Below are 50,729 nucleotides of genomic sequence, written 5' to 3'. Positions count from 1 at the left end.
GTTTGCTGCATAACGCAGCAATGGCGGCCAGCAGGTCGGCCGCTTGGAAAGGGGTATATGAGCAGTACAGAAACAGCGGTAAGGCAACGACCCAGGCGTTGGTAATTCTGGCCAGGAAGCTCGCACGAGTGGCATTCGCCCTGATGAGAAATCAGGACGAATACGTTACCAAAGGCGGGAAAATGGCTTGCTGAGAACCATAGAATCTCCCACCTGGATTGCGCCGGCTTTAGAATGGGGCAAGACGGTTGCTTGTACAGGTAAAGCGCAGGCCTGAAGAGCTGCGCGGTCGCGGTGGGCCGGCTTGCCGGCGATGAGGCCTGCACAGCCACTGCAAAAATCACTACCTTGCGCAGGTGGAAATGTTAGAGAATAACATTTCATTTGACATACATCCTGCCTGCGATACCTCCATGACAAGCTCCGCCGCCACCCCAGCCCTGCTCACCCAGCGCCTGCAGAGCATCGATGCCCTGCGCGGTCTGGTGATCCTGTTCATGCTGCTCGACCACGTTCGCGAAACCTTCTTCCTGCACCACCAGGTCAGCGACCCGATGAGCATCGACACCACCGACCCGTCGCTGTTCTTCAGCCGCACCCTGGCCCACCTGTGCGCCCCGGTGTTCGTCCTGCTGACCGGCCTGTCGGCCTGGCTGTACGGCGAGAAGCATCAGGGCCGCAGCGATGTTTCGGCGTTCCTGTTCAAGCGCGGCCTGTTCCTGGTGGTGCTGGAGTTCACCCTGGTGAACTTCGCCTGGACCTTCCAATTGCCCCCCAGTGTCATCTACCTGCAGGTGATCTGGGCCATCGGGGTAAGCATGATCGCTCTGTCGCTGCTGGTGTGGCTGCCGCGCCCGGCGCTGATTGTGCTGGGCGCAGTGATCATCGCCGGCCACAACCTGCTCGACGGCCTGCACTTTGCCACCGAGTCGGCGCTGCATGTGCCGTGGGCGATCCTGCATGACCGTGGCTGGCTGGAACTTTCTGACAGCCTGCGCCTGCGCACCTCCTACCCGGTACTGCCGTGGATCGGCGTGATTGCCTTGGGCTATGGCCTGGGCCCATGGTTCGCCCGTGGCAGCGATGCCAGCCAGCGTCAGTACCGCCTGCTGCTGGCAGGGGTCATCGCCCTGCTCGGTTTCATGGTGCTGCGCATGCTCAATGGCTACGGCGAGGCGCCGTGGAGCGGCTACCCGACGCTTACCCAGACCGTGATGAGTTTCTTCAACATCACCAAATACCCGCCCTCGTTGCTGTTCCTGGCCCTGACCCTGGGGTGCGGCCTGCTGCTGCTGCGCGCCTTCGAACGTGCAGGGCAAACACGCTGGATCGGTGCCCTGGCGGTGTTCGGCGCGGCGCCGATGTTCTTCTACCTGCTGCACCTGTACGTGCTGAAACTGCTGTACCTGGCCAGCGTCGCCCTGTTCGGCCGCAATCACGGCGATTACTTCGGGCTCGACGGCATGGGCGCGGTGTGGCTGGGCGCTGTGCTGCTGGCCGTGGCGCTGTACCTGCCGGTGCACGGGTTTGCCAGGCTCAAGGCGCGCCGACGCGACATCACCTGGCTCAAGTACTTCTGATTCAGCGTTTTCACCGGCTGCCTGATGGTCTACCATGCGGGCCGCCGGTTTCCACCACGGAAACAATAGGGAATCCCAAGCCGCCCAGGCGCGCCAAACGGAACTGCCCCCGCAACTGTAGGTGCCGAGCCCGCTCCATCGATGCCACTGGATCCGCTGATCCGGGAAGGCCGGAGCCGGGTGATGACGCACCAGTCAGGAGACCTGCCGGCTTACATCTACCAACCGGCGGGGTGTCCGGGATTGGCCATCAGAGTTGCCCCTGTCGCATGAGGGGCTCGGCGATGCCTGTCCGCGCGTTCCTTCCGTGAACTGTCCGATAGGAGATCGCCCCGCATGCTGTCCCGTTTCGCCACCCTGCTTGTCGGCCTGAGCCTCACGGGCGCGGCACAGGCCGCCGCCACGCACTATCCGCTGACCGTGGACAACTGCGGCATGCCGCAAACCTTCGCCCACGCCCCCGCACGCGCTGTGACCATCGGCCAGGCCGGCACCGAAATCCTCTACGCGCTGGGGTTGGGCGACAAGCTGGCCGGCACATCGCTGTGGTTCAACAACGTCTTGCCCGAGTACAAGGCGCAGAATGACAAGGTGCCGCGCCTGGCCGACAACGACCCAAGCTTCGAAGCGGTGGTGGGCAAGCGCCCCGAGCTTGTGGCGGTACAGTTCGAATGGATGGTTGGCGCCCAGGGCGTGGTCGCGACCCGTGAGCAGTTCAACGAACTGAAGATTCCCACCTACCTGCTGCCCTCGGACTGCGAAGGCAAGGACAACCTGGTGGGGGCCGATGGCACGCGGCTGCAGGCGTTTCAGGTCCAGAGCATTTACAAGAGCGTCAGCCAGCTGGCAGAAATCTTCGACGTCCAGGACCGTGGCGCGGCACTGAACAGCGACCTCCAGGCACGCCTGGACGGCGCCAGGCAACAACTGGCCGGCAAAGACCTGAGCCAGACCTCTGCGCTGTTCTGGTTCTCCAGCGCCGACCTCGACATCGACCCCTACGTCGCGGGCCGCCAGGGCGTGGCAGACTTCATGCTGCGCACCCTGGGTGTGCGCAACGTGGTCGAGTCCACCGAAGAATGGCCCACGGTGGGTTGGGAAACCCTCGCCAAGGCCAACCCGACGTGGCTGATCATCGCCCGCATGGATCGCCGCCGCTTTCCGGCCGATGACTACCAGAAGAAGCTCGACTTCCTGCACAGCGACCCGGTAACCAAGCACATGGATGCCGTGAAAAACAACCGCATCATCATCCTCGACGCCGATGCCATGCAGGCCGGTATCCGCCTGTTCCGGGGCCTGCAGACCCTGTCGGCAGCCTTCGCCAGCGGTAAAGCGGCGCCGTGATGAAGCGTCTGTTGCCCTGCTCTGCACTGGCCCTGATGGCCCTGCTCGGCGCACTGCTCGCCGGCACTGCCATCGGCGAGACCAGCGTGTCACCCCGCGTGGTGTACCAGGTACTGGCCAACCAGCTGTGGCAGGCCGGTTACCCGGTCGACCCGATCGACGCCGGTATCGTCTGGAACTACCGCCTGACGCGCACGCTGGTCGCCGCCGCCTGCGGCGCAGGGCTGGCGACCTGTGGGGTGATCCTGCAGGCCCTGCTGCGCAACCCGCTGGCCGAACCCTACTTGCTGGGCCTGTCAGCCGGGGCATCGACCGGCGCCGTGCTGGTGGGCCTGCTGGGCCTGGGCAGCATTGCCCTGAGCATGTCCGGCGGCGCCTTCGTCGGCGCCGTCGCAGCCTTCGCGCTGGTCCTGGTGCTGGCCCGCGCCGCTGGCCCGAGCAGCAACAACGCCCAAGTGATCCTGGCAGGGATTGCCGGCTCGCAACTGTTCAACGCCCTGACGGCGTTTCTGATCACCAAATCAGCCACCGCCGAGCAGGCTCGCGGCATCCTGTTCTGGCTGCTGGGCAACCTCAGTGGCGTGCGCTGGCCATCCGTATGGCTGGCCATGCCGGTGGCACTGTTCGGGCTGGTGGTGTGCCTGTGGCACCGGCGCACACTGGACGCCTTCACCTTCGGCGCTGATTCGGCGGCGTCGATGGGCATCGCGGTGCGGCGCAGCCAATTGCTGCTGATCAGCTGCGCGGCGCTGGTGACGGCGGTGATGGTGTCCATCGTCGGCGCCATCGGTTTTGTCGGGCTGGTCATCCCGCATGCCCTGCGCCTGTTGCTCGGCCCAGGCCACAGCCGCCTGCTGCCGGCCAGCGCCCTGGGCGGTGCGCTGTTCCTGATCGCCGCAGACATGCTTTCGCGCACGCTGATCCCGGGCCAGGTGATCCCGGTAGGGGTGGTCACCGCGCTGATCGGCGCACCGGTGTTTGCGCTGATCCTGGTCAGCCGCAGGGGGCGCGCATGACGGCCATGACACCGCCGAAAGTCGCTCCGCTCGCCTGCCAAGGCTTGGGCTTGCAACTGGCGGGCAACCCCGTGCTACGCGACATCAACCTGACGGTCGTCGCGGGTGAAACCCTTGGCATCGTCGGCCCGAATGGCTCCGGCAAATCGTCCCTGCTCAAACTGCTGGCCGGGCTGCGCACGCCGCATAGCGGCGGCGTGCAATTGCTCGGCGAGCCGCTTGCACGCCTGCCGCGTCGGCGCATCGCCCAGGCCTTGGCGCTGGTCGAGCAACAGGCCGACACCCTCGACGCCATCAGCGTGTTCGACGCCGTGGCGCTAGGGCGTACCCCATGGCTGTCCGCCCTGGCGCCGTTTTCCCAGGAGGATCGTACGATCGTCGAGCAGGCCCTGGCCGACCTCGATGCCTCGCACCTGCGTAGCCGTATCTGGGGTTCGCTGTCCGGTGGCGAACGCCAGCGCGTACACATTGCCCGCGCCCTGGCCCAGCGCCCGCAGGTGCTGCTGCTCGATGAGCCGACCAACCACCTCGACATCCAGCATCAGCTGAGCCTGCTGCAACAGGTACAGGCGTTACCGGTAACCACCCTGGTGGCCCTGCACGACCTGAACCAGGCGCTGACCTGCGACCGCGTGGCGGTGCTCGAACACGGCCGCCTGGTCGCCCTCGGCGATCCGCTTGAGGTACTGAGCCCCGAGCGTTTGCTGAGCACCTTCGGCGTACACGCCCGCTACCTCACCGACCCCTTCGACGGCGCGCGCATCCTGCGCTTTCGCGCCCCCTGAACCAGGAAGCTCCGGCATGCTGTTGCGCACTACCGTCCTGCTGCTCGCCAGCGCTGTGCTACCTCTCGCCGCGCTGGCCGATGTGCACGAAGTGAAGATGCTCAACCGCGGGGCGGCAGGCTCGATGATCTACGAGCCCGACCACCTGCGTATCGCTCCGGGTGATACGGTACGTTTCGTGCCGACCCAGAGCGGCCACAACGCAGCCAGCCTGCCCGGGTTGCTACCGGAGGGCGCCGTGGCGTTCAAGAGCAAGCTGAACCAGCCCTTCGAGCAGACCTTCACGGTGCCAGGGGTGTACGGCATCCAGTGCATCCCGCACCTGGCGATGGGCATGGTGATGCTGATTCAGGTAGGCGATGCCCGCTTGACCGAATTGCCAGCGGCGTTGCCTGCCCGGGCACGCACGCGCCTGGCAGCTCAACTGCAGCAGTTGGAGGCCGGCCAATGACCGGTTCCTAAACCGCCTGCCACTGCTCCATGTGCGTAGTCAGCCACACCGGGTCATCCTCTACGTCGACCACCACAAAGCCCTGGCGCTCCCAGAACCGGATCGCACCCGGCAGAAACGGATGGGTGTGCAGGTACAGGCAGTCGACACCTGCCTCGACGGCGTGCTCACGCAAGGCCTGGAACAACGCCGCGGCCAAGCCGTTGCGCCGGTAGCCGGGCAGCACGAACAGGCGGACGATTTCAACGACGCGTTTGCCGTGATAATCGAGCTGATGAAAGCGATGGTCGTAGGGCAGGTAGCCGATGGTTGCGATCAAGGTGCCGTTATCCCGGGCTTCCAGAAAATGCCCGTCGCCATCGAGGTAGGTCGCCTCGAAATCGGCCAGGTCTTTGGGCAGAGGTGAATGGGCGAGCATGGGGAAGAGCTCCCGGCGGGCCTTGTCGACGAAGGCTACGACTTCATCGATGGCGTCACGGCCGGGTGTTTGGAAAGTCCAGTCGGGCATGGGATCGAAGCGATGGCCTGGTAAAAGGTTCCCTACCCTACCGCATCGGACGGCCCAATGCATGGCCGGCCCGATCTCGCTATACTCCTCGCCCTAGAACGCGCCCAAGGCCAGCCCATGCCCCGCCTCTGCAAGTTGTTGCTGCCGCTGTTGTTTGCCGCTGCCCTCACCGCCTGCGACCAGAAACCGACCCGCGAAGAGCAGATCGTGGCCATGCTGCCGCTGCAGGAAGCCTACGAGCACAACATAGACCGCATGGCGTCGCTGCTCACCCGCACTCACCCGCAACTCGACGAAGAGACAATCCGCAGCGTGCTGCGCAAGCACCTCACGGTCGAGGACCAGCGCCAGGACCTGTTCAAGCTCTACAGCGAAAAGAACTTCAGCGACGCCGAGTTCGCCACCATCGTCCAGGTCACCCGCGACCCCGCCAAGGCCCAGGCCCTGGAGCAGACCGAGGACGGCCAGCGGCTGAGCGCCAAGCTTACCCGGCTGATGCGCGAGACCGCACGCGACGAGAAGGCCCAGGCGCTGGCACAGAAGCGCTTGCAGCAGGTGGAGGACGAGCTGAATGGGTTGTAACCGCGCAGTACTGTAGGCGCTGCGACCCTCTCACTGGGAGTGGCGCAGGCGCACAGCGAAGCTGACAGGCGTTCAATGGCGGCCACCCGTCGGTTGCACGGCACCTCCCACCCCGCCGGCCAGCCGAAGATTGGGTAATCACTTTACTGGAGATCACCATGAAACGGTTGACCCATCATGCGCTGCTGCTCGCCCTTTGCCTGGGCGCCGGCACATCCGCCGCCTTGGCGGCGACCGACATCAACGACAACGGTAACTCGCCCCCAGGCCCTGGCACGATGGCAGTCGACAAGGGGGGTGCGACGGGCGCGGGTGTGCCTGCCGATGCCACCGGCAGCGGAACGGGCAGCAACGACACCGACAACACTGGCGGAGATGGCACTACCAAAGGCTCGGAGAGCAGTGGATCCCAGGGCTCCGGTGGGGCGTCGGGCTCCGGCAGTGGTAGCGGCAGCAGTGGTAGCGGCAGCAGTGGTAGCGGCAGCAGTGGTAGCGGCAGCAGTGGTAGCGGGTCAGGGAGCGGGGGCTGAGCAGGTCCCGCGCAGGCCGGGTTTATCGTGACCAGAGGTAACGGCCGTTGTCATAAAACTGTCGTGTGTTGGTCATAGGATTGACCCCAACCTGACATTTCTCTCTTCATGGATGAGCGTCCAATGCGTCGTGTGGTTTTCAATCAGAAAGGTGGCGTGGGCAAATCAAGCATCGCCTGCAACCTTGCCGCCGCCAGTGCAGCCGAAGGTTACCGCACGTTGCTGGTGGACCTCGACGCACAGGCCAACGCCACCTACTACCTCACTGGCCTGGCCAACGACGCCATCCCCGCCGGCATCGCCGACTTCTTTCGCCAGACGCTGTCGCCCGTCACCGCTGCGGGCAAGAAGCACCGCGTGGCAATCACCGAAACCCGTTACCGCAACCTGCACCTGGTGACCGCCAGCCCCGACCTCAGCGACTTGCAGAGCAAACTGCAGAGCAAGTTCAAGATCAACAAGCTGCGCAAGCTGCTGCTGGCGCTGAGCGAGGATTACGAACGGATCTATATCGACACCCCGCCTGCGCTCAACTTCTATACCCTCAGCGCCTTGGTGGCGGCTGAGCGCCTGTTGATCCCGTTCGACTGCGACAGCTTCTCGCGCCAGGCGCTGCACAGTGTCATGGCCCAGGTCGAGGAACTGCGCCTGGACCACAACCCCGCGCTGCGAGTGGAAGGCGTGGTGGTCAACCAGTTCGCCGGCCGCACAGCACTGCATCAGACCTTGGTTGACCAACTGCGCAGCGAGGGCATGCCTGTGCTGCCGGTGTATTTGAGCAGCTCGATCAAGATGCGAGAGTCGCACCTGGCGTCGGTGCCGCTGGTACACCTGGCACCGCGGCACAAACTGGCGATGGAGTTCGCCGACCTGCTGGACGTGCTGGAGCGGGCGGCCTGAGCTGCAGCCGCCGCGGCAGGCTCAGGCCGATACCACCGAGCCGATGAAATTGGCCAGCTCGGCCGTTTTCGGTGCAGCGAACACTTCACCCGGGTTACCCACTTCATGCACCTTGCCATGGTGCATGAACACCAGCTTGTCGCCCACTTCGCGGGCAAAGCGCATCTCATGGGTGACCATGATCAAGGTCATGCCTTCGCTGGCCAGCTGGCGCACCACGCCCAACACTTCGTTGACCAGCTCGGGGTCGAGCGCCGAGGTGATTTCGTCGCACAGCAGCACCCTGGGCGACATGGCCAGCGCCCTCGCGATCGCCACCCGCTGTTGCTGGCCACCGGAAAGCCGATCAGGGTAGGCATCGAACTTCTCCGCCAGGCCTACCCGCGCCAGCATCTGTTCAGCCAATTGGCGCGCTTGAGCCCTGTTGGCCTTCTTCACCACCTGGGGCGCGAGCATCACGTTCTCGCCCACGCTCAGGTGCGGGAACAGGTTGAACTGCTGGAACACCATGCCCACCTTCTGCCGCAGGGAACGCAGGTCGGCGCGGCCGGCATCGAGGTACTCGCCGTCCACTTCGATCACGCCATCACTGATCGACTCCAGGCCATTGAGGGTGCGCAACAAGGTACTTTTGCCCGAGCCGCTGCGGCCGATGATCGCGACCACCTCGCCCTCTTCGATGCTCAGGTCGACGCCCTTGAGCACATGGTTGTCGCCGTAGTATTTGTGCAGCGCGGACACTCTAAGCAGGGGCATGCAGCCTCCTTTCCAGATAACGGGCGCTCAGCGAGAGCGGGTAACAGAGGATGAAGTAACCCAGCGCAACCAGGCCATAGACCATGAACGGCTCGAAGGTGGCGTTGGCCAGCATGCCACCGGTCTTGGTCAACTCGGTGAAACCGATGATCGAGGTGACGGCAGTGCCTTTGACCACCTGCACCGAAAAGCCCACGGTCGGCGCGACGGCGATGCGCAACGCCTGTGGCAGGATCACATGGCGCAGTTGCTCCATGCGGCTCATTGCCAGGCTACCGGACGCCTCCCACTGGCCGTTTGGAATGGACTCGACACAACCACGCCAGATCTCGGCAAGAAACGCACTGGTGAACAGTGTCAGGGCAATGGCTGCCGCCATCCAGGCAGACACATCCAGGCCGAACAAGGCAATGCCGAAAAACACCATGAACAGTTGCATCAGCAATGGTGTGCCTTGAAACAGCTCGATATAACCGCGCGCCAGGCCACGCAGCCACGGCCGTTGAGAAATGCGGGCGACCAGCACCAGCAACCCGGCCAAGCCACCGCACAAGAACGCCACCAGCGACAGCAGCAAGGTCCATTGCAGGCCGATCAGCAGGTTGCGCAGGATGTCCCAGAAGGTGAAGTCCATTAACGTCTCCCCATCAGCAGACGGTGCCCCAGCCATGCCAGCAATTGGCGCAAGGCGATGGCCATGACCAGGTAGAGCACGGTGGTCAGCAGGTAGGTTTCGAATGCGCGGAAGTTGCGCGACTGGATGAAGTTGGCGGCGAACGACAGCTCCTCGGTGGCGATTTGCGAGCACACCGCCGAGCCGAGCATGACGATCACGATCTGGCTGGTCAGTGCCGGCCATACCTTGGCCAGGGCCGGCTGCAGCACCACATGCCGAAAGGCCTCGAAGCGGCTCATGGCCAAGGCCGCGGCAGCTTCCAGCTGGCCTTTGGGAATGGCCTGAATGCCCGCCCTGATGATCTCGGTGGAGTAGGCCCCCAGGTTGATCACCATGGCCAGCACCGCCGCCTGCCACTCGGTCAGGCGAATGCCCAGTGCTGGCAGGCCGAAGAAGATGAAGAACAGCTGGACGATGAAGGGTGTGTTGCGGATCAGCTCCACGTACAAGCCAAACAGCGTGTCGAAGGGCCGCACACGCCAGGCGCGTACACCCGCGCCGAGCACGCCGATGGCCACGCCCAGCAAGGTGCCGACCGCCGTAAGCTGCAGGGTGAACCAGGCGCCCTTGAGCAACAAGGGGGCCTGGGCCAGCACAGGGGCGAAGTCGAATTCATAGGCCATGGTGGCAGGCTCCGGGTACAGCTCAGAGGTCGGCCGGCAGCGGCTGCTTCAGCCATTTTTCGGCATTGCGGTTGAGGCTGCCGTCAGCCTTGGCGGCTTCGAGCGTGGCGTTCACTTTGTCCAGCAGCGCCGGCTCGTTCTTGGCCAGCCCCACATAGACAGGCGACTCCTTGAGCTTGACCTTGACCACAGGCACCTTGGCCGGGTTCTTCTGGGCAATGGCGGCCATTACCACGCTGCCGCTGGCGATCAGTTCGACCTGGCCGGAGAGGTAGGCGGCGATGGTCGAGTTGTTGTCTTCAAAGCGCTTGATCACCGCCCCCTTGGGCGCTACGGCGCTCAGCTCCATGTCCTCGATCGAGCCGCGGGTAACGCTGATGGTCTTGCCAGCGACAGCGTCGATACCGGCGATGTCCACCTCGGCCGGGCCGAATACCGCCAGGTAGAACGGCGCATAGGGCCGGGAGAAATCGATCACCGCCGCACGTTCCGGGTTCTTGCCGAGGCTAGAAATCACCAGGTCGACCTTACCGGTGGTGAGGAACGGGATGCGGTTGGTGCTGTTTACCGGGGTCAGGGCCAGCTTCACACCCAGCTTGTCTGCCAGCAGTTGTGCCGTGTCGATGTCCAGGCCACGGGGTTTGAGGTCTGGCCCTACCGAGCCGAAGGGGGGGAAGTCCTGGGGCACTGCCACCTTGAGCACGCCACGGGCGCTGATGTCGGCCAGGGCATCAGCCTGGGCGGTTGGCAGCACGAGGGCGCTGCTGCAGAACAGGCTGGCCAGGAACAAGGTGCGGAATGTCTTCATGGTGTGGCCTCGCAGATAACCAGGGAAAAGTGTGCTGGCTGGCCAGTGCACGGGCCATGCCAACAACCCTGCGGGCCCTGGTACAACGTGCTCAAGCCCTGAGCTGAACGGTCTTACTGGTCTGAACAGTTGCCTGACCGTGCGCCTGCCCTGCCGTCGTCACGCCCCGCTTTTGTGCAAGGCCGCATTCGCCTGCTTCAGGGCGGAGCAATGCTTGCAAGCGCCTGCCAATGGCCGTAAAAAGCCAAGGTCATCGCCCTCCGACCGGTCTGAACAGTATGCTCGACACCCTACCCCGCGCCGTCCCCGAACAGGCCCTGCAAGGCATTCGCAAATTGATCGAAGACGGCGGCTATCAGCCCGGCGATGCGCTGCCCTCGCAGCGCGACCTTGCCGAGCAGCTGGGGGTCAGCAGGGCCTCTCTGCGAGAAGCGCTGTCCTCGCTCAGCGCGCTGGGCTTGGTGAGCGTGCAGCCGGGCAAAGGGGTGTTCGTGCAAGCGCCAACGCCTTCGGCATTTGCCTGGCCTTATGCCGAACAGGTTTCGGCGAGCGACACCTTCCAACTGCGCTATGCCTTGGAGGGATTTGCCGCTGGGCAGGCGGCGCTGGCGCTCACCGCTGACGATATCGATCGCCTGGAGCTGAACGTGGAGGCGATGCGTCAGGAGTTGCGCGCGGGCCGCTTCGAAGCCGCCGCACGCCTGGATTTCGCCTTCCACCAACAGTTGCTGCAAGCCTGCGGTAACCACGCCATGCTGCAGGTGATCACCGCCAGCCAGGAGATCTTCCTGGAAAGCCAGAAGCTGCCCTTCATCCGCCCGGAACGGGCGATGGAAACCTGGCAGGAACATCGCAAGATCCTGCGCGCCCTGGCCCGCCGCTCACAGGCGGCGGCGCAAAAAGCGATGCAGGAGCATATTCGCAACGCGGCTTCGCGCACCGGGGTGGTGTTCTCGGTTTAACCCCCGCTGACTGCCGAGGCTTGGCCACCCAAAGGTCTCACGCGGTCAAAACAGATATCTGGGCGTCGTCCTCGAAAAAGCGCCCCTTCGCTCACACCGGTTTACTGCCTGCAACAACAACGACGACGCGGCCAGACCGCCTCGCTAATCCGCCAGGCTGCCTTTGAAACCGGAGCGTATCCACATGTCCGCATCTCACGAGGTATCCCCCGCCACCCTGCGCCGGGTCATCGCCGCCTCGGCCATCGGCAACTTCGTCGAATGGTTCGACTTTGCCGTTTACGGCTTTCTCGCAACGATCATCGCCAGCCAGTTTTTCGCCAGCGGCGATGCCAGCGTGGCCTTGCTCAAGACCTTCGCCGTTTTCGCCGTGGCCTTCGCCTTGCGGCCACTGGGCGGGATCGTGTTCGGGGCACTGGGTGACCGGCTGGGACGCAAACGTATCTTGTCACTGACCATCCTGCTGATGGCCGGCTCCACCACACTGATCGGCCTGCTGCCGACCTACGCCAGCATCGGCCTTGCCGCGCCCGCGCTATTGACCCTTGCGCGCTGCCTGCAGGGGTTCTCCGCAGGCGGTGAGTATGCAGGGGCCTGTGCCTACCTGATGGAACATGCACCGCAAAACAAGCGGGCCTTCTATGGCAGCTTCGTGCCCGTGTCGACCTTCTCGGCCTTCGCCTGCGCGGCGGTGATCGCCTTCGGCCTTGAGGCGAGCCTGTCGGCCGAAGCGATGGCGGCCTGGGGCTGGCGCATACCGTTCCTGGTGGCTGCGCCGCTGGGCCTGGTGGGCCTGTACCTGCGCTGGCGCATGGAGGAAACTCCAGCGTTTCGCGAGGCCATCGCCCAAGGCAAGACCCATGAGCATTCGCCACTCAAGGACACGTTGCGTAACCATGGCCGGGCCATCCGCAACCTGGGTGCCTTCATCTCGCTCACTGCGTTGTCCTTCTACATGTTCACCACCTACTTCGCCACCTACCTGCAGATGGTCGGCAACCTGACACGCGCCCAGTCGCTGCTGGTGACCACGGTAGCGCTGGTGTTCGCCGCCATCGGTTGTCCGCTGGCCGGCGCGTTCTCCGACCGCGTCGGGCGGCGCAAGACCATTGGCTTCACCTGCCTGTGGGTGATGGTGTGCGTATTCCCGGCCTATTGGCTGGCCAGTTCCGGGTCAGTGCCCGCCGCGCTGCTGGGGGTCATCCTGTTGGCGGTAGGCGCACTGTCCAGTGGTGTGGTGACCGCCGCATTGCTGTCGGAGAGTTTCCCGACCCACACGCGTTACACCGCTTCGGCGATTACCTACAACGTGGCCTATACGTTGTTTGGCGGCACCGCACCGTTGGTGGCGACCTGGCTTATCGGACAGACCGGCAGCAGCCTGGCACCGGCGTTCTATCTGGTGGCCATCGCGCTGGTGGCGCTGGTGGGCGGGTTGGCGTTGCCGGAAACATCGCGAATATCGTTGCATGAAGAGACCCCTGACGGTGAGGTGGGTCGCGGGGTTGCCAACAGCATCTGAGATGTGGGGCTGCACTGCAGCCCCATAGCAGCGACAAGCATCGCTTTCGAGGGGCGCACCCGCGCTGAAAACGCCGTGTTCGGGGTTCGATAATCGCCCACTTTCCACGCTGCGACACTCAACCCAATTGACGAAACTAACCAGGTGGTACAAACATACGGGCATTCAACAACAACAAAGTGATGCCCGCCATGAAGCCCCTTATCCTCGTGCTCAACGGCCCCAACTTGAACATGCTGGGTACTCGCGAGCCTGCGCAGTACGGCCGTGAAACCCTTGCTGACCTGGCCCAAAGCTGCGCAGACACCGCGCAGGCCCACGGCCTGGAAATCGAATTCCGCCAGACCAACCACGAAGGCGATCTGATCGACTGGATCCACGCTGCCCGTGGTCGCTGCGCCGGTATCGTGATCAACCCCGGTGCCTGGACCCACACTTCGGTGGCCATCCGCGACGCGCTGGTCGCCAGCGAGGTGCCGGTGATCGAAGTGCACCTCTCCAACGTGCACAAGCGCGAGCCGTTCCGCCACCTGTCGTTCGTCTCCTCGATCGCGGTGGGTGTGATCTGCGGTTTGGGCAGCCACGGCTACCGCATGGCTCTGGCGCACTTCGCCGAAATGTTCCAGGAGCAGCCAGCATGACTCAGCCGGCCATCCTCGCCGGCCTGATCGGCCGTGGCATTCAGCTGTCGCGCACCCCTGCCCTGCATGAACATGAAGGCGATGCGCAGGACTTGCGCTACCTCTATCGCTTGATCGACGCAGACCAGCTGCAACTGCAAGACAGCGCCTTGGCGCAATTGCTCGAAGCGGCCCAGCACACCGGCTTCACTGGGCTCAATATCACCTACCCGTTCAAGCAGGCGATCCTGCCGCTGCTCGACGAGCTGTCCGACGAGGCCAGGGGCATCGGTGCGGTCAACACCGTGGTGCTCAAGGACGGCAAGCGTGTGGGCCATAACACCGACTGCCTGGGCTTCGCCGAAGGCTTGCGCCGCGGCTTGCCCGACGTCGCGCGCCGGCAGGTGGTGCAGATGGGTGCGGGCGGTGCTGGCTCGGCTGTGGCCCATGCGTTGCTGGGCGAAGGTGTCGAGCGGCTGGTGCTGTTCGAAGTGGATGCAGCGCGCGCCCAGGCGCTGGTCGACAACCTCAACGGCCATTTCGGCGCAGGCCGGGCCGTTGTGGGCACGGACCTGGCGGCCGAGATTGCCGAGGCGGACGGGCTGGTCAACACCACGCCGGTCGGCATGGCCAAACTGCCGGGCACACCGCTGCCGGTCGAGCTGCTGCATGCCCGGCTGTGGGTGGCGGAGATCATCTATTTCCCACTGGAAACCGAGCTGCTGCGTGCGGCACGGGCACTGGGCTGCCGCACCCTCGATGGCAGCAACATGGCCGTGTTCCAGGCGGTGAAAGCGTTCGAACTGTTCAGTGGCCGTCAGGCCAATGCCGAGCGCATGCAGGCGCATTTCGCCAGCTTCGGTTGAGCCCGTTACCGTCCCTTTCGCGGGTTTTAACCGCGAAAGGGACGGTAAACACTTCAGTCTTTTTCATCCAGCAACGCCTTTATCAACGTCTCCTGCCCGTCGTAGTCACCTTCGCCAACGTGTACATGCCGCACCTGGCCCTGGCGATCGACGAAGTAGTGCGCCGGCCAGAACTGATTACCCCAGGCATTCCACACCCGATGATCGTTGTCCACCGCCACCGGGTAGGCGATCTGAAGGCTGGCCACCTTGTTTTTCAACTGACCGACGTCATGCTCGTAGTCATACTCCGGCGTATGTACGCCCACCACGACCAGCCCCTGATCGGCGTAGCGCCGCGCCCAGTCGTTGACATGTGGCAGGCTACGCTGGCAGTTGATGCAGTCCCACGTCCAGAAGTCCACCAGCACTACCTTGCCCTTGAGTTGCGCGGCATCCAGCGCTGGCGAGTTGAGCCACTCACTGGCCCCCGACAGCGACGGCATGGCCCCGTAACTGTCGCGGGCCGCCAAGTGGCCGGCCAGCCCCAAGCCAAGGAGCGCCAAGGCCACACCGCCCACTTTCAGCAGCATGCGGCGCTCAGTTGTCATGGCAGCCACTCGTGGCATAGGTACGGTATTGCAGGCTTTGACGCTGGCCTTGGGAGTCGAGGTAGTCCATGCGGGTATTGACCAGGCCACAGGCATCGCTTTGGTCATCCTTCACCGACAGCACTTTGTGTATGTCCAGCCGGTCGCCATAGCGGTACTGCATGACGCTGGCATCCTCCATCGGCTGTGTGGTTGCCTGGGCAACCAGGGCGCCGAGGCTGAGGACAGCGAACAGGCTGGCGCTGGCGAGGGTTTTCACGTTCATGGCATCTCTCCTGACAGCTTCTGAGGGTGGGGAGTGGTGCTCCCCGGGCAGAGCCATTTCACGCGTGCCAGGTATCAGGCATGTGTCGCCTGACCCTGCGCCCTGCCTCCTGCTGTATCTGTCGCACGGCCAGATACACTGCAATACAAACCTCTGCAGGCAAGCTCATACCTGCTCGGTACACTGCGCTCATTCCCCTTGCACAGGACCCCACCGATGGAACATGTCGATCACATCCTGATCGTCGACGACGACCGTGAAATCCGCGAACTGGTCGGCAATTACCTGAAGAAGAACGGCCTGCGCACCAGCATCGTCGCCGACGGCCGGCAGATGCGAGCTTTCCTGGAAGCCAACAGTGTCGACCTGATCGTGCTCGACATCATGATGCCGGGCGATGACGGCCTGCTGCTGTGCCGTGATCTGCGCGCCGGCAAGCACCGCACTACGCCAGTGCTGATGCTGACCGCGCGCAACGACGAGACCGACCGCATCATCGGCCTGGAGATGGGCGCTGACGATTACCTGACCAAGCCATTCTCAGCCCGCGAATTACTGGCCCGCATCAACGCGGTGCTGCGCCGCACCCGCATGTTGCCGCCCAACCTGACCATCAGCGAAAGCGGCCGCCTGATCGGTTTCGGCCAGTGGCGCCTGGACACCACCGCGCGCCACCTGCTTGATAGCGCAGGCACGCTGGTGGCTCTCAGTGGCGCCGAATACCGCCTGTTGCGCGTGTTCCTCGACCATCCACAACGGGTGCTCAGCCGCGAACAGTTGCTCAACCTGACCCAAGGCCGCGAGGCCGATATCTTCGATCGCTCCATCGACCTGCTGGTCAGCCGCCTGCGCCAACGCCTGGGCGACGACGCGCGCGAACCCAGCTGCATCAAGACGGTGCGCAGTGAAGGTTATGTGTTCTCGCTGCCCGTGCAACTGCTCGAGTCGCCATCATGAAGTGGCCGCGCACCCTCGCCTCGCGCCTGGCGCTGATCTTCATCACCGGGCTGGTGCTGGCCTATGGGCTGTCGTTCAGCCTGCAGGCCTATGAGCGCTATATCAGCAGCCGCTCGATGATGCTCAGCAACCTGGAACAGGACGTCGCCACGTCAGTGGCCATCCTTGACCGCCTTCCCGCTGCTGAACGCCCCGCCTGGCTGCCCCGCCTGGAGCGGCGCACCTACCGCTATCGGCTGGACACTGGCGTGACCGGCGCGGCGATGCCAAGCGATGACCCACCCATGGCTGCCGATTCGATCGTCAAGGCCATCGGCAGCCAGTATCGCCTGACCTTCCAGGAGATACCCGGCCCGAACGCCCACTTCCAGGCGCACCTGCGTCTGGCCGACGGCGCGCCGCTGACCATCGATGTCACCCCGGCAGCTGTGCCGATCGCCACATGGCTGCCGCTGGTGTTGCTCATACAGCTTGCCGTGCTGCTGTTCTGTACCTGGCTGGCCGTGCGCCTGGCCATCGGCCCGCTGACCCGCCTGGTCAAGGCGCTTGACGACCTCGACCCGGACAAGCCCGGCAGGCTGCTGGACGAAAGCGGCCCGCGCGAAGTGAAATATGCCGCCGTCGCCTTCAACGCCTTGCAGGCGCGCATCACTGCCTATCTCAAGGAGCGCATGCAGTTGCTGGCAGCGATTTCCCATGACCTGCAAACCCCGATCACACGCATGAAACTGCGGGTCGAGGTAATGGACGAGGGCGTGGAGAAGGACAAGTTATGGCATGACCTGGATGCCATGGAGCATTTGGTCCGCGAAGGCGTAGCCTACGCCCGCAGCATGGATATCAACACCGAGCCGCCCTGCCGCATCGACCTCGACGCGTTCCTCGACAGCGTGGTGTTCGATTACCAGGACAGCGGCGCGCAGGTCGAGCGCCATGGCACTACCGGCCGTTTGCTGGAAACGCGCCCGCATGCGCTGCGCCGGGTGTTGGTCAACCTGCTGGACAATGCCCTGAAGTTTGCCGGCAAGGCGCAATTGGAGGTCAGCCATGAGCAGGGACGTATTCTGATCCGCGTGCTGGATGAAGGGCCTGGCATCCCCCAGCAAGCGCTCAGCGAAGTGCTCAAACCATTCTACCGCGTGGAAAGCTCGCGCAACCGCAGCACCGGCGGCACCGGCCTGGGCCTGGCAATCGCCCACCAACTGATCCAAGCCATGGGCGGGCAATTGGTGCTCAGCAACCGCCAGGGCGGAGGCCTGTGCGCACAGATCGAGCTGAAGTGAAACCCTGCAGGCCTTGACGCGGCGCTGCGCGCCGGACTGCAGGGGTGACATTGCCCTACACCACACGTCACTCCTTTCTGATACACAACACAGCCTGCACCGACACACTGCCGGTACGTCGTACCGCCACACTCCCGGTCACACTTTGACACACCGGGAGATTTTTTCGATGAGAGCCATCGCCCTTCCCTCTGGCTGGAGGCTGTTCGCCGCCCAGGCCGGCCTGCTCATGACCGCCATCGCCCTCAGGCTCACCGCCAAACGGGCGCTTTACCAGCGCCGCAACGCCACCGCTCTTTCCTGACGGAGTAGCACAGCCCATGACCACGCTAAAACGCACCTCGAGCCCCCTGGACTGCCTCGCAGGCTGGGGAGCGGATTTGCCATTACGGCTGTTTCTGGCCTGGGAATTCTTCGAATCCGGCCTGGAAAAATTCAACGGCAGCAACTGGTTCGGCGATATACAGGGGCGCTTCCCACTGCCCTTCAGCCTGCTGCCAGCGGAGTTGAACTGGCACCTGTCGATGTGGGCCGAACTGGTGCTGCCGCTGCTCCTGCTGCTAGGCCTTGGTACACGGCTGGCGGCGGCGGGGCTGGCATTGGTAACCGTGGTAGCGATCGTAGCGCTGCACTGGCCTGCACACTGGTCGGACCTGGCCGAACTGGCCAAGGGTTACGCCATGACCGATCTAGGCTTCGGGGCCTACAAGCTGCCTCTGATCTACCTGGCTGCATTGCTGCCCTTGCTGCTCAACGGTGCCGGTAGGCTAAGCGTTGATCACTGGATCAAACGGCACATCGCGGCCCAGGCCACAACAACATGAAATGCAAAGGGCCCGGAGCGTACGGCTCACGAGCCCTTTGTGTTTCGCCAAGCGTGATACGCGTGGCGGGTGTCAGTCTTCCAATGGCTTGGGCGGCGCAGCCGGCTTGGCTGGTTTGGCGGGTTTGCTGTCCTTGGCCTTGGGCTCCGCTGCCGCAGCGACAGGCTCCGGTGCAGTCATGGCCTTTTCGCTGGCTGGCAACTCATCGACTGCTTTGATGATGGCCTTGACGTCGATCTTTTCGTTTGTTTCGTCATCCTTGAGCATGTGGCGCTCACCATCCTTGCCAATCAGGATGACCTTGGTGCCCTTGCTGGCACCAAGCTTGAGCTCACGTATCAGCGCCATGGTGGTCTGCTGCTCAAGGTTCTTGTCCTCACGCTTGCCCATCATTCTGGCGACGCTGTAAACCACCAGGTCACGCTCCTTGAACGCGGCCTGAGTGGCAGGGTCTTTCAAGTCCTCGTTCAGCCCCCGCAAGGTCGGGTCGGCGGTACTGGGGGCAATGATCACCAATGGCCGTGCCTTGCCCAGTTCCTTGGCCAGCGGAGCGTCGCTGTCGGCGGCGAACAGGGGGCCGGTGACGGCGAGCAGGGTGGCGAGGGTCAGTGACCGGACGAGCATACGCATCTCCTTATTGTCTCGATAAACCAATGACTACAGATCACGGAGAAAAATCCGACCCGGAGCCTAAACCACTTCGAACATCAGAGGGCCAGGGAAAAGTAACTGGCGGTTTCCGATGAGGCGCGATGCCAGGATGGCAGAATTTTCGGAAACATCCGATGCCCAGATTCAGCATAGCCCAAAGCCACTAACGGCAACCTGCGCGCCCTGTTTCGCTCACCTGAGGGGACGCTTAGCCGGCACTTAGAACAGCAACAGTTGGCGGTCGGTCAACGCTGCAAAGTCATCACCGACAAAGGGCAGGATGGCGTCGGCCACAGGCTGTAGCTGGCGGCTGAGGTAGTGGTCGTAATCGATCGGCGACTGCAGGTTTTCCATGGGCTCTGGGCCGGCCGTGGTGATCACGTAACTGATCCAGCCGCCATTTTGGTATTGCCGGGCACGCCCAAGCCGGCTGTTGTACTCATCAGCCAGGCGTGCGGCGCGCACATGCGGCGGGACATTGCGCAGGTAGTCGGCCAACGGGCGACGCAGGCGTTTGCGGTAGATCAGCAGCTCATCCAGCTCACCTGCCAGGGTCTGCTGGACGAACCCGCGCACATAGTCACGATAAGGCTGGCCCCGGAAAATCCGCCCGTACAAGGCCTGCTGGAACTGCCGGGCCAAGGGCGACCAATCGGTGCGTACCGATTCCAGGCCTTTGTACACCATGTCTTCGCTGCCGTCGGCACGCTGAACCAGGCCGGCGTAGCGCTTCTTGCTGCCCTCGTCGGCGCCGCGGATGGTCGGCATCAGAAACCGCCGATAATGGGTCTCGAACTGCAACTCCAGCGCGCTTTCCAGGCCCATGGTTTCACGCAGGTGCTGCCGCCACCACTGGTTGACCTCGGCCACCAGCGCGCGGCCGGTGCGCGCGGCAGCCTCTTCATCATGTGCACCCTTGAGCCAGACGAAGGTAGAGTCGGTGTCGCCGTAGATAACGTCGTAGCCGCGTGCCTCGATCAGCGCGCGTGTCTGGCGCATGATCTGGTGCCCGCGCATGGTGATCGAAGACGCCAGGCGCGGGTCGAAGAAGCGGCAACCGCTTGACCCAAGCACCCCGTAAAACGCATTCATGATGATCTTGAGTGCCTGCGATAGCGGTGCGTTGCCTTCACGCTTGGCCTCCTCCCTGCCCTGCCACACCCGCTCGACGATGGCGGGCAGGCAATGTCGGGTGCGCGAGAAACGCCCGCCGCGAAAACCTTCGACGGAGTGCACGTCATCCGGCTGACGCAGGCCTTCGACCAGGCCCACCGGGTCGATCAGGAACGTCCGGATGATCGAGGGGTACAGGCTCTTGTAGTCGAGCACCAGCACCGAGTCATACAGCCCTGGGCGCGAGTCCATGACAAAACCGCCCGGGCTGGCCTCATCCGGGCGACTGCCCAGGTTGGGCGCGACGAAGCCCAGCCGATGCATGTGCGGGATGTACAGATGACAGAACGCTGCCACCGAGCCACCGCTGCGGTCCACCGCCAGCCCGGTCACCGACGAGCGCTCCAGCAGAAACTCCAACAGCCGGGTATGCGCAAAAATCCGCGTCACCAGCTCGCAATCCTTGAGGTTGTAACGCGCCAACGACGGCTTGTCCTCGGCGAACATGCGGTTGATCTCGTCCATGCGCTGGTAAGGCGTATCAATCGCCTTGCCTTCACCCAGCAAGGTCTGCGCGACGTTTTCCAGGCTGAACGAAGGGAAGCTCCAGGTGGCCGAGCGCAGCGCTTCGATGCCATCGATCAGCAAGCGGCCGGGCGCATCTGCAAACACGTGGCCCCGGTTGGCGTGGGCGCGCACCGTCATGGGCGCACCGTTACGTCCCAGGTTCAACGGCACCTGCAGCAGCTTGGCGTGCTCATGCAACAGGCGCAGGTCGAACTGGACCAGGTTCCAGCCAATGATCGCATCCGGATCGTGCCTGGCCATCCACTGGTTCAGGCAGTCGAGCATGGCCGCCCGGTCGTTGCAGTAATGCAGGTCGAAATCCACGGCGTCGGGCTGGCCATTGGCAGGCCCAAGCATGAATACCTGCCGCTGCCCGCAGCCTTCCAGCGCGATGCTGTACAACTCGCCGCGCTCGCTGGTCTCGATGTCCAGCGACACCAGGCGTAGCGGCGGGCGAAAGTGCGCCAAGGGTTTGAGCTGGGCCTCGCAGATGACACCGTGGGCATCAGGCTGACCGGTGAATTGCACGGCGGCGGTGATGAAGCGCTCCATCAGGTAGCGCTCGGGCGGGCGGATGTCCGCTTCGAACACCTCGACACCGGCACCGCGCAAGCGCTGCTCCAGTTGCATGAGTTGCCGGTGCTGACGGCAATACACGCCCAGCACCGGGCGATGTTGGAAGTCCTGCAGGCGCAGGGGCCTGATTTCCACACCGGCCTCGCCCGCCAGCAACAGCCGCGCGTGTTCGACCTGCGATTGCAGGATGAACGCCACCGACTCCTGCGGGGCCAGACGCAACAGCCGCGGCCCCTGGTCGGTGGCCAGCCAGAACTCCACGCAGGTACCTTGGGGCGTGTCATGCCAGTGCCGGGTCAGGACAAAGCCCTGCTGCAACTCCACTGCGTTGTCCTCGGTGCTACGGATAGGTCGAATGGGATGATTCTACCCGTGCGCGGGGTGGCTGTGCGGGCAATCAGCCATACAGGTAGTTGATGTCCTTGTACGCCAACGGCGGCACCTGCCCCAGCAGAAAGTCACGCAGCTTGTGCATTTGCCGCGCCTTGGGGCTGGATTTGAGCCAAGTCATGTAATACCCGTCCCCGGTCGCCACGGCATGCTTGAACGGGGTGACCAGCCGCCCCGCAGTAAGATCGGCACTGGCCAGCACCAGGTCGACCACGGAAATGCCCAGCCCCTGCTGGGCCGCAGAAATGCCCTGGTCGAGGGTGTCGAACACCTGGCCCTGATCGATGCTTATGTCCAGGGCGTCCATGCGCGCCAGCCAACGCCGCCAATCGCGCCGGTCCGATGAAGGGTGCAGCAGTTCACATTGGCGCAGGTCACCCAGTGCCGGCTGCTCATGCGCCATATAGTCTGGGTGGCACACCGGGATCAGCCATTCGTCGAACAGCTTGAAACTCTCGATGTCGGCGGCGAACCGGCCGTTGGACAAGAGAAAGGCGCAGTCGTAGGGCTCGGAGTAGAAGTCCACCGTGTCGATGTCCATCCACACGCTCGACAATTGGACGCTGCAGCTGTCATCGACTTTTTTGAAGGCATCCAGGGCCCTCAGCAACCAGCGCACCGTCAGCGTCGAGGGCGCCTTCAAGCGCAGGCCGTAGCGGTCCTGGCGCAGCAGTGCACAGGCATTCTCGATGATCTTGAAGCCGACTTTGAGCTCCTGGGCCAGCAGGCGCCCATGCTCGGTGAGGCTCAACTTGGGCCCACGTCGCTCGAACAGGTCGCAGCCGAACAGGCTTTCGAGGGTCTTTATGTGGTGGCTGACGGCGCCTTGGGTCAGGGCCAGCTCTTCGGCCGCGCGGGTGAACGACCCGTACCGTGAGGCCACCTCGAAGGCACGCAGCGCGTGCAAGGCCTGAATCCGTTCCGACATGATGCCCCCGAAGCATGAGTGAGACTAATGGCAGGTCATAGTACCACGCGTTTTACAACGCCAGGTACGCCCCAGAAAATGCAGGTAAACAACAAAGATAAGCCAATAACCTGCCTGCATGTGTCTTGAACGTTCTACTCATTAAACGCCTGGGGAAATCATGTTTACGGGTTATGGAAACTGCTATCGCCTGGACGCGCTAGAGCTGGCCGCTGAACATGTCCGGAACACGCAGCACTGGACGCACGAAACGATACAACATTTTCGCACCATCCTCGCCAACCCCGACTTTCCATGCCTGTTCGGGCGCAAGGCGGTGGCCGGTGAATCCTGCCACATCCTCTTCGCCCGCGCTGAACAGCTCGCCGATGACATCGCACAAGGGCTGGCCGAGTACGTGCGCACCATAGCACCGGTGCCGGTCAAGCAACGCATCGGCAGCCCGCTGGTGGTGTTTCTCGAAACGGCCGCCGACAGCAACCTGGCCGAACAGCAGGCGCTGGCCTGGAAGGTGCTGCGCGGGGTTCATGCCCGTGACCCGCACCCGTGGCCGCAAGCGATCCCAGCCGACCCCCACGACAGTGGCTGGTCGTTCTGCTACGCCGGCATGGCGCTGTTCATCAACATGAATTTTCCCGGCCACCATCAGATGAAAAGCCGCAACCTGGGCAATCACATCACCTTCGTCATCAACCCGCGGGAAAACTTCGACGAAGTGGCCAATGCCGCCACCGAGAGCGGCAAGCGCATCCGTGCACGCATCCGCGAACGCGTGCAGCGCTACAACGACGGCGTGATGCCCGACAGCCTGGGCTTCTTTGGCCAGGCCGACAACTTCGAATGGAAGCAATACCAACTGCAGGAAGCAGGCTCGCTCAACCCATCGCGCTGCCCCTTTCATGCCCACGTCCACGCAACACCAGACACCCAGATCGAGAACTGACCGTGAATACCGCACTGACCGCTACCTACGCCCTGACCGTACTGCTGCTGATCGCCACACCCGGCCCGGTCGTGGCATTGATCGTCAACACCGCCGCGGCCTCTGGCTCACGCAAGGCCATGTTCACCGCTGTCGGCACCAACTGGGCTTCCCTGGTGCTGATCGGCGCCGCGGCCTGGGTCATCCTCACCAGTGCAGCGATCGACAAGGCCTGGCTCAGTGGCATGAGCCTGCTCGGCTGCCTGTTCATTGGCTACATCGCCGTAGGCACCTTGCGCGAATGCCTGCAGGCGCCTGCCTGCGAGACGCTTGAGCAACCGGCAAGAGCCGGGCGGGGCGGTTTGTGGCAAGGGTTCATGGTCGGTATTTCCAACCCCAAGGACATCATTTTCTTCATCGCCTTCTTCCCACAGTTCATCCAGATCACCGAATCGTTCGGCAAAAGCATGATGGTGCTGTCCCTGCTGTGGGTGGCCATCGACTTCGCCGTGCTCAGCCTTTACATCTTTGCCATCGGCAAGATCGCCTCGCAGCGTAGCAACCGGGTGATTTCGCTGGCCTCGGGGGTTGCCCTGTTGCTCATCGCAGTCGGTGGCCTGGCCTACAACATCAAGGAGCTGGCGGGCTGACGCCTCGGTGCGACGCCACGCCGGACAACAAGGAGCGCCCATGAACCCGTCCAGTAGCGCAACATTCGGCCCGGGCCTGCCTGCGCCACTGTCGCTCGACTACCAGCGTTTCCTGCAACTGGGCAGCCGCCGTGCCCCACACACCCTGCATGTGCACGAAAGCGGCTACCGTTCCGGCACCATCAACACCGATGCGCTGGGTTTGCGCTACAGCCATTGCGCCGGCAAGCGATTTTCGGCCGGCGAATATGGCGGCACCGGCCGTGTCAATTTGCTCGTCGGCGGTTCGACCGCCTTGGGGATCGGTGCCAGTTCCGATGAGCATACGGTGGCCTCGCACCTGTCGATGCTCACCGGGGAGGTGTGGTTGAGCCTCGCTGGCTGTGGGCTCAATGCCAGCCAGGAACTGCTGCTGTTTCTCACCCACCAGCATCGCTTCAGCGAAATCGGCCACGTGGTGGTGCTCAGCGGCCTCAACACCTTGGCCCACGAGGGCCTCGGCGAAATGCTAGGCGGCCCGCACGCTGCGCTGCATGCCAAGGCCTATCAGAACTACCTGAACAGTTTCAACGAAGGCGCGCTACCTGCCAGTCCGGCACGCCGGGACTCGCTGTGGCAACGCCTTGGCCAGGCCCTGGCCCCGCGTCGGCAGGTGCCGCCCCCTGCCTGGCCATTATCCGCCCCACAGAAACGCCTGGCACACGCTGCCGACTGCATCGGGCGTACCTTGAGTCAATGGGAACGCTTGCTTGCCGACAGCCACGCCACCCTCACCTTCATTCTCCAACCGCTGCTGCCGTGGTGCCGTGAAACGCTGCCTGCCGGAGAGCGAGCCATGCTATCGGCACTGGAACAGCAACCGACCAACTTCGACCGGCTGCTCGAAGGCGCCTTCGACAGTCAGCTGCACATGGCCTTCTTCAGGCGCATCAAGAGCCAGGCGGATCCGGTGCCGTGTTACGACATGAACAGCATGCTGAGCAGCTCCCCTGCCTTCGGGGCCGAGCTGTTCATCGATCGCTTGCACCTGAACGATCTGGGCAACGATGCACTGGCCAAGGTCATCACCGCCAAACTGGGCCTGGCCCAGGAAAAACATGCCCAACGCAAGGTCGCCCCGGTCAAGCTCGTCTGACAAATGTGCGTTGCCCTTTCGGTAGCGCCATCCGGTTGGCTAGAATAGGCCATCGTTCCGATACGCCTGAGGCGCACGTGTACTTGTGATGAACACCCGAGCCGACTACCAGTATCTTTCTGCTTATCCGGGCTGTGGTGCCAGTGGGGCCTGCCTGTGAGTGGTTTCGCCCGCGTGCCCGCACTGCTCATCTCGCTGATGCCGTTTGCCGCACAAGCGCTCGACGTGCGTATCGATCCGCATGCCGACTTGCTTTATCGCCAGGCCCTGCCATTACTGGAGCAGGCCGACACTCCAGAGGATGACGGCAACACCCTGCGCACTGCCATTGGCGGCGACCCGGAACTCAAACGCCAGGGCCAGGCCATGGCCCGCACGCTGCCAACTGCGGTAGCCCTGCTTGAAAAGTCAGTGGAGCTCGGCCATCCCGTGGCCCAATACCGCCTGGCCCTGTACTACACGACCTACCTGCCTGCGGCGCAAATCCCTGATGCTGCCTGCCCGCTGCTCAAGGCCAGCCTGCAGCAGGGCTTTGCCCCGCCCGCTACGGCGATCGCCACCTGGTGCCCACCGTATAACGCCAGCCCCCGTTACCGCGAGGCGCTCGAAGCGATACCAGGCATGGCAACGCTGTATGCGCCCTACTACCCGCAACCGGCCACACGCCTGGCTTGCAGCCGCAGCCAGCCACAAGGGCTGGAAATGCAGTGGGGCCGCCAACGCGACTATCAGGCTGAGGTGTATCGGTTGCTGGGCGACCTGGACCCACAGCATCGCCGGGACTTGCTGCAAAAGGCGGTGGAAATCAATGGTTGCGCAGCAGCACAACGGCGGTTGACCAGCCAGCGGTGATCATTGCTACGGCAGTGGCAAACCAGCAAGATCGTTCAAGCCACCTGGCCCACCCTCTGGCATGCTGCGCTGCCGAACAACAGTGTTGCAGCCATCATGCAAAGCAGTCCGCCCATCGCTCGCCAAGCTTTTCTGCACGGCGCCATCGCCATTCTTCCGTTATCACTGGCCGTCGCGCCTTGGGGCCTGCTGGCTGGCTCGATGGCCATCGAGGCCAACCTCAGTGCCTGGGAGGGTCAGGGGCTGTCGGCGATCGTGTTCGCGGGCGCCGCGCAACTGGTGGCCATCGGCATGCTCAAGGGTGGCGCCAACCTGCTGTCGATCTTGCTGACCACCCTGCTGCTGACCTCGCAACATCTGCTTTACGGCTTGTCGATGCGCCCGGTGCTGTCGAACCAGCCGCTGCGCTGGCGCCTGGGCTTGGGTTTCCTGTTGACCGATGAGTTCTTCGCCTTGACAAGCCACTATGACCAACAGCAATTCAACCGCTGGTACGCGCTGGGGGTCGGCCTGACCTTCTATGTGGCCTGGAACCTGTTCACCCTGGCCGGCATCGTCCTGGGCCAGAACATCCCGCACCTGGACCAGCTGGGCCTGGATTTCTCCATCGTCGCCACCTTTGTCGCCCTGATCGCCCCACTGGTGCGCAACCTCGCCACGCTAGTGTGCGTGGCGGTGTCGCTGTTCTGTTCAGTGCTTTTCAGCTACTGGCATTGGGAAACCGCGCTGGTGGCCGCCGGCCTGCTGGGCATGGCTGCCGGTTTCGTCTGCCAGAAATTTTCCGGAGGCCGCGTATGACCTGGCTACTGATCTTCGCCATGGGCGCCGTCGTCTTCCTCAATCGCTACGCGTTCCTGGAGCCGCGCCTACCGCTGCGCCTGAGTTCCAATGCCCGGCAGTTTCTAGGCTTTGCCGTGCCGGGCATGCTCACCGCGATTTGCGGGCCAATCGTCTTCCTGCCCGGCCATCAGCTGGACTTGAGCCCGCTCAATCCCTACCTGCTGGGGGCTGTAGTGGCCATCGTGCTGGTGCTGTTGACCCGCAGTGTATTGCTGAGCATGCTGGTGAGCATGTTGATCTTCTTCCTGCTGCGCAGCTGGCTGACATGAGCACGCCCCTGCGCGAACAGACCCACCTTTGGCAGGCGCCCGCCCTGGGCGATGTCGAGATGTTGCATGCGCGCTACATTCAGCAACGCTTCGCCCCGCATGTTCACGAAGGTTATGTGTTCACCGTGATCGAGTCGGGTGCCCAGCGCTTCTGGCACCGCGGCAGCGAGCACCTGGCGCCGGTGGGCAGCATGGTGCTGATCAACCCGGACGAACTGCATACCGGCGCCACCGCCCATGAGGCTGGCTGGCGCTACCGCGGGTTCTATCCGGACCATGAACGGGTGACCGGGGTGCTCGACGAGCTGGAACTGGGCCGCCACGGCATGCCCAGCTTCAAGGACAGCGTGATCCAGGACCCGGCCCTGGCCATCGCCTTCAGCAAGCTGCATCAGCTGTCCGAAGCCAGCGCCAGTGCCCTGCAGCAACAGACGGCCTGGCGCCAGGCGGTTCTGGCCCTGGTTCAACGACACGGGCAATGCGCTGAACCCGCGCCCCCTGGCCACGAACCACTGGCCGTAGCCCGCGCCCGCGAGCTGCTGGAGAGCCAACTGGCAGAGCCGCCATCGCTCGAAGCGCTGGCGGGCGCGGTCAATCTATCGCCGTTCCATTTCGCCCGGGTGTTCCGCCAAGCCACCGGCCTGCCGCCGCATGCCTGGCTCAAGCAACGGCGCCTGGCCCGTGCCCGGGAAATGCTCAAGCGCGGCCTGGCTGCGACCGACGTGGCTTTCAACCTGGGCTTCGCGGACCAGAGCCACCTCAGCCGGCAATTCAAGCAAGCCTTTGGCGTCACCCCAGGCGCCTATCGCACCGCCTGCCTGCACGGGTAACTGCTGCTACACTGACTAAGCTGAATTGGAGGTTCCTGCCATGTCCGAAAGAGAGCTCACCACCCTCATATCGTTGATGAACCAGCGCCAGGCCTGCCTGAGCAGTGCCTGCAAAGAGATCGCCGACTGGATCGACCGGCAGGGTGATGTGCCTGCCGCTGGCAAGATCCGCGCGAGTCTCAAGGCCCTGGAGGCCGACGAAGCCCAGGTCCGCAAGACCTTGACCTCGCTGACCCTGGAACGGCCTTTGCCACGTTTTCGCAGCTGAATGAAGTGGGGCCGCTTAGCGGCCCCGGGTCAATCAGTGCTTCATGTGCATGTGATCGTGCCCGCCGCCCATCTCGGCGTTGAGCGCCCGTACCTCTGCCTGCACATCCAAGGTTTCCTTGCCGCCCTTGGCATCTTCCACGGTCAAGGTCAGCGGGACTTTGTCGCCTTCCTTCACCTGCTTCGTCAAACCCATCAACATCACGTGATAGCCATTGGGGTCCAGGCTCACCGGCTTGCCGGCGGGCAACTGCACGGCTTCGACCTGCTTCATGCCCATCACATCACCGTTCATGGTCATCTCGTGCACTTGCACAGTCTTGGCGACGGGCGATGCCACCCCTGTCAGCTTGCTGTCGCTGCTGGCAGTCAGGGTCATGAACGCACCGGTGGACTGCTGGTGCGGTACGCTGGCACGTACCCAGGCATCACTTACGGTGGTCTCGGCCAAAGCCGGCAGCGCCAGCCCCAGCAAGGCGATAGCGGCCAGGCCGCGCTTGAACGGGTGCAGTGAAACAGCCATTAGCAGATCTCCATCAGGGTGACCAGGTCTTCGGCGCATTCCTTGGCGTTCAGGGAATGGCCCAGGCTCAGGCGCAGGGTGCCACGCGTATCGTAGACGTAGCTGGTGGACGAATGAGAGATGGTGTACGTGTCACCGGCCGGGACCTTCTCGTAGAACACCTTGAACTCCTTGGCCACCTCGGCGATTTCCTCCGGCGTACCGGTAAGGGCCATGAACGAGGGGTCGAAAGCCTTGACGTAGGCGTCGAGCACCTCGGGGGTGTCGCGCTCAGGGTCCAGGGTGATGAACACCACCTGGAACAGCTCGCGGTCGCGGCCACGGAGCAGCTTGCGGATTTGCGCCGCGCGCGCCAGGGTGGTCGGGCAGACTGCCGGGCACTGGGTGAACCCGAAGAAGATCATCGGCATGCTGCCGTAGAAGCTCGACAGGGTGACGACGTTGCCCTTGGTATCCTTGAGGCGGAACTTGCGCCCCAGGATTTCGTTGCTCATGTTCTTGCCGTACTCGAACTCGAGCCCTCGGGCCGGGTTGCAGCCTGCCAGCAGGCGGAGCCCGAGAACGCCCATCCCGGCGACAACTGCGCGCCGGGTCAACAGATCATTCATGGAACCATCCTTTAAAGGGAAGGTGCCGACCCTCGGGACGGGCCGGCCGAAAAACCGGGGCATTCTGGCATGACACCCCAAGCGGTTCTACCCGACCAAGGCGGTGGTGGCTTGCAGCCCTTTAAACACGGGCTGCGGCCTGTTGTCGCAGGGGTTGAATCCGTAACAGTTTGTTGCTAGCAGGGTGTTGCCAACGCCGAACTACCGATCAGTAGTAGGCGTTTTCCTTCTGGGTGTGGTCAGTCACATCCCGCACGCCCTTGAGCTCTGGAATACGTTCGAGCAGGGTCCGCTCGATGCCGTCCTTGAGGGTTACGTCAGCCTGACCGCAGCCTTGGCAACCACCACCGAACTGCAGCACTGCAATGCCGTCGTCGACCACATCCACCAGGCTGACCTGGCCACCGTGGCTGGCCAGGCCCGGGTTGATCTCGGTCTGCAGGTAATAGTTGATACGCTCGTTGATCGGGCTGTCTTCGTTGACCATTGGCACTTTGGCGTTCGGCGCCTTGATGGTCAGCTGGCCGCCCATGCGGTCGGTGGCATAGTCGACCAGCGCGTCTTCCAGGAACGGCACGCTAACGGCATCCAGGTAGGCCGTGAAGCTCTTCAGGCCCACGGCGGTGTCGTCAGGCTTTTCTTCGCCTGGCTTGCAGTAGGCAATGCAGGTTTCGGCGTACTGGGTGCCCGGCTGGGTGATGAATACGCGGATGCCGATGCCAGGCGTGTTCTGCTTGGAAAGCAGATCGGCCAGGTAATCATGGGCGGCGTCGGTAATGGTTATAGCGCTCATGTAAGTTCCTCACAGACTTGCGGCCAAGTGTACGCCAACCTGGCCTTCGAACAAAGTCCTAGCATTTGACTCGGGAAAGAGCAAATGCCGGCGTTTGCTCCCGCGGCGCCGCCAGCCACGCCTGCATCCGCCGGTAAAGGCCCCGCTCCAGCCACTGGTAGCTGAACCACGACATTAGTCCAATGGACGGCACGCACAGGGCAAAGACCAGGTAGGGATTGAGGTGCAGGTGCTGGCTGGCGAACCAGCCCGCGTACAGTACCAGCACGTGGATCAGGTACACCGAGTACGAGCAGTCGCCCAATGCCTTGAGTACCCGATTGCCCTGGAAGTACGGCTCAAGCGCTACGAATGCCAGCACGATCAGTGCGCTGGGAAGGCCCCAATGCAAAAGGCGCTGGGAGGCGTCCAGGTGGTAGATCGCATAGACGGCCACCCCCAGCAATGCCAGCGGCAACCACAGCGCTTCACGCACCAGGCCGCGGCGGTACAGCACACCGATGCCGATACCGAGCAGAAATTCATAGATGATGCCGTTGTTGTAGAAGCGGCTGAGCACGCCAACGCGGCCCAGCACTTCGCTGACCAGCAGCAGCGCAGCGGTCACCAGCAGCAATTGGTGGCGCTTGCGGACCAGGAATGCCAGGCCAAACAGAAGGTAGAAGAACATCTCGAAGTTCAGCGTCCAGCCCACGTTCAACGTCGGGTACAGGCCGTAGCCACCCGGGTTCTCTGCCGGAATGAACAGCAACGACAGCAACAGGTGATGCCAGGTGAATGCCTGGTGGGGCATCCATTGGCTGAAGGCCAGCAGCACGAGCGCCATCAGCAGGGTGTAGAACCAATAGGCAGGGACGATCCGCAACGCGCGGTTGAGCAGAAACTGACGCGGCTCCACGGGTTTGTCCCGGGTCGAAAGGTAGATCACCAGCCCGCTGATGACGAAGAAGATGTCGACACCCACAGCGCCGCGGGCAGTGAGCAATTGGCCAACGGGGCCAGTGGCATGGAAGTCGAAAAAGATCTGCATGAAATGGTGGCAGACCACCACCCAGGCGGCGAACGCCCGCAGTGCCTGAAGCGAATACAGCATGGATCACCCTGCGATTGCCTTGGTGCATTGAGGCCACGTTGGGCTGCCTGGCAGCCCCGGACCCTCCAACCTTTCCGACCGCAGGTGTGCCGGAAAGGTCAGCTCAACCGATCAGAGGTTCTCGTAGCGGTTCATGTCCAGCACCCCGGCCTCCAACGGTTGGGTTTCCTTGATATAGGCGCTCAGGTCGTGGAAGTAACGCCAGAACTGCGGGTGGCTGCGGCGCACGCCCCAGCGCATGACGATACGTTCGAACCTGGCCGGATCATCGCGCGCATGTTCCATGTCTTCGACGAACTCTGGCACATCTGCCGCCGGGATGTTGAAGATGAAGTTCGGGTAACTGCTGAGCACCCCGGGGTACAGGGTCAGGGTATCGAGCCCCGGCTGGTAGCGCGCGGCCTCGCCCAGCAGAAACGCGACATTGCTGTGGGCACGGTTGCGCAGCAGGCTGTAGACCTGGCGCTGACCGCCCTGCCCTTCGATGCGCAACATCGTGGCTTCCGGTAACTGATCGATCACCTTCAGGCCCGCGGCCGGGCGAGATACCAGGCGGCTGAGCGACTGCTCGACGTTACGGAATTCTTCGTTCATCTGCGGCCGCGAACAATAGGCACCCTGGCACCGGTTGATCGGGTCAGGTGCGGCATTCAGGCTGCCGGTGCGTTGCAGCAGCTTGAGGCCGAAGTCACGCTTGGGGTCGCGCGGGTCGAGCCTGATGCCGCTTGGCGTGTCGGTGTCGATGTCTTCATAGTCGAGCCACATCTTCACCTTGCCACCGTTCTGGTACCAGTCGCTGAGTATTGCACCACGCTCATCCGCCGGCATCAGGCGCAGGAAATTGACCTCGGCACCGTTGCGGATCAAATCGAAATACAGCCGCGTCTGCAACTGGTGCGAGACATTGCCGAAGACATCGAAATTGACCGCCAACTGGTAATAGGTACGTTCGAACAGCGGGTAGTCGAACAGCCACAGGGTCAGCGGCACATCGCCGACCAGGCCCTTGGTCACTGACGCGCTGTCGAAGTGGCGGAAGATGCTGAGCAGCGCATTGTCGTTGCCGGCCCACAGGGTCGACCAGCCAGGCGCTGGCATTTCGGCGTAGGCCTGGCGACGCAGCTTTTCATACTCGTTGCGCTTGTCACGATAGGCATGCCACAGGTTGAGCACACTGCCCACGTCGTCGATCTGGCCTGGCATGGCGAGCAACGGTGTGGCCTGGCCACGGTACGCAGCATCGGTAATGTAGCGGTCGTGCGCCGGCTCCTGGAACAGCGCCCAGAAGTTATCGCGAATCACATCGGTAGCGATCTGCCCACGGCACACTGGCCCGCGAATGAAGGTGCGGACGAAGTACTCGGCGTTATCCAGCATGAACTGATAGCGCGCCACCGCCGGGATCGCCTCGAAGGTCTCGAACGGGTTGGCGCGGTGGCGCGGCCCATAGCCTGGCAGCGCACTGGCGTGCCAGTCACCGGCATAGAACAGCTGCTTCACGCGCTTGAGCTTTTGCGGCCCCATCGGGTAAGTGATGTGGGTCTTGTGCACGATCACGCCCTGCACTGGAATCAACCGGTAATAGAAGTCGGTACCCGGCGGATCGTTGGGGCGGCGCGTGGCAATCACGTCGACCGGCTGGCCGCTGGGCGTGCGCGAACGCACCCACTGGAAAAAGTGGCCCTGCTCGCCACCGACGAAATGGATGTGCGCCAGGAACAGGTGCTCGTACAGCCAGCGCCCCACCAAGGCCTCGGTAGAGCCTGGTCGATTGAGCAGTTCTTCCCAGTCGGCGATCTGTTTTGCCTCGGCCGCGCTGGGTTGAATGGGCTGATACTCGACCGGCGCACCTGCCGCCAGCCACGCTTGCAGGGTCTGGTATTGCTTGTCGGTCAGGCCGGTGACAGCCAATGGCATACCCTCTTTGGGGTGGGCGCCGGCGTAGGCATCGAACTCATGGGGCAATGGGCACATGTTGTTGCGCTCAAGCCCCAGGACGATGTCGTCGGGCAGCTTGGCGTTGGGGGTAAGCGGGGCCTTGTGCCCCAGCTCCAGCATGCGGGCCATCAACGCAGCCTGGCTACCCTGGCTGTCGAGCACCGAATAGAAGCCCTTCTTGCGCCACTGCTCTTCGCTGTGCGCGTCGTAGAAAAGCCGCGTGGTCGGGACTGCCTTGCTCCTTTCACCCTGGTACACCGGTACCTTGGTTGCACCGCGCACAGCCCCTTCCGGGCTCTCCAGCTTCAACTGGCAAGCAGCGTCGTTACAGGCATGGCAGGCCACGCACTTCTCGGTGAAAATCGGTTGAATATCCCGGGTGTAGGAAATTACCGCGCTCGATTGGGGGGCTTGTGCGAGCGCGACACTGCTGAGCAGCAGCGCGAGAGCGCCGACAAGAAAACGATGCACCATGTGCCGAAAGTCCTGAGTTCTAGAAAAGCCATCACGTTTTTGCCGGGGCGAGCGCGGGTGCTTCATGGCGCAACATGAATGAAATTCATGCGAATGGCCGGTGCGCCTAAAAACCGCGCAGCTTTGTTATGATTCCGCACCTTCTGATATTTGCCCGACCAGGTAGTTCCTATGTCCGACCGCAGCGCTCGTCTCCAAGCACTCCAGCACGCACTCAATGAGCGCATCCTGATCCTCGACGGCGGCATGGGTACTATGATCCAGAGTTACCGCCTCGAGGAACACGACTATCGTGGCACGCGCTTCGCCGATTGGCCAAGCGATGTAAAAGGTAACAACGACCTGCTGCTGCTCAGCCGCCCCGATGTCATCGCTGCCATCGAGAAGGCGTACCTGGACGCCGGCGCCGATATTCTGGAAACCAACACCTTCAACGCCACGCAGATTTCCCAGGCCGACTACGGCATGGAGTCGCTGGTCTACGAGCTGAACGTCGAGGGCGCGCGCATCGCCCGCCAGGTGGCGGATGCCAAGACCCTGGAAACGCCCGACAAACCGCGTTTCGTTGCCGGCGTGCTCGGCCCCACCAGCCGCACCTGCTCGATTTCCCCAGACGTCAACGACCCCGGCTACCGCAACGTCACCTTCGACGAACTGGTGGAAAACTACATCGAGGCCACCCGCGGCCTGATCGAGGGTGGCGCCGACCTGATCCTCATCGAGACCATCTTCGACACGCTCAACGCCAAGGCGGCGATCTTCGCCGTGCAGCAGGTGTTCGAAGATGACGGCATCGAACTGCCGATCATGATCTCCGGCACCATCACCGATGCCTCGGGCCGCACCCTGTCCGGCCAGACCACCGAAGCGTTCTGGAACTCGGTACGCCATGCCAAGCCGATTTCCGTTGGCCTGAACTGCGCACTGGGGGCGAAGGACCTGCGCCCTTACCTCGAAGAGCTGTCGACCAAAGCCGACACCCACGTGTCTGCCCACCCCAATGCCGGCCTGCCGAACGCCTTCGGCGAGTACGACGAAACCCCGGCCGAGATGGCTGCGGTAGTCGAGGAGTTCGCAGCCAGCGGGTTCCTCAACATCATCGGCGGTTGCTGCGGTACCACGCCCGGGCACATCCAGGCCATCGCCGAGGCCGTGGGCAAATACAAACCACGCCAGATTCCGCAGATCGCCAAGGCCTGCCGCCTGTCGGGCCTGGAGCCGTTTACCATCGATCGCCAGTCGCTGTTCGTCAACGTCGGTGAGCGCACCAACATCACCGGCTCCGCCAAGTTCGCCCGGCTGATCCGCGAAGAGAATTACACCGAAGCGCTGGAAGTCGCCCTGCAGCAGGTAGAGGCCGGTGCTCAGGTGATCGACATCAACATGGACGAAGGGATGCTCGACTCCCAGGCTGCCATGGTCCGTTTCCTCAACATGATTGCAGGCGAGCCTGACATCTCTCGCGTGCCGATCATGATCGACTCGTCCAAATGGGAGGTGATCGAAGCGGGCCTCAAATGCATCCAGGGCAAAGGCATCGTCAACTCGATCTCCATGAAAGAGGGCGTCGAGCAGTTCAAGCATCACGCTCGCCTGTGCAAACGCTACGGCGCGGCCGTGGTGGTGATGGCCTTCGACGAGGTCGGCCAGGCCGACACCGCCGCCCGCAAGAAGGAAATCTGCCAGCGCAGCTACGATATCCTGGTCAATGAAGTCGGTTTCCCGCCGGAAGACATCATTTTCGACCCCAATATCTTCGCCGTCGCTACCGGCATCGAAGAGCACAACAACTATGCCGTGGATTTCATCGAGGCCTGCGCCTACATTCGTGACCACCTGCCCTATGCGTTGAGCTCGGGCGGCGTGTCCAACGTGTCGTTCTCGTTCCGCGGCAACAACCCGGTGCGCGAGGCGATCCACTCGGTGTTCCTGTTCCACGCCATCCGCAACGGCCTGACGATGGGTATCGTCAACGCCGGCCAGCTGGAGATCTACGATGAGATCCCGGGCGAGCTGCGCGAGCGGGTCGAGGACGTGGTGCTCAACCGCACGCCTGAAGGTACCGATGCGCTGCTGGCCATCGCCGATGATTACAAAGGCGGGGGTGCCACCAAGGAAGTCGAAAACGAGGCCTGGCGCTCACTGCCGGTAGGCAAGCGCCTGGAACATGCGCTGGTCAAAGGCATCACCGCACACATCGTCGAAGACACCGAGGAGTGCCGCCAGCAATGTGCGCGCCCGATCGAAGTCATCGAAGGGCCGCTGATGAGCGGCATGAACGTGGTTGGCGACCTGTTCGGTGCGGGCAAGATGTTCCTGCCGCAGGTGGTCAAGTCGGCGCGGGTGATGAAGCAGGCCGTGGCCCACCTGATCCCGTTCATCGAGGCCGAAAAAGGTGACAAGCCCGAAGCCAAGGGCAAGATTCTCATGGCGACGGTCAAGGGCGACGTGCACGACATCGGCAAGAACATCGTCGGCGTGGTCCTGGGCTGCAACGGCTATGACATCGTCGACCTCGGCGTGATGGTACCGGCAGAGAAGATCCTGCAGACAGCCCGCGACGAGAAGTGCGACATCATCGGTTTGTCCGGCCTGATCACTCCGTCACTGGACGAGATGGTTCACGTTGCCCGCGAAATGCAGCGCCAGGGCTTCGAGCTGCCGTTGATGATCGGTGGTGCCACCACGTCCAAGGCCCACACGGCAGTCAAGATCGAGCCCAAGTACAGCAACGATGCAGTGATCTATGTGACCGACGCCTCCCGCGCAGTGGGTGTGGCCACCCAGTTGCTGTCCAAGGAGCTCAAGCCTGACTTCGTTGAAAAAACCCGCCTGGACTATGTCGACGTGCGTGAGCGCACTGCCAACCGCACTGCCCGCACCGAGCGCCTGAGCTATGCGCAGGCAGTGGCGGCCAAGCCGAAGTACGACTGGGCCGCTTATCAGCCGGCCGCCCCTGCCTTCACAGGCGTCAAGGTGCTGGACAACATCGACCTGCGCACCCTGGCCGAGTACATCGACTGGACGCCGTTCTTCATTTCCTGGGACCTGGCCGGCAAGTTCCCACGCATCCTCACCGATGAAGTGGTGGGTGAAGCGGCGACCTCGCTGTACAACGATGCCCGCGAGATGCTCGACAAACTGATCGACGAAAAGCTGATCAGCGCGCGCGCCGTGTTCGGTTTCTGGCCTGCCAACCAAGTTGCCGATGACGATATTCAGGTCTACGGCGACAATGGTCAGACCCTCGCTACGTTGCACCACCTGCGCCAGCAGACCATCAAGCCCGATGGCAAGCCGAATTTCTCCCTGGCCGACTTCGTCGCGCCAAAGGACAGCGGCGTCACCGACTACATGGGGGGCTTCATCACCACCGCCGGCATTGGTGCCGAGGAAGTGGCGAAGGCTTACCAGGACAAGGGCGACGACTACAGCTCGATCATGGTCAAGGCCCTCGCCGACCGCCTGGCCGAGGCGTGCGCCGAGTGGCTACACGAGCAGGTGCGTAAAGAGCACTGGGGTTATGCGCGTGACGAACACCTGGACAACGAAGCACTGATCAAGGAACAGTACCGCGGCATCCGTCCTGCCCCAGGCTACCCGGCCTGCCCGGACCATACCGAAAAAGCCACGCTGTTCCGCCTGCTCGATGGCACGGCCATCGGTGAAACCGGCCCCAGCGGCGTGTTCCTTACCGAGCACTTCGCCATGTTCCCGGCCGCCGCGGTCAGCGGTTGGTACTTCGCTCACCCACAGGCGCAGTACTTTGCCGTGGGCAAGGTCGACAAGGACCAGATCGACAGCTACAGCGCACGCAAGGGCCAGGATGTCAGCGTCAGCGAGCGCTGGCTGGCACCGAACCTGGGCTACGACAACTGACCTGTGCGGGGCCGCTTTGCGGCCCCATCTTGCATCTACACTGTCCCTGATTGCCTCTTGAATTGCGGAGCCAACATGGACGATTCCAGCCAAGGCAAACCCCCTACCTTCTGGCAGATGCTGCACAGCATCCTCGCCGCCGCGCTGGGTGTGCAGAGCGGTAAAAACCGCGCGCGCGACTTCACCCATGGCAAGGCCAGCCATTTCATCGCGCTCGGCGCACTGTTCACCTTGGTGTTCATCCTGGTCCTGATCGGCCTGGTACAACTGGCGCTGCACCTGACCGCCCGCTGAAACGCAACCCGCCCGCGCAATTCCCTTGCGCGGGCGGCTCAGGTTGCATCATGGTCTGGAGCCAGGGCTATTGGTGGCTGACCCAGTACACGGCAGTGACCACCACCAGGACGATCAGGCAGAGGATCGCCCAGGCATCGACGCTGCTGTCAGCCTTACGGGCCTTGGTTGTATTTCCCATTGCATTGCCTCTTGTAGTGGTTATGGGAATGCACTTCACAACCAGCAGTTAAGACGAGCAATGCCCTTCTCTCAAGCAGGGTTTTTCAGTAGTCGACAGGTGACGTCAGGAAGGGGTAACGGTAGGCAGGCGGGCGCCCTTCGGCGCTGAAGCGCTGAAAGTCCACATCAAAGTCGTCCTGCTCCGCCAGTTTGAGCCAGCGCTTGGCCTTGAGCGGATCGACCGACTGCAACACAGGCAGCACATGGTCGCGCTTTGCGTCCCGAGCGATATCCACACCATGGGCATCGTCATGCAGCATGACCATGGCCCAACCGCCGAGACTGAAATGCCCACCCATCAACACCCCCAGGCGCCCATCGATGCGCGCGCGCAAGGCCTCGGGGGAACTGTTGATGGCGCTGAACACCACATCTCGTCCAGGCCTGCGCCCCGCAGCTTCGAACGCGCGCATGGCGCCGAACGCCATTTCGTCGTTGGCCGACCACACCAACTGGGTATCCGGGTAGCGCTGCAACAACTGCTGCGCCTGTTCAAAGGCGCGCTGCCGGTTCCAGCCGCCGTAAACCACCTGCCGCAGGCGCACCTGAGGGAAGTCGGCCAGGGCGCGGCGCATGCCTTGCTCACGCAACTGCGAGGCGGGCGTGGTCTTGATCCCGGCGAAAGCTACCAGGTCCACAGGCGCGTTACTGCGCGGCAGCAAGGCGACCATCTGATGCAGCATCTGGTAGCCGGCCTGCTCGTCATTGGCCGTCAAGGTCCCCAACAAAGCGCCGTATTTTGCGGGCTGAGCCTCAATACCGCTCGCCTGGCTGGCAGTCAGCCCGTTGCTGACCAGCAACAGCTTGACCTCGCTACCTTGCGCCAAGCGGAGGATTTGCGGCGCAACGTATCGCTCGTTGACCAGCACCAGGTAGTCCGGGCGCTGCGGTCCGTTGAGCACAGCCCGCGCCTGGTCAAGTGCGCGCTCGGCATTGCGCGCGCTGTATTGCACCTGCAGCGTCATGCCCAAGTCGTCGGCGGCCGCCTGCATGAAGCGCGAGTAGCTGGCCCAGAACGTCTCACCGGGCAGCCCCGGGTTGAGGAACACCACCGAAGCGGCCTGAGCGCTGGCTGCCAGCGGCAGGCTCAGGCACAAGCTGTAGCACAATGCCTTGAGCATGCGGTTACATCCTTACCAACAAACCCACGAGTATAAACCTGCGGCACTGAGTGACGGACAAATGCCAGTCAATCTCACTTAGTTCGTTTGGTTCTTTTCATATGCAAAAACATCACTTTAGCGCATAAACGCAACCTGATATCGTTTCCCCGCTCCGAACCGGAGTGCGCGGCCGTGCGCGCGAATAGCTGCATGCAGCCTGAGACAGGACTTTTATGTACGTATACGACGAGTACGATCAGCGGATCATCGAGGACCGCGTCAAGCAGTTCCGTGATCAGACCCGCCGCTACCTGGCCGGTGAGCTGAGCGAAGAAGAATTCCGCCCTCTGCGCCTGCAGAACGGCCTCTATATCCAGCGTTTCGCCCCGATGCTGCGCGTCGCCGTGCCCTACGGCCAGCTGAACGCCCGCCAGGTCCGCACCCTGGCCAAGATCGCCCGCGATTACGACAAGGGCTACGCCCATATCTCCACCCGCCAGAACGTGCAGTTCAACTGGCCGGCACTTGAAGATATTCCAGACATCCTTGCCGAACTGGCCACCGTGCAGATGCACGCGATCCAGACCAGCGGCAACTGCCTGCGCAACACCACCACCGACCAATTCGCCGGTGTGGCCGCAGACGAAGTCATCGACCCGCGCCCCTGGTGCGAAATCGTTCGCCAGTGGACCACCTTCCACCCAGAGTTCGCCTACCTGCCGCGCAAGTTCAAGATCGCGATCAACGGCTCGAAGGAAGACCGCGCTGCCATCGAAGTGCACGACATCGGCCTGGAACCGGTGCGCAACGCTGCCGGTGAGCTGGGCTTCCGTGTGCTGGTCGGTGGTGGCCTGGGCCGCACCCCGGTGGTCGGTTCGTTCATCAATGAATTCCTGCCGTGGCAGGACCTGATCAGCTACCTGGACGCCATCCTGCGCGTGTACAACCGTTACGGCCGCCGTGACAACAAGTACAAGGCGCGGATCAAGATCCTGGTCAAGGCCCTGACCCCAGAAGTGTTTGCCGAGAAGGTCGAGGCCGAAATGGCCCACCTGCGTGGTGGCAGCACGACCCTGACCGAAGAAGAAGTGCAGCGTGTTTCGCGCCACTTCATCGACCCGGACTACCTGGCCCTGGACAACGTCGACTACAGCGCCCAGGACGCCGAGAACCCAGGCTTCGCCCGCTGGCGCTCGCGCAACACCCGTGCCCACAAGCGCCCTGGCTACGTGGCCGTGACCCTGTCGCTCAAGCCCACCGGCGTTGCCCCGGGTGACCTCACCGACAAGCAGCTGGACGCCGTGGCGGACCTGGCAGAGCGCTACAGCTTCGGCTTCCTGCGCACCTCGCACGAGCAGAACATCATTCTTGCCGACGTCGAGCAGCGTCAGCTGCATGCCCTGTGGCTGGAGCTGCGCGAAGGTGGTTTCGCCACGCCGAACATCGGTCTGCTGACCGACATCATCTGCTGCCCGGGCGGGGACTACTGCTCGCTGGCCAACGCCAAGTCGATCCCGATCGCCGAATCCATCCAGCGCCGCTTCGACGACCTGGACTACCTGTTCGACATCGGCGAGATCGACCTGAACATCTCCGGTTGCATGAACGCCTGCGGCCACCACCACGTCGGGCACATCGGTATCCTTGGCGTGGACAAGAAGGGCGAGGAGTTCTACCAGGTGTCCCTGGGTGGCAACGCCGCACGTGACGCGAGCCTGGGCAAGATCCTCGGCCCGTCCTTCGCCCAGGATGACATGGCCGACGTGATCGAGAAGCTGATCGCCGTGTACGTTGAACAACGTACCGAGGAAGAGCGTTTCATCGACACCTACCAGCGTATCGGCATCGACCCCTTCAAGGAACGCGTCTATGCAGCGAATCATTAAGAACAACCAGATCGTCGACGAAACCTGGCACCTGCTGCCCAAGGAAACCACGATCGACGAGCTGACCAACTGCGACGACTACATCGTCCCCCTGCAACTGTGGCGTGACCATGCCCACCTGCTCAAGGCCCGCGACGGTGGCCTGGGCGTGTGGCTGGACAGCGATGAACAAGCGGAAGAGATCGGCGACGACGTGCAGCACTTTCAGGTCATCGCCCTGAACTTCCCGGCCTTCACCGACGGGCGCAACTATTCCAATGCGCGGCTGCTGCGTGACCGCTACCAGTTCAAGGGCGAGCTGCGCGCCATCGGCGACGTGCTCCGTGACCAACTGTTCTACATGGCCCGCTGCGGTTTCGATGCCTTCGCCATCCGTGCCGACAAGGACCCGGAAGATGCCCTGCAGGGGCTGAAGGACTTCTCGGTGACCTACCAGGCCGCCACCGACGAGCCGCTGCCGCTGTTCCGCCGCCGTTGATCGTCACTCGGCATGGCCACCGCAGGGTGGCCGTGCCTGCCTGCCCCAGCAGAGGTGTTTACCGCACCTGATTCACGAGCCAGCGGATGATTCGTGATTTCAGCGCAAAAGACCTTGGCATTGCCCCGTCTTAATCACCGCCTGCAAAACCCCCACACTGCTCCCCATTCGAACGACTTGGGCACCCGGGCACCTAAGCTCTGGCTCAACCCCAATCACTCAGCAGGAGCAGCCCCATGAGCATTCCATCCTTCGGCCTTGGCACCTACCGCCTCACCGGCCAGGCCGTCATCGATTCGGTCAAGTCGGCCCTGGCGCTGGGCTATCGGGCCATCGACACAGCGCAGATCTACAAGAACGAAGCCGACGTCGGCCAGGCCATTGCCGAAAGCGGCGTAGCGCGCAGCGAGCTGTTCATCACCACCAAGATCTGGGTCGACAACTATGCTGCAGACCGGCTGGTCCCCAGCTTGCGCGAAAGCCTGGCCAAACTGCGCACCGACTACGTCGACCTGCTGCTGATCCACTGGCCAGCCCCAGGGAATGGCATCGAACTGGCCGAGTACATGAGCGCCTTGGCCGACGCCAAGAAACTCGGCCTGACCCGCCAGATCGGCGTGTCCAACTTCAACATCGAACTCACCCGCCAAGCCATCGACGTGGTCGGCCAAGGTGAAATCGCCACCAACCAGATCGAGCTCAGCCCCTACCTGCAAAACGCCAAGCTGGCTGCCTACCTCAAGGACCAGGGCATCACCGTCACCTCGTACATGACCCTGGCCTACGGCAAAGTGCTCAAGGACCCGGTGCTGGCCGAGATCGCCAGCAAGCACAAGGCCACCGTCGCCCAGGTGGCCCTGGCCTGGGCCATGCAGCTGGGTTACGCAGTGATCCCCTCCTCCACCAAGCGCGAGAACCTGGCCAGCAACCTGCTCGCCTGCAGCCTGAAACTGGATGCCGAGGACATGGCGCGCATTGCCTCGCTCGAGCGCAATGGCCGTGAAGTCAGCCCGGATAGCCTGGCGCCCGCCTGGGACTGATGAACCCTGCAGGTCGGCACCGGCCCGTTCCCGGCCGGTGCGACTGCTCATTGACCTTTCAATCGGAGCTCCTGATGAGCACGCTTTCCCCAAAACGGGTTCTGTTTGCCCTGGCGATTGGCGCCTTCGGCATCGGCACTACCGAATTCACCCCAATGGGCCTGCTGCCGGTGATCGCCAAAGGCGTCGAAGTCAGTATCCCCAGCGCGGGCATGCTGATCACCGCCTATGCCATCGGCGTAATGGTCGGCGCACCGATCATGACCCTGCTGTTCAGCCGCTTTGGCAAACGCGCCGCACTGATGGCGCTGATGGCCATCTTCACCCTCGGCAACCTGCTCTCGGCACTCTCGCCGGACTACTACACCCTGCTCGCGTCGCGGCTGGTCACCAGCCTCAACCATGGTGCTTTCTTCGGCCTGGGCGCGGTCGTGGCCGCCAGCGTGGTGCCCAAGGACAAACAGGCCAGTGCCGTGGCGACCATGTTCATGGGCCTGACCATCGCCAATATCGGCGGTGTGCCTGCGGCGACCTGGGTCGGCCAGCAAGTCGGCTGGCGCATGGCCTTTGCCGGTACTGCAGTGCTCGGCCTGCTGGCCATGGCCGCCCTGTGGTACGCGCTGCCCAAAGGTGAGCGTGGCAGCGTGCCCCACGTGCGCAAAGAGCTGGCGGTCATCGCCCGCCCCAGCGTGCTGCTGGCGATGGCGACCACCGTGCTTGGCGCCGGCGCCATGTTCACCCTGTACACCTACGTAGCACCGGTACTGGCGGCGCTGACGGGCGCTTCAGACAGCTTCATCACGCTGGGCCTGGTGCTGATCGGTGTCGGCTTCACCTTGGGTAACAGCCTGGGTGGGCGCCTGGCCGACTGGTCGCTGGACGGTGCTGCGCGCATCTTCCTCGCCACCCTGGCGCTGATCATGTTGCTGATGCCGCTGGTACTGGGCAGCCACATCGGCGCCGCCATCGCGCTGCTGGTCTGGGGCGTGTTCACCTTCGCCGTGGTGCCGCCCTTGCAGATGCGCGTCATGACTGCCGCCATAGAGGCACCAGGGCTGGCATCATCGATAAACGTCGGCGCCTTCAACCTTGGCAATGCCGTTGGCGCGGCCCTGGGTGGTGCGGTGATCAGCCTGGACCTGGGTTATGCAGCAGTGCCCATGGCGGGCGGCGCGCTGGCGGCGGTGGCCTTGGTACTGGTCTGGCTGGGCGGGCGCGGCAAGGCTGCCGACAACGCCCTGGGCGCTGCGGTCTAGGCACTGGCGCTGGCCCTGCATTGTTCCACCGGGCGCAATTATGAAGTGCCCGTCGCAGCCATTCCCCACCCTGCAGCGGGGGCGGTACTCTCCTCTACGCCAACCACCGCCAAGGAGTTACCCATGTCCCGCCCTCCGTTGCCGCCATTTACCCGCGAAAGCGCCATCGAAAAGGTCCGCCTGGCCGAGGATGGCTGGAACAGCCGTGACGCCGCCAAGGTATCGTTGGCCTACACCCCCGATACCGTGTGGCGTAACCGCGTCGAGTTCCCCCGCGGGCGTGCCGAGGTTCAGGCCCTTCTGACCCGCAAGTGGAACCATGAACTGGAGTACCGGCTGATCAAGGAGCTGTGGGCATTCACCGACAACCGCATTGCCGTGCGCTATGCCTACGAGTACCGCGACGACAGCGGCCAGTGGTTCCGCGCCTATGGCAACGAAAACTGGGAGTTCGCCGCCGATGGCCTGATGCACAACCGCCATTCGAGCATCAACGAGCAGCCCATTGCCGAAGCGGACCGCAAGTTCCACTGGCCCCTGGGGCGCCGCCCGGACGACCATCCGGGGCTCAGCGACCTGGGGCTCTGACCACCCGGCCGGGAGCCTGACTGCGGCCGCAAGGCCAGACAGAAAACGCAGGCCCCGGCCAGATCGCGCAGGCTTTTGCGTGCAGCCTTGATATGTAACATTCAGTTTCATATTGCCGACGGAGAGTGGCCACACCACATACCCCTCCGAGGCCTCTGCCGTGCTGCAACGTCTGTTCTGCTCCCTGTCCATGCTCACACTCGCAATCTCCGCCGCCCATGCCGCCGATGCGCTCGATACGCCGCGCCTGGCTGGCATTGACAACTTCCGCGACATCGCCGGCACCACATCGGCGTACGGCACAAGTCATGATGGGGTGATGCGCAGCGGCGTGTTCTATCGCAGCAATGCCCTGACCCCCACTGCCGCTGACCTTGCCGTGCTCAACGGCCTTGGCATCAGCGATGTATACGACTTGCGCACTCCAAGCGAAATCGCCGCCACGCCCGACACCCTGCCCGCCGGCGCCAGCTACACCAACATCGACATCATCGGCAGCACCACCTCGGGCGCGGACATCACCAACATGTCGTTCACCAGCGCTGCCCAGGCACGCGCCATGATGCAAGAGACCAACCGCGCCTTCGTCAGCGATGCCGGCATGCGTGGGCAATTCTCGGTGCTGTTCAATGAGCTGGCCAGTGCCGACGGCGCCGCCTTGTTCCACTGTACCGCGGGCAAGGACCGTACGGGCTGGACCGCCGCCGTGCTGCTGAGCATCGCCGGCGTGGACGACGCGACGATCATGGACAACTACCTCGCCACCAATGACTACACCGCCGCCCGCGTGGCGGCCACACTGGCCGGCATGCCGGCCAGCATGGCCGAAGTCTACGCCCCACTGCTGGGCGTCGAGGCCAGCTACCTGCAGGCCGGCCTGGATGAAGTGACTGCCGCATACGGCAGCATGGACAACTACCTCAAGCAAGGCCTGGGGCTTACCCAGGAAACGATCTATGTGCTGCGCGGCAAAATGGTGCGCTATGGCACGTTACCCGGTGAAGCTGGCCTGCTCGGTAACGCCGCGGCGGGCGCGCAACTGCTGCGCCAACTGCAGGACACGTCGCTGTCAGGGACCTACAGCGCCTACAACTATTACCTGCAGTCGGCCATCGATGCCGGCACGCTGGGCGGCGTGGAGTCCACCGTAGGTGGGCAGGTGCATGCCGATGCGGCCAGCTACCTGCTGCGCCTGGGCGCCCTGATCGACCGCGCCGCCGCGCCCTTCGCCGACGGTACCGACCTGAAGGTTGGCCAGTCGCGCCTGTGGAGCAGCGCCTTGGCCGGTTACCTGGGCACCGACGGCTCCTCCAGTGTCGCCAGCAGCAACGAACACAGCCAAGGCCTGATGATCGGCATGACCCAGCGTTTCTCCGAGCAGCTCAGCGGCCACGCAGGTTTCGGCTACAGCAGCGGTAACGTTGGCGGCGCAGGTGGCGAGGTTGATACGGACCTGACTTTCCTGAGCCTGGGCGCCCGCTTCGCGCCGGGCGGCCTGGAACAAGGCCTGTTCATCGACACCGATGCCAGCGCCGGCTACCTCGACTATTCCAGCAAGCGCGACCTCACAGGCGGCCTGGGCACGGCCAAAGGTGACAGCCACGGTACCCTGGCCGGTGCCAGCCTGGCCGTGGGCTATCGCCTGAACACCAACCGCGTGGTGCTGGAGCCGAGCCTGGGTGTACGCATCAGTCACGTGGACGTGGCCGGGTTTAGCGAAAAAGGCAGCGAATTGGCGCTAGAGGTGGACGACCTGCAGCAGACCCGCCGTAGCGCGATGGCCAGACTCGAGGCGTCCTTCATGCCGTTCAGCATGGGCCGTTGGCAGTGGGTGCCCGGCGTGCATGTGGGCTATGAGCATGCGCTGGGCGACCACGAGGTCGAAAGCGAGGGCCACTTGCTGGGGCTGGATATCGAGCAGCGCGCCGCCTTCGACAATCGTGACCAGTTCAACGCTGGCGTGAGCCTGATGGCCAACCTTGGCGCGCTGAGCATTGGCGCCGATCTAGCGGCGTTGGGCGGCGGTGACAGCCATGGGGCCAGTGGCAGCCTGAAAGCCAGCTACGCGTTTTGACAATTGCCGGGGCCGCCGTGCGGCCCCCACGGCTGCACCACCCCGATTCTTGAGGGTGTGCCTACTGGCCAAGATGCCAGCCCCTTCAATGGCGGTCATGTCGAACAGCTACTGCCAAAAATGCCAGTTTCTGGTCTCGCTTGCTGCGATTACGCTTTGCTGCGCAACGTTCCCATTCCCACAAGGACAGTGCCCATGGAAAAGCGAGCAATCATCACGCTGGTAGTCGGCTTGGCCAGTGCAGCGCCTCACGCACCGGCAGCTGAACTGCCAGGACGCATCGCGACCATCGAACATCACACGGCAGCGTGTTTTGCCCCTGGAACCCCCGTCAACTGTGAAGTGTCGGCAGTGGTTGAAAGCAATGGAAAACTGCTCTTGGCCAACGACAAACGCTTGCCCGCCCCAGGCGGGCCGGCCCTGTTCACGCTTGACATCGAGCAGGGCAAAATCAGTGGTGAGCCTACCGTGCTGCCGGGGAAGGCATTAAGAGAAGCCGATAAATACGAGGCACTGACCAAGACGCTGGATGGCCGCTACATGATCGCCAGCACCGCCTTCAACAAAGCCGGCACCGACGAAGATCCGAGCAGCGACATTCTCAGCACGCTCCTGTACTGGCCCGTGGACGATCCTGAGGCGGCAAAGCCCCTGTCGCCCACATCGCGCAGCGGGGTCACAAGCTCGATCTCACTGCGCAAGCAGATCAAGGATGCGATCGGTGCGTCTTACTATCAAATCGAAGCAATCACCATGGCACCGAGCGAGCCGGCGAAGGCAAAAACAGCAGACGGCCAACTGATCATCGGCATTCGCAGGCACGGAAACGACAAAACTGACGCGCATTTCGGCTTCACACTCATCTCAGCGCATGTGAAGTTCAAAGATGGAACCCTGGCGCTTGTGGAAGCGTTCAAATCCGTCCAGAACTTCAACGTCCAAGCCCAAGGCCACACAGTCGGGCTGTCCGGGATCGAGTATGACCGGTTCAACAAAGACAGGCTTTATGCGGTTACCAGCTACGAGGAAAAATCTGTTGATGCGGCTAACAAGCCAATTACCAAGATAGGCGGGTTTCTATGGGTCGTACCGTTTGCAGCGGGTAAGCCAGGCACGCCGCAACTGGTGACCCGCGAAGACGGCTCCACACTGAGGTTCAGCAACAAGCCCGAAGGTGTCGAGGTGCTGGATGCACACCAGATAATCGTTGTTCACGACGATGACCGGGTTGAGGTGCAAACCTCCGAGGCGGGCATCGAACGGGGTGCCAATGAGTTCGCCTACAGCAAGATCAGGTTCCCCTGAGCGCATCCAGTGCAAGCAGCGCGTTATCTGATTCGCAGCACGGCCCACTGCCGCAGGTCATGGGTCATGCCTGCGCCTGACCTGTGCCGGAGGCAAACCAAACGCCGCTTTGAAATACTGGGCAAACCGCCCCGCATTGGTGAAGCCGAAGCGTAACGCCACCTGCTCCACCGACGTACCCTGCTCGCTTGCCAGCACCTGACGCGCCTGCTCCAGCCGCACCTGCCGCTGATACCCGACGATCGAAGTGCCCGCAAACCGACGAAAGCCCTCCTGTAACGCCCGCACGCTGACATTGGCCAAGCTCGCCAACTCGCTGCTACTGCTCAGGCTCGCGGGATGTTCACGGATATAGGCCATCGCCAGTTTCACATGGCGCGGCGCTGGCAATGGAGCCGGCCTGTGCAGCGCTTCGCGGTAATTGTGCGGCCAGGTTTCCAGCAGTGCGTCGACCAGCATTTCCTGCAACCGCAGCGGCATCAGCAGGCCGGTATTGATCAATTGATCGAACTCAGTGCCCGTGGCCAGTTCGAGCAAGGCACGCATGCCCTGGAAGCCTGGCGCGGCAAGGTCCACTACCGGCGCGAAACGTATCGGGGCCGCCAAAGGCCGCTCCAGCAGTGCCGACAGCCGCTCGGCAAATACGCCCCGGCGAATCGACATACCACACTGGGCATGATCATCGGCGATGCGGACCGAGCGTATCTCGAGCTTGTCGACAGCGAGCCCGACCTGCGCGCCGCCGATTGACACGCCACGATGGTCGAAGATGATCTTGCCTGCAGTAGGCAGTACAAAGGTGATTTCGTCCTGCGGGCTGGGCAGGACGATGCGAAAGTCACCCTGGTAATGCAGGCGCCTTACGCTCATGCCCTCGAAGCGGCCATACACCCCGCCGATGGAAATACCCTCGCCCAGTGGCGGTACGTCGGCATACAGGTTGCCGTAGAGCTGTGTGAACAAGGCGCCGAAATCATCGCTGTGCATGTCGGCGCAACGGAGCAGGAAGGGCTTGCGAGGCGTGGCGGGGTGCACCGGATGGCTTTCCTTTTGCCGCGGGACGGGACCGGCACGCTAGCAGGCATTCGTGACACAGGCATGACACCCGAAGCCCCGGCAATCCGCAGAATCCGGACTATGCTTGCACCAGCCCGGTACCAGGAGCAACCCAGCCAGCAGCTATGGACGATTGCATCGGTGTCGGCGCTTTTCATTCATGTGCACGGGCGAGCCACAGCCCGACCCGCTCACTGGCCTAAGATATTACTGCCATTTTGGATGGCTTTTCTGTCATCCCCATTAAGTCTGAGGGCGATGATCTGATCGAGCAGCTCCCGCAGCCCACCAGATTTCCCGCCTGCAGCGGTTGTCAGAGACCAGGACCACCTTCACGAATAGAGTCAGCGCTTCATCCGTGACTTACCCATTGTTGGCCGCGCAGTGCGGCCGAAAGTTGAGCTCAGGCGGACTGGCTGTGGTCATGCGATAAGCGAATAGAGGCAGTCGGTTGACTTGACCGATATTCGCGGATGACCAAACGCTTGGCCTAAGCCGTGATCAGGTTTGTCGAAAACTACCTACCTCGCATGTCGCCGAGCTGTTTGGTTTGCATTGGGATAGCGTGCGCCTGCTAGAGCGTCGGGCGCTACAAACCGCACTGCAGAGGTTACCGAAGGCCCAGCCCAGACGCCTGGTGATGAATGAATTCGCTCTGTTCAAAGGGCATCGCTACGCTAGCGTGGTGCTGGATGCCGTTACCCGCCGGGTCCTGTGGATTGGCGAAGAACGTCGCCGAGCTGCTGTCAGCCCCTTCCTTGAAGAACTAGGGCCTGAAGGCTGTACGCGGATCGAAGCAGTGGCGATTGACTGAACGCCGCATTTGAACTGGAGGTGCGCAAACATTGCCCTCAGGCACACGTGGACTATCACCTTTTTGATGTAGTCGCCAAATATGGACGAAAGGTGACTGACAGGATGCGGGTCAGCGAAGCCAACCACCTGCGCCATGACAAACCCACCCGGAAGGTGATCAACCAAGCGCACTGGCTACTGTTCTTATATTGCAGCGAGCCTGCCCCTCATTGAATAGACGTTAACTCATTGATTTAGCTCGGTCTGCGCCAGGAACTCACACTGGATGTTATCAGCAGTGGCGCCTGCAAGGACGCGCCGGCGCGGGAAAGGCCGGGGACTCACTGTGACGAAATGCACATAAATGGGGTAGACCGATCATGCACAGTATAATCGCTGTGCTCGCCTACTGAGAACTAGCATTTTTGTCAGTTGTCAATTGTTAATCACCTCCAAATACTGACAGTTGCATGGTCAACATCGGCCAGCGACACGCAGGCAATCAATATATATTGGAGAGTGAAATGGATAGTGTCGAACTTAAGCTTGCATTAGCCAAAAGCGCTTTGGATGTTGATAAATCCTCCGGAGCGTGTCAATTCAAACTCCCTGCAGCACGACTCTTAGGACAAATCAATGGGGCGCCGCTTGAACTGGCGCTTACCGGCCGGCTCAGTGCGAAGAACGATTTGCCCACGCTAAATTTTTACAATGTTGGCACTTGGCGCATGACCGGCGGACATGCCTATCAGGTGCATGCAGTCGAAGTTAATGACGTTTCACTCTTCAATGGCCATCACATGAGTCTCAGGACAGACGATAAAGCCTCCCTTACTGCGGTCGGACCAGGGTATATTTTCGATGCATCCGACATTTTGACCAA

General features: G+C 62.8%; 51 protein-coding genes, 2 pseudogenes and 1 riboswitch (1 of these 54 only partly in view). Of the genes and pseudogenes, 36 read left to right on the top strand and 17 right to left on the bottom strand.

Annotated features, from left to right (window positions below):
- From JNA92_RS03855 to JNA92_RS03830, 6 genes and pseudogenes are all read left to right on the top strand, one after another.
- A pseudogene (locus JNA92_RS03855) lies at positions 1-194 on the top strand (IS110 family transposase); the annotation flags it as partial.
- Between the two features lie 219 nt (positions 195-413).
- Complete coding sequence (locus JNA92_RS03850) at positions 414-1,580, top strand: DUF1624 domain-containing protein (RefSeq protein WP_241803387.1); 1,167 nt, start codon at positions 414-416, stop codon at positions 1,578-1,580.
- 28 nt (positions 1,581-1,608) lie between these two features.
- Positions 1,609-1,806: riboswitch (cobalamin riboswitch) on the top strand.
- Between the two features lie 110 nt (positions 1,807-1,916).
- Positions 1,917-2,927, top strand: a complete 1,011-nt coding sequence (locus JNA92_RS03845) for an ABC transporter substrate-binding protein (RefSeq protein WP_241803386.1) — start codon at positions 1,917-1,919, stop codon at positions 2,925-2,927.
- Positions 2,927-3,943: a FecCD family ABC transporter permease gene (locus JNA92_RS03840; protein WP_241803385.1), complete on the top strand. Its 1,017-nt coding sequence runs from the start codon at positions 2,927-2,929 to the stop codon at positions 3,941-3,943. Before JNA92_RS03845 ends, JNA92_RS03840 begins: the two co-directional genes overlap by 1 nt.
- Positions 3,940-4,728: an ABC transporter ATP-binding protein gene (locus JNA92_RS03835; RefSeq protein ID WP_241803384.1), complete on the top strand. Its 789-nt coding sequence runs from the start codon at positions 3,940-3,942 to the stop codon at positions 4,726-4,728. Before JNA92_RS03840 ends, JNA92_RS03835 begins: the two co-directional genes overlap by 4 nt.
- Positions 4,729-4,744: 16 nt before the next feature.
- Positions 4,745-5,179, top strand: coding sequence for a pseudoazurin (locus tag JNA92_RS03830; protein WP_241803383.1), 435 nt, complete (start codon positions 4,745-4,747; stop codon positions 5,177-5,179).
- A 7-nt stretch (positions 5,180-5,186) separates the two neighbouring features.
- On the opposite strand, the gene JNA92_RS03825 is transcribed toward JNA92_RS03830, so the two are convergent.
- The gene (locus tag JNA92_RS03825; RefSeq protein WP_241803382.1) at positions 5,187-5,687 is read right to left on the bottom strand and encodes a GNAT family N-acetyltransferase; all 501 of its coding nucleotides are present in this window, start codon (positions 5,685-5,687) and stop codon (positions 5,187-5,189) included.
- Between the two features lie 117 nt (positions 5,688-5,804).
- On the opposite strand from JNA92_RS03825, the gene JNA92_RS03820 reads away from it, so the two are divergent.
- The 3 genes from JNA92_RS03820 (at position 5,805) to JNA92_RS03810 (ending at position 7,699) form a co-directional block, all read left to right on the top strand.
- The gene (locus tag JNA92_RS03820) at positions 5,805-6,269 is read left to right on the top strand and encodes a hypothetical protein (protein WP_241803381.1); all 465 of its coding nucleotides are present in this window, start codon (positions 5,805-5,807) and stop codon (positions 6,267-6,269) included.
- Positions 6,270-6,427: 158 nt separating this feature from the next.
- Entirely contained in the window at positions 6,428-6,799 is a 372-nt protein-coding gene (locus tag JNA92_RS03815) for a hypothetical protein (RefSeq protein ID WP_241803380.1), read from the top strand.
- Positions 6,800-6,922: 123 nt separating this feature from the next.
- Positions 6,923-7,699, top strand: coding sequence for a ParA family protein (locus tag JNA92_RS03810; RefSeq protein ID WP_241803379.1), 777 nt, complete (start codon positions 6,923-6,925; stop codon positions 7,697-7,699).
- Positions 7,700-7,720: 21 nt separating this feature from the next.
- Here JNA92_RS03810 and JNA92_RS03805 read toward each other — a convergent pair whose 3' ends face one another.
- The 4 genes from JNA92_RS03805 to JNA92_RS03790 are packed head-to-tail and all read right to left on the bottom strand — an operon-like array spanning position 7,721 to position 10,562.
- Complete coding sequence (locus JNA92_RS03805; protein ID WP_241803378.1) at positions 7,721-8,455, bottom strand: amino acid ABC transporter ATP-binding protein; 735 nt, start codon at positions 8,453-8,455, stop codon at positions 7,721-7,723.
- Positions 8,442-9,089: an amino acid ABC transporter permease gene (locus JNA92_RS03800; protein ID WP_241803377.1), complete on the bottom strand. Its 648-nt coding sequence runs from the start codon at positions 9,087-9,089 to the stop codon at positions 8,442-8,444. The genes JNA92_RS03805 and JNA92_RS03800 overlap by 14 nt, the downstream gene beginning before the upstream one ends.
- The gene (locus tag JNA92_RS03795; RefSeq protein ID WP_241803376.1) at positions 9,089-9,754 is read right to left on the bottom strand and encodes an amino acid ABC transporter permease; all 666 of its coding nucleotides are present in this window, start codon (positions 9,752-9,754) and stop codon (positions 9,089-9,091) included. The genes JNA92_RS03800 and JNA92_RS03795 overlap by 1 nt, the downstream gene beginning before the upstream one ends.
- Before the next feature lie 22 nt (positions 9,755-9,776).
- The gene (locus JNA92_RS03790; protein WP_241803375.1) at positions 9,777-10,562 is read right to left on the bottom strand and encodes a transporter substrate-binding domain-containing protein; all 786 of its coding nucleotides are present in this window, start codon (positions 10,560-10,562) and stop codon (positions 9,777-9,779) included.
- Positions 10,563-10,840: 278 nt separating this feature from the next.
- Here JNA92_RS03790 and JNA92_RS03785 point away from each other — a divergent pair, with 278 nt between their 5' ends.
- From JNA92_RS03785 to JNA92_RS03770, 4 genes are all read left to right on the top strand, one after another.
- Complete coding sequence (locus JNA92_RS03785) at positions 10,841-11,524, top strand: FadR/GntR family transcriptional regulator (RefSeq protein ID WP_241803374.1); 684 nt, start codon at positions 10,841-10,843, stop codon at positions 11,522-11,524.
- Positions 11,525-11,708: 184 nt separating this feature from the next.
- Positions 11,709-13,046, top strand: a complete 1,338-nt coding sequence (locus tag JNA92_RS03780; RefSeq protein ID WP_241803373.1) for an MFS transporter — start codon at positions 11,709-11,711, stop codon at positions 13,044-13,046.
- A gap of 191 nt (positions 13,047-13,237) precedes the next feature.
- Positions 13,238-13,687, top strand: coding sequence for a type II 3-dehydroquinate dehydratase (gene aroQ, locus JNA92_RS03775; RefSeq protein ID WP_241803372.1), 450 nt, complete (start codon positions 13,238-13,240; stop codon positions 13,685-13,687).
- Entirely contained in the window at positions 13,684-14,532 is an 849-nt protein-coding gene (locus tag JNA92_RS03770; protein WP_241803371.1) for a shikimate dehydrogenase, read from the top strand. The genes aroQ and JNA92_RS03770 overlap by 4 nt, the downstream gene beginning before the upstream one ends.
- Positions 14,533-14,585: 53 nt before the next feature.
- Here JNA92_RS03770 and JNA92_RS03765 read toward each other — a convergent pair whose 3' ends face one another.
- The gene (locus JNA92_RS03765) at positions 14,586-15,122 is read right to left on the bottom strand and encodes a thioredoxin family protein (RefSeq protein ID WP_241803370.1); all 537 of its coding nucleotides are present in this window, start codon (positions 15,120-15,122) and stop codon (positions 14,586-14,588) included.
- Positions 15,112-15,387 (bottom strand): DUF2790 domain-containing protein, encoded by a 276-nt coding sequence (locus tag JNA92_RS03760; protein ID WP_241803369.1) that lies wholly within the window; start codon positions 15,385-15,387, stop codon positions 15,112-15,114. Before JNA92_RS03760 ends, JNA92_RS03765 begins: the two co-directional genes overlap by 11 nt.
- Positions 15,388-15,603: 216 nt before the next feature.
- Between JNA92_RS03760 and JNA92_RS03755 the strand changes: the two genes are divergently transcribed.
- The 4 genes from JNA92_RS03755 to JNA92_RS03745 all read left to right on the top strand — a co-directional run bounded on the left by JNA92_RS03755 (position 15,604) and on the right by JNA92_RS03745 (position 18,451).
- A complete protein-coding gene (locus JNA92_RS03755) occupies positions 15,604-16,344 on the top strand; it encodes a response regulator (protein WP_241803368.1) in 741 nt (246 codons plus the stop codon).
- Positions 16,341-17,627: a sensor histidine kinase gene (locus tag JNA92_RS03750; protein ID WP_241803367.1), complete on the top strand. Its 1,287-nt coding sequence runs from the start codon at positions 16,341-16,343 to the stop codon at positions 17,625-17,627. The genes JNA92_RS03755 and JNA92_RS03750 overlap by 4 nt, the downstream gene beginning before the upstream one ends.
- 169 nt (positions 17,628-17,796) lie before the next feature.
- On the top strand, positions 17,797-17,931 hold the full coding sequence (locus JNA92_RS25815) for a hypothetical protein (protein ID WP_277817995.1): 135 nt from the start codon (positions 17,797-17,799) through the stop codon (positions 17,929-17,931).
- A gap of 16 nt (positions 17,932-17,947) precedes the next feature.
- Entirely contained in the window at positions 17,948-18,451 is a 504-nt protein-coding gene (locus JNA92_RS03745) for an HvfX family Cu-binding RiPP maturation protein (protein WP_241803366.1), read from the top strand.
- A 72-nt stretch (positions 18,452-18,523) separates the two neighbouring features.
- Here the strand turns inward: JNA92_RS03745 and JNA92_RS03740 are convergent, their stop codons facing one another.
- The 3 genes from JNA92_RS03740 to JNA92_RS03730 all read right to left on the bottom strand — a co-directional run bounded on the left by JNA92_RS03740 (position 18,524) and on the right by JNA92_RS03730 (position 22,676).
- On the bottom strand, positions 18,524-19,075 hold the full coding sequence (locus JNA92_RS03740) for a DUF4174 domain-containing protein (RefSeq protein ID WP_241803365.1): 552 nt from the start codon (positions 19,073-19,075) through the stop codon (positions 18,524-18,526).
- Positions 19,076-19,321: 246 nt separating this feature from the next.
- Positions 19,322-21,682: a DNA polymerase II gene (locus tag JNA92_RS03735; protein WP_241803364.1), complete on the bottom strand. Its 2,361-nt coding sequence runs from the start codon at positions 21,680-21,682 to the stop codon at positions 19,322-19,324.
- Between the two features lie 73 nt (positions 21,683-21,755).
- Positions 21,756-22,676 carry a LysR substrate-binding domain-containing protein gene (locus tag JNA92_RS03730; protein WP_241803363.1) on the bottom strand — a complete coding sequence of 307 codons (921 nt, stop codon included), beginning with the start codon at positions 22,674-22,676 and terminating at the stop codon, positions 21,756-21,758.
- Positions 22,677-22,836: 160 nt separating this feature from the next.
- On the opposite strand from JNA92_RS03730, the gene JNA92_RS03725 reads away from it, so the two are divergent.
- The 8 genes from JNA92_RS03725 (at position 22,837) to JNA92_RS03690 (ending at position 28,442) form a co-directional block, all read left to right on the top strand.
- On the top strand, positions 22,837-23,619 hold the full coding sequence (locus JNA92_RS03725; protein WP_241803362.1) for a YqcI/YcgG family protein: 783 nt from the start codon (positions 22,837-22,839) through the stop codon (positions 23,617-23,619).
- A gap of 2 nt (positions 23,620-23,621) precedes the next feature.
- Entirely contained in the window at positions 23,622-24,248 is a 627-nt protein-coding gene (locus JNA92_RS03720) for a LysE family translocator (RefSeq protein WP_241803361.1), read from the top strand.
- Between the two features lie 40 nt (positions 24,249-24,288).
- Positions 24,289-25,383 (top strand): hypothetical protein, encoded by a 1,095-nt coding sequence (locus JNA92_RS03715; protein WP_241803360.1) that lies wholly within the window; start codon positions 24,289-24,291, stop codon positions 25,381-25,383.
- A gap of 198 nt (positions 25,384-25,581) precedes the next feature.
- Positions 25,582-26,235, top strand: a complete 654-nt coding sequence (locus JNA92_RS03710) for a sel1 repeat family protein (RefSeq protein ID WP_277818026.1) — start codon at positions 25,582-25,584, stop codon at positions 26,233-26,235.
- A gap of 96 nt (positions 26,236-26,331) precedes the next feature.
- Positions 26,332-27,033, top strand: a complete 702-nt coding sequence (locus JNA92_RS03705) for an AzlC family ABC transporter permease (RefSeq protein WP_241803358.1) — start codon at positions 26,332-26,334, stop codon at positions 27,031-27,033.
- Complete coding sequence (locus tag JNA92_RS03700; RefSeq protein WP_039605278.1) at positions 27,030-27,344, top strand: AzlD domain-containing protein; 315 nt, start codon at positions 27,030-27,032, stop codon at positions 27,342-27,344. The genes JNA92_RS03705 and JNA92_RS03700 overlap by 4 nt, the downstream gene beginning before the upstream one ends.
- Positions 27,341-28,174, top strand: coding sequence for an AraC family transcriptional regulator (locus JNA92_RS03695; RefSeq protein WP_241803357.1), 834 nt, complete (start codon positions 27,341-27,343; stop codon positions 28,172-28,174). The genes JNA92_RS03700 and JNA92_RS03695 overlap by 4 nt, the downstream gene beginning before the upstream one ends.
- A 40-nt stretch (positions 28,175-28,214) precedes the next feature.
- Positions 28,215-28,442, top strand: coding sequence for a hypothetical protein (locus JNA92_RS03690; protein ID WP_012313790.1), 228 nt, complete (start codon positions 28,215-28,217; stop codon positions 28,440-28,442).
- A 33-nt stretch (positions 28,443-28,475) separates the two neighbouring features.
- On the opposite strand, the gene JNA92_RS03685 is transcribed toward JNA92_RS03690, so the two are convergent.
- The 5 genes from JNA92_RS03685 to JNA92_RS03665 all read right to left on the bottom strand — a co-directional run bounded on the left by JNA92_RS03685 (position 28,476) and on the right by JNA92_RS03665 (position 33,870).
- Positions 28,476-28,964 (bottom strand): copper chaperone PCu(A)C, encoded by a 489-nt coding sequence (locus JNA92_RS03685; protein ID WP_241803356.1) that lies wholly within the window; start codon positions 28,962-28,964, stop codon positions 28,476-28,478.
- Entirely contained in the window at positions 28,964-29,572 is a 609-nt protein-coding gene (locus JNA92_RS03680) for an SCO family protein (RefSeq protein WP_241803355.1), read from the bottom strand. The genes JNA92_RS03685 and JNA92_RS03680 overlap by 1 nt, the downstream gene beginning before the upstream one ends.
- A 208-nt stretch (positions 29,573-29,780) precedes the next feature.
- Positions 29,781-30,365, bottom strand: coding sequence for a Fe-S biogenesis protein NfuA (nfuA, locus tag JNA92_RS03675; RefSeq protein ID WP_012313787.1), 585 nt, complete (start codon positions 30,363-30,365; stop codon positions 29,781-29,783).
- A gap of 58 nt (positions 30,366-30,423) precedes the next feature.
- Entirely contained in the window at positions 30,424-31,458 is a 1,035-nt protein-coding gene (locus tag JNA92_RS03670; protein WP_241803354.1) for an acyltransferase family protein, read from the bottom strand.
- Positions 31,459-31,569: 111 nt separating this feature from the next.
- Positions 31,570-33,870, bottom strand: a complete 2,301-nt coding sequence (locus JNA92_RS03665; protein ID WP_241803353.1) for a fatty acid cis/trans isomerase — start codon at positions 33,868-33,870, stop codon at positions 31,570-31,572.
- A gap of 171 nt (positions 33,871-34,041) precedes the next feature.
- Between JNA92_RS03665 and metH the strand changes: the two genes are divergently transcribed.
- Positions 34,042-37,749: a methionine synthase gene (metH, locus tag JNA92_RS03660; protein ID WP_241803352.1), complete on the top strand. Its 3,708-nt coding sequence runs from the start codon at positions 34,042-34,044 to the stop codon at positions 37,747-37,749.
- A gap of 75 nt (positions 37,750-37,824) precedes the next feature.
- The gene (locus JNA92_RS03655) at positions 37,825-38,043 is read left to right on the top strand and encodes a DUF2970 domain-containing protein (protein ID WP_241803351.1); all 219 of its coding nucleotides are present in this window, start codon (positions 37,825-37,827) and stop codon (positions 38,041-38,043) included.
- A gap of 266 nt (positions 38,044-38,309) precedes the next feature.
- On the opposite strand, the gene JNA92_RS03650 is transcribed toward JNA92_RS03655, so the two are convergent.
- A complete protein-coding gene (locus JNA92_RS03650; protein ID WP_241803350.1) occupies positions 38,310-39,386 on the bottom strand; it encodes an ABC transporter substrate-binding protein in 1,077 nt (358 codons plus the stop codon).
- Positions 39,387-39,601: 215 nt separating this feature from the next.
- On the opposite strand from JNA92_RS03650, the gene JNA92_RS03645 reads away from it, so the two are divergent.
- The 7 genes from JNA92_RS03645 to JNA92_RS03615 all read left to right on the top strand — a co-directional run bounded on the left by JNA92_RS03645 (position 39,602) and on the right by JNA92_RS03615 (position 47,995).
- Positions 39,602-41,254 (top strand): nitrite/sulfite reductase, encoded by a 1,653-nt coding sequence (locus tag JNA92_RS03645; RefSeq protein ID WP_241803349.1) that lies wholly within the window; start codon positions 39,602-39,604, stop codon positions 41,252-41,254.
- On the top strand, positions 41,238-41,732 hold the full coding sequence (locus JNA92_RS03640; RefSeq protein WP_241803348.1) for a DUF934 domain-containing protein: 495 nt from the start codon (positions 41,238-41,240) through the stop codon (positions 41,730-41,732). The genes JNA92_RS03645 and JNA92_RS03640 overlap by 17 nt, the downstream gene beginning before the upstream one ends.
- Before the next feature lie 236 nt (positions 41,733-41,968).
- A complete protein-coding gene (gene dkgB, locus JNA92_RS03635; RefSeq protein ID WP_241803347.1) occupies positions 41,969-42,772 on the top strand; it encodes a 2,5-didehydrogluconate reductase DkgB in 804 nt (267 codons plus the stop codon).
- Between the two features lie 74 nt (positions 42,773-42,846).
- Entirely contained in the window at positions 42,847-44,028 is a 1,182-nt protein-coding gene (locus JNA92_RS03630; protein WP_241803346.1) for an MFS transporter, read from the top strand.
- Positions 44,029-44,151: 123 nt separating this feature from the next.
- Positions 44,152-44,616 carry a DUF1348 family protein gene (locus JNA92_RS03625; RefSeq protein WP_241803345.1) on the top strand — a complete coding sequence of 155 codons (465 nt, stop codon included), beginning with the start codon at positions 44,152-44,154 and terminating at the stop codon, positions 44,614-44,616.
- Between the two features lie 160 nt (positions 44,617-44,776).
- Positions 44,777-46,690, top strand: a complete 1,914-nt coding sequence (locus tag JNA92_RS03620; RefSeq protein ID WP_241803344.1) for a tyrosine-protein phosphatase — start codon at positions 44,777-44,779, stop codon at positions 46,688-46,690.
- A 195-nt stretch (positions 46,691-46,885) separates the two neighbouring features.
- Positions 46,886-47,995: a hypothetical protein gene (locus JNA92_RS03615; protein WP_241803343.1), complete on the top strand. Its 1,110-nt coding sequence runs from the start codon at positions 46,886-46,888 to the stop codon at positions 47,993-47,995.
- A 57-nt stretch (positions 47,996-48,052) separates the two neighbouring features.
- Here JNA92_RS03615 and JNA92_RS03610 read toward each other — a convergent pair whose 3' ends face one another.
- On the bottom strand, positions 48,053-48,982 hold the full coding sequence (locus JNA92_RS03610; RefSeq protein WP_241803407.1) for an AraC family transcriptional regulator: 930 nt from the start codon (positions 48,980-48,982) through the stop codon (positions 48,053-48,055).
- Positions 48,983-49,255: 273 nt separating this feature from the next.
- On the opposite strand from JNA92_RS03610, the pseudogene JNA92_RS26000 reads away from it, so the two are divergent.
- A pseudogene (locus JNA92_RS26000) lies at positions 49,256-50,047 on the top strand (transposase); the annotation flags it as partial.
- Positions 50,048-50,370: 323 nt separating this feature from the next.
- Positions 50,371-50,729, top strand: partial view of an RHS repeat-associated core domain-containing protein gene (locus tag JNA92_RS03600; protein WP_241803341.1) — the 5' portion only. It continues 5,323 nt past the right edge of the window; the window shows 359 of its 5,682 coding nt (coding positions 1-359); its start codon is at positions 50,371-50,373; its stop codon lies beyond the right edge, outside the window.

It is taken from the genome of Pseudomonas putida (genome assembly GCF_022627325.1).
GTDB classification, from domain to species: domain Bacteria; phylum Pseudomonadota; class Gammaproteobacteria; order Pseudomonadales; family Pseudomonadaceae; genus Aquipseudomonas; species Aquipseudomonas putida_X.
The sequence above is the reverse complement of the archived record's forward strand: the minus strand, read 5'-3'. Positions and strand labels throughout refer to the sequence as shown.

Bases quoted from the DNA above. Each gene is read 5' to 3' on its own strand.
- JNA92_RS03850 (WP_241803387.1), top strand. From the start codon at position 414: ATGACAAGCTCCGCCGCCACCCCAGCCCTGCTCACCCAGCGCCTGCAG.
- JNA92_RS03845 (WP_241803386.1), top strand. From the start codon at position 1,917: ATGCTGTCCCGTTTCGCCACCCTGCTTGTCGGCCTGAGCCTCACGGGC.
- JNA92_RS03840 (WP_241803385.1), top strand. From the start codon at position 2,927: ATGAAGCGTCTGTTGCCCTGCTCTGCACTGGCCCTGATGGCCCTGCTC.
- JNA92_RS03835 (WP_241803384.1), top strand. From the start codon at position 3,940: ATGACGGCCATGACACCGCCGAAAGTCGCTCCGCTCGCCTGCCAAGGC.
- JNA92_RS03830 (WP_241803383.1), top strand. From the start codon at position 4,745: ATGCTGTTGCGCACTACCGTCCTGCTGCTCGCCAGCGCTGTGCTACCT.
- JNA92_RS03825 (WP_241803382.1), bottom strand. From the start codon at position 5,687: ATGCCCGACTGGACTTTCCAAACACCCGGCCGTGACGCCATCGATGAA.
- JNA92_RS03820 (WP_241803381.1), top strand. From the start codon at position 5,805: ATGCCCCGCCTCTGCAAGTTGTTGCTGCCGCTGTTGTTTGCCGCTGCC.
- JNA92_RS03815 (WP_241803380.1), top strand. From the start codon at position 6,428: ATGAAACGGTTGACCCATCATGCGCTGCTGCTCGCCCTTTGCCTGGGC.
- JNA92_RS03810 (WP_241803379.1), top strand. From the start codon at position 6,923: ATGCGTCGTGTGGTTTTCAATCAGAAAGGTGGCGTGGGCAAATCAAGC.
- JNA92_RS03805 (WP_241803378.1), bottom strand. From the start codon at position 8,455: ATGCCCCTGCTTAGAGTGTCCGCGCTGCACAAATACTACGGCGACAAC.
- JNA92_RS03800 (WP_241803377.1), bottom strand. From the start codon at position 9,089: ATGGACTTCACCTTCTGGGACATCCTGCGCAACCTGCTGATCGGCCTG.
- JNA92_RS03795 (WP_241803376.1), bottom strand. From the start codon at position 9,754: ATGGCCTATGAATTCGACTTCGCCCCTGTGCTGGCCCAGGCCCCCTTG.
- JNA92_RS03790 (WP_241803375.1), bottom strand. From the start codon at position 10,562: ATGAAGACATTCCGCACCTTGTTCCTGGCCAGCCTGTTCTGCAGCAGC.
- JNA92_RS03785 (WP_241803374.1), top strand. From the start codon at position 10,841: ATGCTCGACACCCTACCCCGCGCCGTCCCCGAACAGGCCCTGCAAGGC.
- JNA92_RS03780 (WP_241803373.1), top strand. From the start codon at position 11,709: ATGTCCGCATCTCACGAGGTATCCCCCGCCACCCTGCGCCGGGTCATC.
- aroQ (WP_241803372.1), top strand. From the start codon at position 13,238: ATGAAGCCCCTTATCCTCGTGCTCAACGGCCCCAACTTGAACATGCTG.
- JNA92_RS03770 (WP_241803371.1), top strand. From the start codon at position 13,684: ATGACTCAGCCGGCCATCCTCGCCGGCCTGATCGGCCGTGGCATTCAG.
- JNA92_RS03765 (WP_241803370.1), bottom strand. From the start codon at position 15,122: ATGACAACTGAGCGCCGCATGCTGCTGAAAGTGGGCGGTGTGGCCTTG.
- JNA92_RS03760 (WP_241803369.1), bottom strand. From the start codon at position 15,387: ATGAACGTGAAAACCCTCGCCAGCGCCAGCCTGTTCGCTGTCCTCAGC.
- JNA92_RS03755 (WP_241803368.1), top strand. From the start codon at position 15,604: ATGGAACATGTCGATCACATCCTGATCGTCGACGACGACCGTGAAATC.
- JNA92_RS03750 (WP_241803367.1), top strand. From the start codon at position 16,341: ATGAAGTGGCCGCGCACCCTCGCCTCGCGCCTGGCGCTGATCTTCATC.
- JNA92_RS25815 (WP_277817995.1), top strand. From the start codon at position 17,797: ATGAGAGCCATCGCCCTTCCCTCTGGCTGGAGGCTGTTCGCCGCCCAG.
- JNA92_RS03745 (WP_241803366.1), top strand. From the start codon at position 17,948: ATGACCACGCTAAAACGCACCTCGAGCCCCCTGGACTGCCTCGCAGGC.
- JNA92_RS03740 (WP_241803365.1), bottom strand. From the start codon at position 19,075: ATGCTCGTCCGGTCACTGACCCTCGCCACCCTGCTCGCCGTCACCGGC.
- JNA92_RS03730 (WP_241803363.1), bottom strand. From the start codon at position 22,676: ATGTCGGAACGGATTCAGGCCTTGCACGCGCTGCGTGCCTTCGAGGTG.
- JNA92_RS03725 (WP_241803362.1), top strand. From the start codon at position 22,837: ATGTTTACGGGTTATGGAAACTGCTATCGCCTGGACGCGCTAGAGCTG.
- JNA92_RS03715 (WP_241803360.1), top strand. From the start codon at position 24,289: ATGAACCCGTCCAGTAGCGCAACATTCGGCCCGGGCCTGCCTGCGCCA.
- JNA92_RS03710 (WP_277818026.1), top strand. From the start codon at position 25,582: ATGCCGTTTGCCGCACAAGCGCTCGACGTGCGTATCGATCCGCATGCC.
- JNA92_RS03705 (WP_241803358.1), top strand. From the start codon at position 26,332: ATGCAAAGCAGTCCGCCCATCGCTCGCCAAGCTTTTCTGCACGGCGCC.
- JNA92_RS03700 (WP_039605278.1), top strand. From the start codon at position 27,030: ATGACCTGGCTACTGATCTTCGCCATGGGCGCCGTCGTCTTCCTCAAT.
- JNA92_RS03695 (WP_241803357.1), top strand. From the start codon at position 27,341: ATGAGCACGCCCCTGCGCGAACAGACCCACCTTTGGCAGGCGCCCGCC.
- JNA92_RS03690 (WP_012313790.1), top strand. From the start codon at position 28,215: ATGTCCGAAAGAGAGCTCACCACCCTCATATCGTTGATGAACCAGCGC.
- JNA92_RS03685 (WP_241803356.1), bottom strand. From the start codon at position 28,964: ATGGCTGTTTCACTGCACCCGTTCAAGCGCGGCCTGGCCGCTATCGCC.
- JNA92_RS03680 (WP_241803355.1), bottom strand. From the start codon at position 29,572: ATGAATGATCTGTTGACCCGGCGCGCAGTTGTCGCCGGGATGGGCGTT.
- nfuA (WP_012313787.1), bottom strand. From the start codon at position 30,365: ATGAGCGCTATAACCATTACCGACGCCGCCCATGATTACCTGGCCGAT.
- JNA92_RS03670 (WP_241803354.1), bottom strand. From the start codon at position 31,458: ATGCTGTATTCGCTTCAGGCACTGCGGGCGTTCGCCGCCTGGGTGGTG.
- JNA92_RS03665 (WP_241803353.1), bottom strand. From the start codon at position 33,870: ATGGTGCATCGTTTTCTTGTCGGCGCTCTCGCGCTGCTGCTCAGCAGT.
- metH (WP_241803352.1), top strand. From the start codon at position 34,042: ATGTCCGACCGCAGCGCTCGTCTCCAAGCACTCCAGCACGCACTCAAT.
- JNA92_RS03655 (WP_241803351.1), top strand. From the start codon at position 37,825: ATGGACGATTCCAGCCAAGGCAAACCCCCTACCTTCTGGCAGATGCTG.
- JNA92_RS03650 (WP_241803350.1), bottom strand. From the start codon at position 39,386: ATGCTCAAGGCATTGTGCTACAGCTTGTGCCTGAGCCTGCCGCTGGCA.
- JNA92_RS03645 (WP_241803349.1), top strand. From the start codon at position 39,602: ATGTACGTATACGACGAGTACGATCAGCGGATCATCGAGGACCGCGTC.
- JNA92_RS03640 (WP_241803348.1), top strand. From the start codon at position 41,238: ATGCAGCGAATCATTAAGAACAACCAGATCGTCGACGAAACCTGGCAC.
- dkgB (WP_241803347.1), top strand. From the start codon at position 41,969: ATGAGCATTCCATCCTTCGGCCTTGGCACCTACCGCCTCACCGGCCAG.
- JNA92_RS03630 (WP_241803346.1), top strand. From the start codon at position 42,847: ATGAGCACGCTTTCCCCAAAACGGGTTCTGTTTGCCCTGGCGATTGGC.
- JNA92_RS03625 (WP_241803345.1), top strand. From the start codon at position 44,152: ATGTCCCGCCCTCCGTTGCCGCCATTTACCCGCGAAAGCGCCATCGAA.
- JNA92_RS03615 (WP_241803343.1), top strand. From the start codon at position 46,886: ATGGAAAAGCGAGCAATCATCACGCTGGTAGTCGGCTTGGCCAGTGCA.
- JNA92_RS03610 (WP_241803407.1), bottom strand. From the start codon at position 48,982: ATGCACAGCGATGATTTCGGCGCCTTGTTCACACAGCTCTACGGCAAC.